49 protein-coding genes, 1 tRNA gene and 3 pseudogenes (2 of these 53 cut by a window edge) are annotated in these 56482 nt (G+C 63.2%); 39 read left to right on the top strand and 14 right to left on the bottom strand.

The window, feature by feature from the left end:
* Positions 1–260 carry the 3' portion of an IclR family transcriptional regulator gene (locus ACVMIH_RS16355; RefSeq protein ID WP_057015063.1) on the top strand. The gene continues 538 nt to the left of window position 1, outside the view, so 260 of the gene's 798 nt are visible here — the last part of the coding sequence; the start codon falls outside the window, past its left edge; the stop codon is at positions 258–260.
* Here ACVMIH_RS16355 and ACVMIH_RS16350 read toward each other — a convergent pair.
* Positions 236–1159 (bottom strand): ketopantoate reductase family protein, encoded by a 924-nt coding sequence (locus tag ACVMIH_RS16350; protein ID WP_057015111.1) that lies wholly within the window; start codon positions 1157–1159, stop codon positions 236–238. The two genes, ACVMIH_RS16355 and ACVMIH_RS16350, sit on opposite strands and share 25 nt — an antisense overlap.
* Here ACVMIH_RS16350 and ACVMIH_RS16345 point away from each other — a divergent pair.
* From ACVMIH_RS16345 to ACVMIH_RS16335, 3 genes are read left to right on the top strand one after another with little or no spacing between them, the layout of a single operon-like run.
* Positions 1158–1325: a hypothetical protein gene (locus ACVMIH_RS16345; protein WP_168857129.1), complete on the top strand. Its 168-nt coding sequence runs from the start codon at positions 1158–1160 to the stop codon at positions 1323–1325. The genes ACVMIH_RS16350 and ACVMIH_RS16345 overlap by 2 nt on opposite strands.
* Before the next feature lie 34 nt (positions 1326–1359).
* Positions 1360–2175: an ABC transporter ATP-binding protein gene (locus ACVMIH_RS16340; RefSeq protein ID WP_057015064.1), complete on the top strand. Its 816-nt coding sequence runs from the start codon at positions 1360–1362 to the stop codon at positions 2173–2175.
* Positions 2175–2960 (top strand): ABC transporter permease, encoded by a 786-nt coding sequence (locus tag ACVMIH_RS16335; protein ID WP_057015065.1) that lies wholly within the window; start codon positions 2175–2177, stop codon positions 2958–2960. The genes ACVMIH_RS16340 and ACVMIH_RS16335 overlap by 1 nt, the downstream gene beginning before the upstream one ends.
* Here ACVMIH_RS16335 and ACVMIH_RS16330 read toward each other — a convergent pair.
* Complete coding sequence (locus tag ACVMIH_RS16330) at positions 2957–3790, bottom strand: helix-turn-helix transcriptional regulator (protein ID WP_057015066.1); 834 nt, start codon at positions 3788–3790, stop codon at positions 2957–2959. The genes ACVMIH_RS16335 and ACVMIH_RS16330 overlap by 4 nt on opposite strands.
* Before the next feature lie 92 nt (positions 3791–3882).
* Here ACVMIH_RS16330 and ACVMIH_RS16325 point away from each other — a divergent pair, with 92 nt between their 5' ends.
* Entirely contained in the window at positions 3883–4767 is an 885-nt protein-coding gene (locus ACVMIH_RS16325) for an SDR family oxidoreductase (protein WP_057015067.1), read from the top strand.
* A 72-nt stretch (positions 4768–4839) separates the two neighbouring features.
* On the opposite strand, the gene ACVMIH_RS16320 is transcribed toward ACVMIH_RS16325, so the two are convergent.
* Both ACVMIH_RS16320 and ACVMIH_RS16315 read right to left on the bottom strand, forming a co-directional pair.
* Positions 4840–6165 carry a 4Fe-4S binding protein gene (locus ACVMIH_RS16320; protein ID WP_057015068.1) on the bottom strand — a complete coding sequence of 442 codons (1326 nt, stop codon included), beginning with the start codon at positions 6163–6165 and terminating at the stop codon, positions 4840–4842.
* A gap of 218 nt (positions 6166–6383) precedes the next feature.
* On the bottom strand, positions 6384–6833 hold the full coding sequence (locus tag ACVMIH_RS16315; RefSeq protein ID WP_057015069.1) for a cupin domain-containing protein: 450 nt from the start codon (positions 6831–6833) through the stop codon (positions 6384–6386).
* Between the two features lie 181 nt (positions 6834–7014).
* Between ACVMIH_RS16315 and ACVMIH_RS16310 the strand changes: the two genes are divergently transcribed.
* The 13 genes from ACVMIH_RS16310 (at position 7015) to ACVMIH_RS16250 (ending at position 20767) form a co-directional block, all read left to right on the top strand.
* A complete protein-coding gene (locus ACVMIH_RS16310) occupies positions 7015–8040 on the top strand; it encodes an ABC transporter substrate-binding protein (RefSeq protein ID WP_057015070.1) in 1026 nt (341 codons plus the stop codon).
* A gap of 12 nt (positions 8041–8052) precedes the next feature.
* Complete coding sequence (locus ACVMIH_RS16305; protein ID WP_076824298.1) at positions 8053–8754, top strand: hypothetical protein; 702 nt, start codon at positions 8053–8055, stop codon at positions 8752–8754.
* Between the two features lie 15 nt (positions 8755–8769).
* Positions 8770–9534: a substrate-binding domain-containing protein gene (locus tag ACVMIH_RS16300; RefSeq protein WP_076824300.1), complete on the top strand. Its 765-nt coding sequence runs from the start codon at positions 8770–8772 to the stop codon at positions 9532–9534.
* A 176-nt stretch (positions 9535–9710) separates the two neighbouring features.
* Positions 9711–11021 (top strand): ABC transporter substrate-binding protein, encoded by a 1311-nt coding sequence (locus ACVMIH_RS16295; RefSeq protein ID WP_076824302.1) that lies wholly within the window; start codon positions 9711–9713, stop codon positions 11019–11021.
* Between the two features lie 22 nt (positions 11022–11043).
* Positions 11044–11817 (top strand): ABC transporter ATP-binding protein, encoded by a 774-nt coding sequence (locus tag ACVMIH_RS16290; protein WP_050385458.1) that lies wholly within the window; start codon positions 11044–11046, stop codon positions 11815–11817.
* 4 nt (positions 11818–11821) lie between these two features.
* Positions 11822–12526 carry an ABC transporter ATP-binding protein gene (locus ACVMIH_RS16285; protein ID WP_057015112.1) on the top strand — a complete coding sequence of 235 codons (705 nt, stop codon included), beginning with the start codon at positions 11822–11824 and terminating at the stop codon, positions 12524–12526.
* 232 nt (positions 12527–12758) lie between these two features.
* A complete protein-coding gene (locus ACVMIH_RS16280; RefSeq protein ID WP_057015074.1) occupies positions 12759–13640 on the top strand; it encodes a branched-chain amino acid ABC transporter permease in 882 nt (293 codons plus the stop codon).
* Complete coding sequence (locus tag ACVMIH_RS16275; RefSeq protein ID WP_057015075.1) at positions 13637–14647, top strand: branched-chain amino acid ABC transporter permease; 1011 nt, start codon at positions 13637–13639, stop codon at positions 14645–14647. The genes ACVMIH_RS16280 and ACVMIH_RS16275 overlap by 4 nt, the downstream gene beginning before the upstream one ends.
* The gene (locus tag ACVMIH_RS16270) at positions 14613–15554 is read left to right on the top strand and encodes a polyphosphate kinase 2 family protein (RefSeq protein ID WP_057015076.1); all 942 of its coding nucleotides are present in this window, start codon (positions 14613–14615) and stop codon (positions 15552–15554) included. The genes ACVMIH_RS16275 and ACVMIH_RS16270 overlap by 35 nt, the downstream gene beginning before the upstream one ends.
* A gap of 92 nt (positions 15555–15646) precedes the next feature.
* Positions 15647–16660: a phosphatase PAP2 family protein gene (locus tag ACVMIH_RS16265; protein ID WP_158074158.1), complete on the top strand. Its 1014-nt coding sequence runs from the start codon at positions 15647–15649 to the stop codon at positions 16658–16660.
* 409 nt (positions 16661–17069) lie between these two features.
* On the top strand, positions 17070–18629 hold the full coding sequence (locus ACVMIH_RS16260; RefSeq protein WP_038383406.1) for a 2-isopropylmalate synthase: 1560 nt from the start codon (positions 17070–17072) through the stop codon (positions 18627–18629).
* A 318-nt stretch (positions 18630–18947) separates the two neighbouring features.
* The gene (locus ACVMIH_RS16255; protein WP_057015078.1) at positions 18948–19940 is read left to right on the top strand and encodes a LysR family transcriptional regulator; all 993 of its coding nucleotides are present in this window, start codon (positions 18948–18950) and stop codon (positions 19938–19940) included.
* 188 nt (positions 19941–20128) lie between these two features.
* Positions 20129–20767, top strand: coding sequence for an HD domain-containing protein (locus tag ACVMIH_RS16250; protein WP_057015113.1), 639 nt, complete (start codon positions 20129–20131; stop codon positions 20765–20767).
* A 115-nt stretch (positions 20768–20882) separates the two neighbouring features.
* Here the strand turns inward: ACVMIH_RS16250 and mobA are convergent, their stop codons facing one another.
* Both mobA and ACVMIH_RS16240 read right to left on the bottom strand, forming a co-directional pair.
* Complete coding sequence (gene mobA, locus ACVMIH_RS16245) at positions 20883–21515, bottom strand: molybdenum cofactor guanylyltransferase MobA (RefSeq protein WP_057015079.1); 633 nt, start codon at positions 21513–21515, stop codon at positions 20883–20885.
* On the bottom strand, positions 21508–22392 hold the full coding sequence (locus ACVMIH_RS16240) for a formate dehydrogenase accessory sulfurtransferase FdhD (protein WP_082653657.1): 885 nt from the start codon (positions 22390–22392) through the stop codon (positions 21508–21510). The genes mobA and ACVMIH_RS16240 overlap by 8 nt, the downstream gene beginning before the upstream one ends.
* A gap of 184 nt (positions 22393–22576) precedes the next feature.
* Here ACVMIH_RS16240 and ACVMIH_RS16235 point away from each other — a divergent pair.
* From ACVMIH_RS16235 to dapD, 4 genes and pseudogenes are all read left to right on the top strand, one after another.
* A pseudogene (locus ACVMIH_RS16235) lies at positions 22577–23831 on the top strand (molybdopterin molybdotransferase MoeA).
* Between the two features lie 207 nt (positions 23832–24038).
* Positions 24039–25751 (top strand): NADH-ubiquinone oxidoreductase-F iron-sulfur binding region domain-containing protein, encoded by a 1713-nt coding sequence (locus tag ACVMIH_RS16230; RefSeq protein WP_057015082.1) that lies wholly within the window; start codon positions 24039–24041, stop codon positions 25749–25751.
* A gap of 36 nt (positions 25752–25787) precedes the next feature.
* On the top strand, positions 25788–28574 hold the full coding sequence (fdhF, locus tag ACVMIH_RS16225; protein WP_371852079.1) for a formate dehydrogenase subunit alpha: 2787 nt from the start codon (positions 25788–25790) through the stop codon (positions 28572–28574).
* Between the two features lie 232 nt (positions 28575–28806).
* Positions 28807–29778 (top strand): 2,3,4,5-tetrahydropyridine-2,6-dicarboxylate N-succinyltransferase, encoded by a 972-nt coding sequence (dapD, locus tag ACVMIH_RS16220; protein ID WP_057015083.1) that lies wholly within the window; start codon positions 28807–28809, stop codon positions 29776–29778.
* A 689-nt stretch (positions 29779–30467) separates the two neighbouring features.
* On the opposite strand, the pseudogene ACVMIH_RS16215 reads toward dapD, so the two are convergent.
* Positions 30468–31416: pseudogene (locus ACVMIH_RS16215) on the bottom strand (MBL fold metallo-hydrolase).
* Between the two features lie 311 nt (positions 31417–31727).
* Here ACVMIH_RS16215 and ACVMIH_RS16210 point away from each other — a divergent pair.
* The 7 genes and pseudogenes from ACVMIH_RS16210 (at position 31728) to ACVMIH_RS16180 (ending at position 38362) form a co-directional block, all read left to right on the top strand.
* Positions 31728–32081, top strand: coding sequence for a DUF2200 domain-containing protein (locus ACVMIH_RS16210; RefSeq protein WP_057020632.1), 354 nt, complete (start codon positions 31728–31730; stop codon positions 32079–32081).
* 758 nt (positions 32082–32839) lie between these two features.
* Positions 32840–33826: pseudogene (locus ACVMIH_RS16205) on the top strand (IS30 family transposase); the annotation flags it as partial.
* Positions 33827–34188: 362 nt separating this feature from the next.
* Complete coding sequence (locus tag ACVMIH_RS16200; RefSeq protein ID WP_028342401.1) at positions 34189–35193, top strand: TRAP transporter substrate-binding protein; 1005 nt, start codon at positions 34189–34191, stop codon at positions 35191–35193.
* Positions 35194–35513: 320 nt separating this feature from the next.
* On the top strand, positions 35514–36086 hold the full coding sequence (locus ACVMIH_RS16195) for a TRAP transporter small permease (protein WP_057020631.1): 573 nt from the start codon (positions 35514–35516) through the stop codon (positions 36084–36086).
* On the top strand, positions 36086–37369 hold the full coding sequence (locus tag ACVMIH_RS16190; protein ID WP_076834271.1) for a TRAP transporter large permease: 1284 nt from the start codon (positions 36086–36088) through the stop codon (positions 37367–37369). Before ACVMIH_RS16195 ends, ACVMIH_RS16190 begins: the two co-directional genes overlap by 1 nt.
* 162 nt (positions 37370–37531) lie before the next feature.
* Positions 37532–38122 carry a Spy/CpxP family protein refolding chaperone gene (locus ACVMIH_RS16185; protein ID WP_028332421.1) on the top strand — a complete coding sequence of 197 codons (591 nt, stop codon included), beginning with the start codon at positions 37532–37534 and terminating at the stop codon, positions 38120–38122.
* A 164-nt stretch (positions 38123–38286) separates the two neighbouring features.
* Positions 38287–38362, top strand: a tRNA-Lys gene (locus ACVMIH_RS16180).
* A 19-nt stretch (positions 38363–38381) separates the two neighbouring features.
* Here the strand turns inward: ACVMIH_RS16180 and ACVMIH_RS16175 are convergent.
* Positions 38382–38654, bottom strand: coding sequence for a hypothetical protein (locus ACVMIH_RS16175; protein ID WP_456862506.1), 273 nt, complete (start codon positions 38652–38654; stop codon positions 38382–38384).
* Between the two features lie 35 nt (positions 38655–38689).
* On the bottom strand, positions 38690–39118 hold the full coding sequence (locus ACVMIH_RS16170) for a hypothetical protein (RefSeq protein ID WP_456862504.1): 429 nt from the start codon (positions 39116–39118) through the stop codon (positions 38690–38692).
* 443 nt (positions 39119–39561) lie between these two features.
* On the opposite strand from ACVMIH_RS16170, the gene ACVMIH_RS16165 reads away from it, so the two are divergent.
* The 6 genes from ACVMIH_RS16165 (at position 39562) to tenA (ending at position 46188) form a co-directional block, all read left to right on the top strand.
* Positions 39562–40602: a 2-keto-3-deoxygluconate permease gene (locus tag ACVMIH_RS16165; RefSeq protein WP_456862502.1), complete on the top strand. Its 1041-nt coding sequence runs from the start codon at positions 39562–39564 to the stop codon at positions 40600–40602.
* A 29-nt stretch (positions 40603–40631) separates the two neighbouring features.
* Positions 40632–41939 (top strand): four-carbon acid sugar kinase family protein, encoded by a 1308-nt coding sequence (locus ACVMIH_RS16160; protein WP_456862500.1) that lies wholly within the window; start codon positions 40632–40634, stop codon positions 41937–41939.
* Positions 41936–42934, top strand: a complete 999-nt coding sequence (pdxA, locus tag ACVMIH_RS16155) for a 4-hydroxythreonine-4-phosphate dehydrogenase PdxA (RefSeq protein ID WP_057020626.1) — start codon at positions 41936–41938, stop codon at positions 42932–42934. The genes ACVMIH_RS16160 and pdxA overlap by 4 nt, the downstream gene beginning before the upstream one ends.
* A gap of 151 nt (positions 42935–43085) precedes the next feature.
* On the top strand, positions 43086–43853 hold the full coding sequence (locus ACVMIH_RS16150) for a DeoR/GlpR family DNA-binding transcription regulator (RefSeq protein WP_057020625.1): 768 nt from the start codon (positions 43086–43088) through the stop codon (positions 43851–43853).
* A gap of 140 nt (positions 43854–43993) precedes the next feature.
* On the top strand, positions 43994–44776 hold the full coding sequence (locus ACVMIH_RS16145) for a C13 family peptidase (protein WP_245311791.1): 783 nt from the start codon (positions 43994–43996) through the stop codon (positions 44774–44776).
* Between the two features lie 737 nt (positions 44777–45513).
* Positions 45514–46188 carry a thiaminase II gene (gene tenA / locus ACVMIH_RS16140; protein ID WP_456866496.1) on the top strand — a complete coding sequence of 225 codons (675 nt, stop codon included), beginning with the start codon at positions 45514–45516 and terminating at the stop codon, positions 46186–46188.
* 20 nt (positions 46189–46208) lie between these two features.
* Here the strand turns inward: tenA and ACVMIH_RS16135 are convergent, their stop codons facing one another.
* The 4 genes from ACVMIH_RS16135 to ACVMIH_RS16120 all read right to left on the bottom strand — a co-directional run bounded on the left by ACVMIH_RS16135 (position 46209) and on the right by ACVMIH_RS16120 (position 49373).
* Positions 46209–46376 (bottom strand): hypothetical protein, encoded by a 168-nt coding sequence (locus ACVMIH_RS16135; RefSeq protein ID WP_156436544.1) that lies wholly within the window; start codon positions 46374–46376, stop codon positions 46209–46211.
* 72 nt (positions 46377–46448) lie between these two features.
* Complete coding sequence (locus ACVMIH_RS16130) at positions 46449–47447, bottom strand: SIS domain-containing protein (protein ID WP_057020624.1); 999 nt, start codon at positions 47445–47447, stop codon at positions 46449–46451.
* A gap of 11 nt (positions 47448–47458) precedes the next feature.
* On the bottom strand, positions 47459–48415 hold the full coding sequence (locus ACVMIH_RS16125; RefSeq protein WP_229159522.1) for an N-acetylmuramic acid 6-phosphate etherase: 957 nt from the start codon (positions 48413–48415) through the stop codon (positions 47459–47461).
* 19 nt (positions 48416–48434) lie between these two features.
* A complete protein-coding gene (locus ACVMIH_RS16120) occupies positions 48435–49373 on the bottom strand; it encodes a BadF/BadG/BcrA/BcrD ATPase family protein (protein WP_456862498.1) in 939 nt (312 codons plus the stop codon).
* Positions 49374–49492: 119 nt separating this feature from the next.
* Between ACVMIH_RS16120 and nagA the strand changes: the two genes are divergently transcribed.
* The 4 genes from nagA to ACVMIH_RS16100 all read left to right on the top strand — a co-directional run bounded on the left by nagA (position 49493) and on the right by ACVMIH_RS16100 (position 55145).
* Positions 49493–50668, top strand: coding sequence for an N-acetylglucosamine-6-phosphate deacetylase (gene nagA, locus ACVMIH_RS16115; RefSeq protein ID WP_076834254.1), 1176 nt, complete (start codon positions 49493–49495; stop codon positions 50666–50668).
* Complete coding sequence (locus ACVMIH_RS16110) at positions 50669–50830, top strand: hypothetical protein (protein WP_156436543.1); 162 nt, start codon at positions 50669–50671, stop codon at positions 50828–50830.
* Between the two features lie 301 nt (positions 50831–51131).
* On the top strand, positions 51132–51557 hold the full coding sequence (locus ACVMIH_RS16105; protein ID WP_057020648.1) for a YybH family protein: 426 nt from the start codon (positions 51132–51134) through the stop codon (positions 51555–51557).
* 228 nt (positions 51558–51785) lie between these two features.
* Positions 51786–55145, top strand: coding sequence for an AAA family ATPase (locus ACVMIH_RS16100; protein WP_456862496.1), 3360 nt, complete (start codon positions 51786–51788; stop codon positions 55143–55145).
* 68 nt (positions 55146–55213) lie between these two features.
* Here ACVMIH_RS16100 and ACVMIH_RS16095 read toward each other — a convergent pair whose 3' ends face one another.
* Positions 55214–56482 carry the 3' portion of a patatin-like phospholipase family protein gene (locus ACVMIH_RS16095; RefSeq protein WP_233475841.1) on the bottom strand. Its footprint extends 42 nt past the window's final position, so the window shows 1269 of its 1311 coding nt (coding positions 43–1311); its start codon lies off the right edge, out of view; the stop codon is at positions 55214–55216.

The raw sequence follows: 56482 nt of genomic DNA, 5'->3' as shown, positions 1-56482 counted from the left end.
GTGCGCGGCTCGAGGACGCGCTGACCTTTGCGCGGCGCAACGGCTATGCGACCAGCCATGGCGAGATCTTCGCCGGCGCGGTTGCCGTCTCCGCGCCTTGTTTCGATCACCGCGGCGAGGTGGTCGGTTCGGTCGGCCTCTACGGACCGAGCGCGCGCATCGACGAGCGGAAGCTATTGGAATATTCAAAGCTGGTGCGCGAGGCCGGCCGGCAGATTTCGGTTCTGCTGGGCTATCAGGACGGCGCGCCCATCGCATAGGGCTTCAACACCGCATAGAGCATGTCGTGCGTCGGCGTCGGGACGCCGAGCTTGCGGCCGAACTCGACCACCTTGCCGTTCAGCCACGGCAGTTCGAGCCGGTTGCCACGCTCGAGATCGAGCGCCATCGAGGCCTTCATCGCCGGCGGCGCGTGTCCGATGAAGTCGAGCACTTTCGTCAGCGCATCCGGCGGCAGCCTGATGCCGTTGGCGTGCGCGATGGCGATGATCTCCTCGCAAGCCGATACGAAGAGCGGGCGCAAATCGGGATCGTCGCGCAGCTTGCCGATCGGCAGCCTTGTGACCGCGGTCATGCCGGCATTGGTGGCGAGGCCGACGAACTTCATCCAGAGCTCGGTGTTGATCTGCTCGCTCAAGGTCGCGTCGAAGCCGGCCTTCAGGCAGAGATCGAGCAGCGCCTTGCCGCGCGGCGTGATGCGGCCGTCGAGCTCACCGAAGATCATGCGCATGAAGGTGCCGACCTGGTTGATGACGCCAGGCTTGATGATCGAGGCCGAGATCTGTGCCACGCCGCCCATCACCGCGTTGCGTCCCAGAATCGGGACCAGCCTGTCGGGCGCGTCGATGCCGTTCTGCAGCGGGATCACCGCGGTGTCGGGGCCGACCATCGGCCTGATGTGTTGGCCGGCGCTCTCGACGTCCCACAGCTTGACGCAGAACAGCACGATATCGACCGGGCCGACGCTTGCCGGATCGTCGGTCGCCTGGGTCGGGACCAGATGGGTTTCGCCGCGGCCACCCTGAACCTTCAGCCCCTCGCTGCGCATGGCGGCCAAATGAGCGCCGCGCGCGATAAAGGTGACGTCGGCGCCGGCATGCGCGAGCGCCGCACCAAAGCCGCCCCCGACGCCTCCGGCGCCCACCACTGCGATCCGCATGATTGTCTCCTTGTTCGTCGCTTTGGGCTGCAGCCTCGACGATGTCGGCGCAATGCGCAACCCGGTTGCGCAATTGCGCAACCCCGGCCTGTCTGAAAATCGCGTGACCACAGCCTTGTTTGCTACGCCATCTTCCTGCGTTGAACTTGCCTGCCCGAACCGCTAAGCCATCTCGGAAAGTTCGGGAGGGATGCGTGGCGATGACGGAGCCGACGGCGGTCGCGCTTGACAGTGCGACGGTGGCGTTTCGGTTGGCGGATGGACGCGTCTATACCGCGGTCGAACGGGCCAATCTTTCGGTTGATCATGGCGAGTTCGTCGCCATTGTCGGTCCGACCGGATGCGGGAAGTCGACGCTGCTGAACGTCACGGCTGGGCTGCTCAAGCCCGCGGCCGGAACAGCAAGGATCTTCGACAAGCCGCTGAGCGGCCTCAACCGTGATGCCGGCTACCTGTTCCAGGCCGATGCGCTGTTCCCCTGGAAGACCGCGATCGACAATGTCGCGATCGGGCTCGAGATATCAGGCACGCCGCGCGCCGAGGCGCTCGCGCGCGCGCAGAAATGGCTGACCTCGGTCGGGCTCGGCGCCTTCGCCAATCGCTATCCGCACATGCTGTCGGGCGGCCAGCGCAAGCGTGTTGCGCTGGCGCAGGTCCTGATCCGCGATCCGAAGATCCTCCTGATGGACGAGCCGTTCGGTCCGCTGGACGCCCAGACCCGGCAGATCATGGGCAATCTGCTCTTGGAATTGTGGAGCGCCGACCGCAAGGCGGTGCTGTTCGTCACCCACGATCTCGAGGAGGCGATCGCGCTGGCCGATCGCGTCGTGATCATGTCGGCCGGTCCTTCCGCGCGCATCATCGGCGACTGGCGCATCACGCTGCCGCGGCCGCGCGACATCGCCGAGATCCGGATGGAGAAGGATTTCCATGCCCTGCACCGCGAGATCTGGGGCGTGCTGAAGGACGAGGTTATGAAGGGTTATGTCCAGTCGACGCAGGCGGGAGCTGCCTGATGTCGCGCGTCACACTGTTGTCCCTGCAGGTTCTGGTCGCCGTCGTCACGCTGGCGCTGTGGCAGGTCTTCTCCACCGTGTCGGTGTTCGGCAAGGTGCTGTTGCCGCCGTTCTTCTTCTCCAATCCGCTCGACGTCTTCAGCCAAATCGTGAAATGGTTCTCGACCGGGGTGATCTGGAAGCATCTCGCGATTACGCTGTGGGAATCCATCCTCGCCTTCGTGATCGGCTCGGCCGGCGGCATTCTGGTCGGCTTCTGGTTCGCGCGGCAGCCGCGCGTCGCCGCGGTGTTCGATCCCTATGTGAAGATGGTCAACGCGCTGCCGCGCGTGGTGCTGGCGCCGATCTTCGCGCTGTGGTTCGGGCTCGGCGTCTGGTCCAAGGTCGCGCTCGGCGTGACCTTGGTGTTCTTCATCGTGTTCTTCAACGTCTACCAGGGCGTCAAGGAAGTGCCGACCACGGTGCTCGACAATGGCCGCATGCTCGGCATGAACGAGCGGCAGCTGATGCGCCACGTCTACTGGCCGTCGGCGCTGTCCTGGATGTTCTCCTCGCTGCACACCTCGGTCGGCTTTGCCGTGGTCGGCGCGGTGGTCGGCGAATATCTCGGCTCCGCCGCCGGCCTCGGCTACCTGATCCAGCAGGCCGAGGGCGTCTTCGACGTCGCCGGCGTGTTCGCGGGCATGTTCGTGCTGTCCGCCTTCGTCATCCTGATCGACATGGGCGTGACGATGGTCGAGAATCGGCTGCTGGTGTGGCGGCCGACGCCGGTGACGCATGATTAGGGTACTGCCTCGATCAACCCGCGGATATTCTCCGTCACCTCCGGGTCAATCGGATTGTAGACGATCATGCTGAGGTCGGGCCGGCCATCGACCGCGAACGCCGAATATTCGAACTTGACCTGACCCAGGATCGGGTGCCGCAGCTGCTTGACGCCCTCGCCATGGGCTCGCACGTCATTGTCGCGCCACAGCGCCGCGAATTCCGGGCTGAGCCGGCACAACTCGTCGACGAAGGGTTGCACCTCGGCAGCTGCGCCGGCGCGCGCAGCGTCCACCCTGAAGGCGCCGACCACGAAGCGCGCCACGCTGGCCCAGTCATGTTGTGCCGCGCGGACGCGCGGATCGAGGAACATGAAGCGCAGCACGTTGCGCTCGCGCGCCGGCAGCGATCCGTAGTCCGTCAGCATGACGGTCGCGGCCCGGTTCCAGGCGACGATATCCCAGGTTGCGGTGCGTATCACGGCGGGGCGCGGCTCCAGCGCGTCGAGCACGCGCTGCAGCCGGGGGGTGACGCCTTCGCTCTTCTGGTAGCGCACCTCGGGCGTGCGGCCGAGGGCGAGCAGGAACAGATGCTCGCGCTCGACATCGGTCAGCATCAGCGCACGCGCGATGCGGTCGAGCACATCGGCCGAGGGCGCGCCGCCGCGGCCCTGTTCGAGCCAGGTGTACCAGGTCGCGCTGATGTTGGCGCGCTGCGCCACCTCTTCGCGGCGCAGGCCCGGCGTGCGCCGCCGCTCCGGCGGAAAGCCGAACACGGCCGGATCGAGCTTGCTGCGGCGGTCCTTCAGGTAGGCGCCGAGCAGGTTCTCTTGCGCGAGCGGTTCGCTCATCCTGTTAGCTATTATACCATGATAAGGTCACTACTTTAACAGGATAGCGCGCAGGGCCAGATTTGTCTCCAACGAAACCTGGAGACTTCCTCATGCGTGTGTTCGTCACTGGTGCCACCGGATTCATCGGCACGCCCGTCGTCAAGGACCTGATCGCCGCCGGACATCAGGTTCTTGGTGTGGCCCGTTCGGACGAGGGGGCGAACGCGATCTCTGCCATTGGCGCGGAGGTTCTTCGCGGCTCGCTCGAGGACCTTGATAGCTTACGCAAGGGGGCGAGCGCTTCGGATGCTGTCATTCACCTGGGCTTCGTTCACGACTGGTCTAATTTCGCGAAGAGTTGCGAGATCGACCGCCGCGCCATCGAAGCGCTGGGTTCTGTTCTGGCCGGATCGGACAGGCCGCTGATCGTGACCGGGGGCTTGGCGGGATTGGCCGCGCCCGGCCAGATCGCGACTGAGGACCAAACGATATCGCCGGATTTCCCATTTCCCCGTGTGTCGGAACAGACGGCCCTGTCGCTAAAGGGCGTCCGCGCGTCGGCCATGCGTCTTCCCCAGGTCCACGATCCCGTCAGGCAGGGTCTCATCACCCCCTTGATCGCGGTGTACCGCGAAAAGGGCGCGTGCGCCTATCTCGGCGATGGGCAAAATCGCTGGCCGGCGGCGCATGTTCTCGACGTGGCGCGTCTCTACCGGCTGGCCATCGAAAAGGCTGAGCCGAACGCAAGGTATCACGCCGTCGCGGAAGAGGGGGTCTCGATGCGCGATATTGCCGAAACGATCGGACGGCGGCTGAAGCTGCCGGTCAAATCCATCGCCCCGCAAGAGGCGCAGGCCTTCTTTGGCTGGCTCGGCACGTTCGCGGCATACGACATGGCGGCTTCCAGCGAGCAGACGCGCAGGAAACTTGGATGGCAGCCGACCGGGCCGGGGTTGATTGCCGATCTCGAACAGCTGATCGATTCCGCGCAGTAAGAAGCAGCGCAGTAGGATGCGTAGGGTGGGATAGCTGAAGGCGTAAGCCACCCTACGCATCTACGCTGCGGCTCAGAGCGGGAAGCACCGCATGTAGGCGGCGAACAATGCTTCGTCGCTGTAGCTCACCAGCTTCGCGGCAATCGCGTCGGCCAGTTCGAGGTCGCGGTTCTGCACGCGCAGCCAGGCCTGGGTATCGGCGGTGATGGTCAGAGCCGCCTCTCCGACATGCCGTCCCGGCACGACCTGGAGATCCTTGCCCTTGATCGCAACGGTCATGTCCAGCGCGCTCGTGCCGGTGAAGCGCAGATGCGTCACGAAATCCAGACCTCGGGCCCTGCCGCGCTGGAATCCGAGCGAGAGCGAAAAGATATAGGCCTGCAGGCTGCCGGTATGGCGGCCAGACGTGACATGCTGAAGTTTTTTGTGCGGAAAGCGCCGCGTCACCGTGTCCTCGGCGTCGGTATCCGGGATCACGTAGACGAACTCGTCCTTGTCGATCAGCGGCTGCACCACATCGGAGAAGTGGGCGTCGCGATCGTGGAGGAAGGGGCCGATCACGTCTTCGCCGGCCGGGCAAGCCGAAATGCAATAGGCCGCCTTGTAGCCAGGCTTGAACGACAGCGATTGCCAGATGTTTAGCGTCTCGGTGCGGGGAACGCGGGCGCGATAATCCCTTGCGTCCTTTGCATCCGCGACCTTCTCCACCCACTGCGAGAAGTTGCCGAGAAAGTCGTGATAGTTGTGGGTGTGGCAGGACAGGAAATCGAAGCCGCCGTCCGGCTTGATGGCGCCGACCGGGCAGGCCGCGACGCACAGTTTGCACTCCAGGCAGGGATTGTAGTCGATCGGGTGGTCATGCGCGTCGACCTCGCATCCGAGCAGGATGGTGCCGAGCAGGACGAAGCTTCCGAATTTCGGGTGGATGACGCTGCGATGGATTCCCATGCGGCCGAGACCGGCTTCCACCGCTATCGGCTTGTGCTGGACCATCATGATCCTGGGCAGGTCCATCTCCATCGGGAACGCGGCAACCGAGTTGCAGGCCGGGATGCCGTGCTCGTCGAGCGCGCGAACGATGGCACGCGCGGTTTCGTTGACGTGATCGTAGGTGCTGTGGAATTCCTCGTTGGCGACCGAGCGCGAGGGCGAGCGCACCGGCTCGCGGTTCATGTGGCAGACGATCGCGAGCAGGGAGCGCGTCCGGCCATAGACCTTGCGAATGAAGTCCCGCTGCGGCGCGATGGCGGCCCGTTCGAACTCGATGATGCCGACATCATCGGCTCCGCATCTGCGCGCGATGTCCTTGATCAGTTCCGATGAAACCGGGACGTCGCGGACCGGTTCGCTGCTGCGAGCGCGCACAGCCCTGACCGTGGGGTGATCGTCCAGGCTCATGGGTCTAGCTTTCTATTAAATGACGATCGTCATACTATGGAGCGAACGAACTTGGGGCAAGTGAATTATCTGTCAAGTGTCATGTCATGGAACCGGCGCCGGCGCGCGCGACTTTCGTCATTGCGAGGAACGAAGCGACGAAGCAATCCATGGGTCCGCCTATCCGGAGAGATGGATTGCCTTCGCTTCGCTCGCAATGACGTTGAGGATGGCCGTAATCAATCCAGCAGCTTGGTATCATCCGGCGCCTGCGGCGGCGTCTTGATCGCGATGGCCTTGATGGCGCGGCCGTTCGGCTTGGTGCCGCCATGCGGCGTGCCCTTCGGGATCACGATCAGGTCGCCCGGCTTCACCGTCACTTCCTTGTCGCCGAGCCAGACTGTGCCGGTGCCTTCGAGGACGAACTGCATCTCGTTGGTGTTGGGATGCATGTGCTTCGGCCCATTGCCGTCCTGGATAGAGACGGTGGCGCCGTCGGCGGAGACGAACATCTTGGAACGGAAGCCGACCTTGTTGGCGTCGCCGAGCTTGTCGCCCTCCATCTCGCCGGTGTGGATGACCCGCGCCGTGATGTTTTCGGCGGCGAGCGCCGGCCGCAGCAAATGGGTGATGCCACAGCCCGCGGCAAAGGCGGTAGCGATCGACAGCGCGGTTGCAATACGATTCATGAAGACCTCCCTTGATGTTTCCCTTGAAGTATTCTTGGTGCTTATGGTTTTGGCGCTTCTTCTGCGTTTTCTTGTATCCGCGATGCTATGCCGCCCCCCAGGCTTGACCAGCTGTCGGAAAGTCGCCTTCTCAAGGCCTGCCGGCTCCTCTATCTTGCCGGCCAGTCGAACGGAGGACGTCATGAACAAACTGCTTGGCAAGCTTGCCGGAATGCTGCTGGCGCTGACCCTGTCCACGGGCCTTGCCGCGGCGCAAAGCAAGATCACCATCGCGGTCGGGGGCGGCGCTTGCCTGTGCTATCTGCCCACCGTGCTGGCCAAGCAACTCGGCGAATACGACAAGGCCGGGCTCGCGGTCGAACTGGTCGACCTCAAGGGCGGCTCGGATGCGCTCAAGGCCGTGCTCGGCGGCAGCGCCGACGTCGTCTCCGGCTATTTCGACCACTGCGTCAATCTTGCGGCCAAGAAGCAGGAGCTGCAGGCCTTCGTGGTCTATGACCGCTATCCCGGCCTCGTGCTGGTGGTGTCGCCGAAGCACACCGGCGAGATCAACTCGATCAAGGATCTCGCCGGCAAGAAGGTCGGCGTCAGCGCGCCGGGTTCCTCGACCGATTTCTTCCTGAAATATCTCTTGAAGAAGAACGGCCTCGATCCTACGGGCACCGCCGTAATCGGCGTCGGCCTCGGCGCCACTGCGGTGGCCGCGATGGAGCAGGGCCAGATCGACGCCGCCGTGATGCTCGATCCTGCCGTCACCGTGCTGCAGGGCAGCTACAAGGACCTCAAGATCCTCAGCGACACCCGCACCCAGCACGACACGCTTGCGGTGTTCGGCGGCGAATATCCCGGCGGCGCGCTGTATTCGACCGCGGCCTGGGTCAACGGCCACGAGAAGGAGGTGCAGGCGCTGACCAATGCGATCATGGCGACGCTGGCCTGGATCCATTCGCACAGCGCCGAAGACATCATGGCCAAGATGCCCGACGAGCTCGTCGGCAAGGACAGGGCGCAGTATCTCGCGGCCCTGAAGAACACGATCCCGATGTATTCCGAGACCGGCAAGATGGACCCCAAGGGCGCGGAAGCCGTGCTCGCGGTGTTCAGCGAAGGGTCACCCGATGTCGCGAAGGCCGGCATCGACGTCACCAAGACCTACACCAACAAGTTCGTCGACCAGGTCAAGAAGACGACCGGAAACGCGAAGTAAACACGTTCGGATATGCAGTCTCCGCTCATTTGTCGTGTCACCGCGCTCGACCTTGCCTTGCAGCGGCGTCCCTGGCCGTTTGCGGACGAGCGGCGCGTCGAGATCGACGCGCATTTCGCCGAGCAGCAGCGGCTGAACCCGAACCTGTGGAACGGCCGTGTGCTGCTCGGGCGCGATCCGGTCTTCGCCGGCGAGCGGCTCAGCGCGAGCTATTTCGAGACCGATTTCGCGAGCTTCCTCGCTTGGCGCGACTGGGGCTTTCCGGACCACGAGGTGTTCAACGGTTTCGGCATGGGGGCGCTGCTCGCCAGCGACGGCGCCTTCGTGTGCGGGGTGATGGGCGAGCAGACCGCGAATGCCGGCCGCATCTATTTCCCGTCAGGGACGCCCGATCTCGACGATATCAGGGGCGACACGGTCGATATCGCCGGAAGCGTGATGCGCGAACTCGAGGAGGAGACGGGATTGTTGCCATCGGATTGCCGCGGCGACGCCGATTGGCACTGCATCTACACCGGGCCTGCGCTTGCGATGATGCGGATCCTGCGCGTCGATATGCCCGGTGACGCGCTGCGGGCGCGGATCGAGGCCAATCTCGCGCGCCAGGCAAATCCCGAGCTTGCGGGCATCCATCTGGTGCGCAGCCGCGCCGATCTCACTCCCGCAATGCCGCGCTTCGTCACCGCATTCATCGAGACGCAGCTGCCGGCCTAGGCAAAGGAATGCGCAATGACCGAGCAAGGCACCGCTGCCGCTGCGTCGACACCGGCAATCGCCGATGGCCCCAACACGATCAAGGTCATCATTTCGGGTGGTTTCGCCACGGTCTACCGCGACGTGCTGCCTGAATTCGAGCGAAGCACGGGCATCGGGGTGGAGACCGGATCGGGCGCGTCGGAGGGCACCGGTCCGAAGACGATCAGGCACCAGCTTGCGAACGGCACCAAAGCGGATGTGGTGATCCTTTCGCGCGAGGGGCTTCGAAGTCTGACCGAAGACGGCCGAATTCGTGCGGGATCGGAAGCCGGACTGGCGACGGCACCTTTGGCCGCGGCGGTTCGAGCAGGCTCTCGCAAGCCGGACATCGGCAATGATGTCGCGCTCAGGAAAGCCTTGATCGATGCCGGCGAGGTGGTGGCGCCGAGCAGCACGAGCGGACAGTACGTCCGCGACAAGGTTTTCCCCAGGCTGAACTTGCCGGACACGGTCAGGCTCACCCTCGAGGCGCGCGGAACCGAAGCGGCCGAAGCGCTGAGAGCAGGCAAGGCAAATCTCTCGATCGGCCCGACCAGCGAACTGGTTCAGGAGGGTGGCATCGAAGTTGTCGGTTTGTTGCCGCCAGATTTCCAGCTGGTCCAGACCTTCACGGCCGCGATCGTCAGCGACGCGCAAGCGCCGGAAGCCGCCAAGCGCCTGATCGATTTTCTTGTCTCGGACAGCGATATCTTGCTCGCGGCCATCAAACGGGCCGGCATGGAACGGCCCCGCGGATAAATTGCCGCTGCCACGCGCGCGCCCGAGCACCGTGCGTCGGCACCGTTCCGCCGAAACTTTGCGCAAGCCTGCGCGGTGCGGACGCAGCCATCGCGCTTGACATCATCGGCCGCTCCCCCTGTGATAGGGCGGCACGACAACAAAAAATGCAGTGCACAATCTCTGGGGAGGGATTCATGCCGGTCAGGAGGGCTGCCCGCTGGCTTGCGGGTCTATCTGTCGCGCTTGCGGCGCTTGGTGTGGCCAATGCAGCGCATGCGCAGGACAAGAAGATCAAGATCGGCGTGATCTTCGATTTGACCGGCCCGCTGGCCGGCGGCGGCTCCGAGCTGCAATACACCGGCGTCAAGATCATGCTCGACCATTACGCCAAGACCGGCGTCGAGGGTTACAAGGTCGAGGCCGTCTATGCCGACGCGCAGAGCAAGCCCGACATCGCGATCAACGAGGCCGTCCGGCTGCTCGAGCAGGAAAAGGTCGACATGGTGATGGGCTTCTTCTCCTCGGCGCAATGCGTGCCGGTGTCGGCGCGGGTCGAGCAGATGAAGAAGTTCATGTGGATCACGACCTGCATTTCCTCCGGCGTGTTCGACGGCAAGAATTACAAATACGTGTTCCGTCCGCAGGCCGCCGGCAACCAGTACGGCATGATGACGACCGACTTCATCGCGCAATACTCCATGTCCAAGTTCGGCAAGGAGCCGAAGGACCTCCGCGTCGCCATCATCCATGAGGACGGCGCCTATGGCGTCGACGTCTCCAAGGGCAATGAGGCCGGCGCCAAGAAGGCCGGCTTCAACATCGTGCTCAAGGAGGGTTATTCGGCGACCGCGCCCGATCTGTCGGCGCTGGTGACCAAGCTGAAGCGCGCCAAGCCCGACGTGATCTTCCACACCGGCTACAATCCGGACATTACCCTGCTGTTCCGCCAGGCCCGCGAGCAGGGATTGAAGTTCGGCGCCATCGTCGGCCATGGCGCGGGCTACGGCGTCTACGAAAAGCTGAAGGAAGGGCTCGGCACCGACGCCAACTATCTCTTCAACACCGACCCGATCTCGATCTGGCTTGCCAACCAGAAGAACATGGATCCCAAGCTGCCGCCGGTCATCAAGATGGTCGGCGAGGAGTTTGACCGGCTGAAGCCCGGCGTGCCGATCCGATCCGCCCATGTCGGCATCGGCGCGGCCAACGCCTATGTCTTCCTCGACGACGTATTGCCGCGCGCGATCAAGAAGTATGGCGGCGTCGATCCGGATGCGCTGCGCAAGGCCGCGCTCGACACCGACATACCCGAGGGCGGCACCATGCTCGGCTACGGCGTGAAGTTCTACGGCGAGGGAGAGCAGTATGCCGGGCAGAACGCGCGCTCGTTCCCGGTGGTGCTGCAATATATCGACGACAAATCCTATGTGGTGTGGCCGAAGAGCCAGATGCAGCGCGAGACCGAGCTGCCGCTGCCGGCCGGCACCACCTACAGCTACAAATAGCTCGCTCGCGAAGGGAACTGCCGTGCTCGCCGTCGAAGGCCTGGTCAAGCGGTTTGGCGGCTTTCGTGCCGTCAACAACGTGTCGTTCCGCGTCGAGCAGGGCGAGATCCTCGGCCTGATCGGCCCGAACGGCTCCGGCAAGAGCACGATCTTCAACATGCTGTCGGGCACCTTGCCGCCGACCTCCGGCTCGATCCTGTTCGACGGCCACGAGATCGCGGGGCTCGCCCCGCACCGGATCATCAACCGTGGCATCGGCCGAACCTTCCAGATCCCGCGGCCGTTCCATCGCCTCAGCATCTTCGAGAACGTCGTGCTCGCCGGCTTCTACGGCCAGGGCCGCCACAGCCGCGGCAAGGCCGAGGAGGCGGCCGAGCGGGCGCTCGCGATGGTCGGGCTGCCGACCGATCGTCACGCCAGCGTCGAGGGCCTGGGCGCCGCCGGGTTGAAGAAGCTCGAGCTCGCCAAGGCGCTCGCCACCGGCCCGAAGCTGTTGCTCGCGGATGAGAGCCTTGGCGGCCTTGACGAGGCCGAGATGGACCAGGCCGCCGACATGCTGCGCCGGATCCGCGACGAGCTCGGCATCACCATCATCTGGGTCGAGCACATCATGGGCGTATTGATGCGCGTGGTCGATCGCGTGATGGTGCTCGATCACGGCGAGAAGATCGCCGAGGGCCTGCCGGCCGATGTCGCCGGCGACGCAAGAGTGATCGAGGTCTATCTCGGCACCGATGCGGATGCGAGCCTCGCAGCGGCGGCCGCAGCCCAGGCGCGGCGCCGGATCGGGGCGTGAGCGCATGCTGGAATTGAGATCGATCGACGCGGGCTATGGCAGCTTCCAGGCGCTGTTCGACGTCAGCCTCGACGTCAAGGCGGGCGAGGCGGTCGGCGTGATCGGCCCGAACGGCGCCGGCAAGACCACCCTGATGCGGGTGATCTCAGGGTTGATCCGCCCGATCAGGGGCACGATCGCGATGGAAGGCGTGAACGTCATCGCGACACCTCCGCATCGCATCGTCAGCCTCGGGATCGCGCATGTGCCGGAAAATCGCCGGTTGTTTCCCCGGCTCACCGTCGCCGACAACCTGAAGATGGGCGCCTACATGCCCGGTGCCCGCGCGCATTACGCCGAGCGGCTGGAGTTCGTGTTCGAGCTGTTTCCGCGCATGAAGGAGCGCCAGCACCAGATGGCCGGCACGATGTCGGGCGGCGAGCAGCAGATGTGCGCGATCGGCCGTGCGCTGATGTCGAACCCGAAACTGCTGCTGCTCGACGAGCCGTCGGCCGGCCTCGCGCCGGTCGTGGTGCAGCAGGTGTTCGAGCTCGTCAAGCGCATCCGCTCAAGCGGGCTGACGGTCCTGATCGTCGAGCAGAACGTGCAGCAGGTGCTGCGCGTGGTCGACCGCGCCTATCTGCTGGAAGCCGGCAGCATCCGCGCCGCCGGGTCAGCGGCGGAGCTCGCGGCGAGCGACACCATCAAGCAGGCATATCTCGGGGTGTGAGGGGGTAATGATCGTGAATCGAGCAAGCGCACTCACATATTTCCCCGCCATCCCCGGACGAACGCGTTTGCGTTCGCTCGGGAGGTGCGCGCTCTTGCGCGCCTCGAAGGATGAATCGGCCACAGACGGGCCGTGCATCCTTCGAGGCTCGCTCCGCTCGCACCTCAGGATGACGGTTGCGCTAGTTCGAGTTCGGCCAGATGACGACGCCTCGGTCTAAGGCAGAGCCACCATGCAATCCTTCCTCGACATCTTCGACATCTACCTGCTGGAGGCCGTCATCAACGGCATCCTGCTCGGCGGCGTGCTGGCGCTGCTTGCGCTCGGGCTCAACCTGATCTTCGGCGTCATCGACGTCACCTGGATCTGCTACGCCGAACTCGTCATGATCGGCATGTACGGCATGTACTATCTCGTGCAGTACTACGGCCTGCCATACTGGGCCGCCGCGCCGCTGGTGATCCTGCTGGTGGCGCTACTCGGCGCCGCGCTGCATTTCTTCGTGATCGCCCCGCTCCTGACCGCGCCGCCGATCAACCAGCTGCTCGCCACCGGCGGCGTGCTGTTCATCCTGCAGAGCTTTGCCACCGTCGCCTTCGGCATCGACTTCCGCAATCTCGGCATCCGCCTGCCGGTGCTCGCGCTCGGCGAGATGAATTTCAGCTACGCGCGATTGCTGTCGTTCGCTGCCGCGCTGCTCGGCATGATCGGCGTCTATCTGTTCCTGACCCGCACCTTCACCGGCACCGCGATCCGTGCCATCGCGCAGGACCGCCAGATCATGCCGCTGATGGGCGTCGACCCCAAGCGCATCTATCTCGTCACTTCGGCGATCGGCGGCGGGCTTGCCGGCCTCGCCGCCTGCCTCCTGGTGCTGCAATATGACGTGCATCCGTTCGTCGGCCTGTCGTTCGGGCCGATCACCTTCCTGATCTGCGTGCTCGGCGGGCTCGGCAATTTCATCGGCGGCTTCATCGCGGCCTTCGTGTTCGCCGAGATCATCTCGCTCGGCGGCCTGTTCTCCGATCTCGAATGGGGTTACGTGCTGGCCTTTGCCTTCTTCATCGTCATGATGTTCATCCGGCCCGCGGGCCTCCTGGCGAGGCGCTCGTGAACAGGCAAGCCGCCGGCTGGATCATCGCGCTGATCGCGCTCGTCGCGGTGCCCTTTGTGCATCGCGATCCCTATCATCTGCACGTGCTGGTGCTGATCCTGATCTGGTCGTTCGCCTACACCTCGTGGTCGATCATGGGGCGCTTCGGCCTGGTCTCGCTCGGCCATGGCGGCTTCATGGGCATCGGCGCCTATGTCACCGCGCTGCTGTGGAACCATCTCGGCGTGTCCCCCTGGATCGGCATTCCCGTCAGCATGGCGACCGCCGGCGTGCTCGCGCTCGTCGTCGCCTATCCCTGCTTCCGCTTCCGCATCACCGGGCATTATTTCGTACTGGTGACGCTGGCGCTGTCGGGCATCGTGCTGCAGGTCATCACCGCGACCCGCGACTATACCGGCGGCTCGCTCGGCTACACCCCGCAGCGCGCCCCGAGCGGCAAGGGGCTGCTCGCGCTGCAATTCGACGACAAGACCACCTGGTATCTGATCGCGCTCGCGGTCTGGATCACAGGCCTCGTGATCTGGCGCGCGATCGATCGCAGCATGATCCGCCATGCCATGGAGGCGATCTCGGAAGACGAGGATGCCGCCGCCGCCGCGGGCGTCAACGTCACCGCCGAGAAGCTCAAGATCACCCTGATCAGCGCGCTGATGACCGCGCTGTCGGGCGCGCTCTACTGCCAGTACCAGATGTTCATCTCGCCCGACACGGTGAGCGGCATCGCGGTCTCCCTGCAGATGGTGTTCGCGGCGATCGTGGGCGGCGTCTATGTCGCGCTGGGACCGACGGTCGGCGCCGTCATCACCATCGTGCTGGCCGAGGTGTTGCGCATCTCTTTCGGCACCAAGGCGGTCGGCTGGGACAATCTGGTCTATGGCGTACTGCTGGTGTTGTTCATCATCTTCCTGCCCAAGGGCATTCTTGGTAGCGTGATCGACCGGATCAAATCGCCGCGCAAGCCGTCGAGAAGCCATGAGCAACAAACCGTCCCCATCGCTCGCCGATGAACTGAAGCCCTTCGTCGCGCCGTTCCGCTTCGACGGGTCGGGCGAATTTCACCTCAAATCGTATCCGACCGCCGAGAAGGGCGGCATCGACAAGGACGCCGGCGGCAAGATCATCGAGGCCAACCGCAAGCGGCTCAACGACTTCCAGGAGAAGCTCTACGCCCAGGACCGCTGGTCGCTGCTGCTGATCTTCCAGGGCATGGATGCCGCCGGCAAGGATTCCGCGATCAAGAGCGTGTTCGAGGGCGTCAATCCGCAGGGCTGCGAGGTTTCCTCCTTCAAGCAGCCTTCGACCAGGGAGCTCGACCACGACTTCATGTGGCGCGCCATGATCGCGCTGCCGGAGCGCGGCCGCATCGGCATCTTCAACCGCTCCTATTACGAGGAGTGCCTGGTGGTGCGGGTGCATCCGGAAGTGCTCGACAAGCAGAAGATCCCGAAGAAGCTGGTGACCAAGAACATCTGGCGCGAACGCTTCGAGGACATTGCGTCGATCGAGCGCTATCTGTCGCGCAACGGCACCGTGATCCTGAAATTCTTCCTCAACGTCTCCAAGGAGGAGCAGCGCCAGCGTTTCCTCGACCGGCTCGAGGAGCCGGCCAAGAACTGGAAGTTCTCGATGGCCGACGTCGCCGAGCGCAAGCTGTGGGCCAAATATCAGGCCGCTTATCAGGACATGATCCATCACACCGCAACCAAAGAGGCGCCCTGGCACATCGTGCCGGCCGACCACAAATGGTTCGCCCGCGTCGTGATCGGCTCGACCATCGTCAACGCCCTCGACGGGCTCGACCTGAAATTCCCCGAAGTCGACAAGGCCGACTTGAGCGAATTCAAGCGCGTCCGCGCGGCGCTGGAGGCGGAAGGCAAGGGCGGGGCGGGCGAGAAGACGTCTGCAAAGAAGTAGGCGCCGCGTCCCATGTTTGTCGCATGCGGATATTCCCAGCGCGTACCGGCCGCTCGCAAGGCAATCTTAATGAATTGACGCAACATGGGGGTATGGCAACCACAGATTTAGCGACAGGCAGTCACAACCCGAACGATGACGCACTGACGGGCGTGCTATGGGCGCCTGTCCTGCTGTTCCTGGCTGGTTGCTTTGCTGCCTTCCATTGGTCCGGATTCCGGCACGTCGATGTCAATTGGGCCGGCTATGGCGGGATGGCAGCGATCTTGCTCAGCGCCTACCTCGTGACAAAGGGACTGCGAATCCAATTCGTCCAATTGTTCATAAACTGCTGGTCGCAGAATCTGGTGGTTGCGATCGCCGCGACGATGTTGACCTATGCCGCCGCGACAGTCGGCCGTCCCCTGATCGACGACCAATTGCTGCGTGCTGATCAGCTGATCGGATATGATTGGAGAGCTTATGCGGGGTTCTTCGCGGGCTCGGACACGATGGTCCGCTTCGTGAGCGAATTCTATAACTCGATTTTTTATCTGCCCAATGTTGTGATCCTGGCGCTGGCCATCAAGAAGGATGTCAAGACGCTTGAGAAATTCATCCTGGCGGCGATCATATCACTGCTGCTGACGATTGGGATTTTTGCCCTGGTTCCGGCCACCACCGCGTGGACCCATCTGCATCTCAGCGATACCGAGATATCCTCGTTCCGGAATTTGCCGCTGTCGTCCGACGGCTGGATCGATGAGCTGATCCGGATTCGCGAAGGAAGCCTCAGAAGCCTGCGCAATTTCCAGGGCAAGGGACTGATCGCGTTTCCTAGCTTCCATTGCGCGGCAGCCCTGATCCTGATCTGGGCAAGCTGGAACATCCGCTGGCTGCGCATCCCGATGACGCTCGTCAATCTGGGCATGATCCTGGCAACGCCGATCGTCGGCGGTCACTACGTCGCGGACCTGATCGGCGGTCTGGTGATCACGATCGTGTCCGTGATCCTCGCTGGTTGGCTTCACACCTGGATGCTGCGGCACGTGGCTGTGGTCCGGCGAGGAGCATGGGCGATGATACCCGCGGTGCAACGAGCTGAGCCCCGGGCGGAAGTCAGGTGAGGGCGATCGCGCCCCAGCCATGCGATGACGATAGGTCAATCCACCTGACCATCTTTACCCATTGCGGCAGCTTGCCATAATCGTCTAGAACGACGGCGCACAGCGCGTCCCGGCAACCAACCGTCAATGGTTTTGCCCGAGGATTTTGGCGCTCAACAGGGTCTGGCAATGCTGATTCGCGGCCAAATTGATGGGATTTCAGGGGAGGTGGCCCAGGCTACCGCCGCGATCCCTGCCGCAGCGCCCACCCTGCTTATTGGCGGCCTTCTTCTTACCTGCCCCTGAGGGCCGGCTGGGCGTTTGCGCCTGGGCACTCAGGGGTTTGTACGAGATCACCGAACCCTGATATCGCCCAAGTAATTGCTCAAGGAGCAACATGACGGGCGCAAAGCTTAAAGGAATTTCTGACATGGCCACCGCGAACAAGTCCGAGAAGGACCGCGTCATCATTTTCGACACCACCTTGCGCGACGGCGAGCAGTGCCCCGGCGCCACCATGACCTTCGAGGAGAAGCTCGAGGTCGCCGAACTCCTGGACGACATGGGCGTCGATGTCATCGAGGCCGGCTTCCCGATCACCTCGGAAGGCGATTTCCAGGCGGTCAGCGAGATCGCCCGCCGCTCCAAGAACTCGGTCATCGCGGGCCTGTCCCGTGCCCATCCGGCCGACATCGACCGCTGCGCCGAAGCCGTGAAGTTCGCCCGCCGCGGCCGCGTCCACACCGTGATCGCGACCTCGCCGCTGCATATGCGGGTGAAGTTGAACAAGACCCCCGAGGAGGTCATCGAGACCTCGGTCGCGATGGTCGCCCGCGCCCGCAACCAGATCGACGACGTCGAATGGTCGGCCGAGGACGGCACCCGCAGCGAGATGGACTATCTGTGCCGGATCGTCGAAGCGGTGATCAAGGCCGGCGCCACCACGGTGAACATCCCCGACACCGTCGGCTACACGGTGCCGGAGGAATACACCCACTTCATGCGCACGCTGATCGAGCGCGTGCCGAATTCCGACAAGGCGATCTTCTCGGTGCATTGCCACAACGACCTCGGCATGGCGGTCGCGAACTCGCTGGCCGGCGTCGTCGGTGGCGCGCGGCAGGTCGAGTGCACCGTCAACGGCATCGGCGAGCGCGCCGGCAATGCCGCGCTGGAAGAGATCGTGATGGCGATCAATGTGCGGAACGACAAGTTTCCGTTCTGGAACAAGATCGACACCACGCAGCTCACCCGCGCCTCGAAGGTGGTGTCCGCGGCCACTTCGTTCCCGGTGCAGTACAACAAGGCGATCGTCGGCCGTAATGCGTTCGCGCATGAGAGCGGCATCCATCAGGACGGCGTGCTGAAGGACGCCTCGACCTACGAGATCATGCGGCCCGAGATGGTCGGCCTGAAGCAGTCCTCGCTGGTGCTCGGCAAGCATTCCGGCCGTCACGCCTTCATCCACAAGCTGGAGGAGATGGGCTACAAGCTCGGCGCCAACCAGCTGGAGGATGCCTTTACGCGGATGAAGGCGCTGGCCGACCGCAAGAAGGACATCTACGACGAGGACATCGAGGCGCTGGTCGACCAGGAGATGGCGGCCGCGCACGACCGCATCAAGCTGACCTCGCTGACCGTGATCGCCGGCACCCATGGCCCGCAGCGCGCGACCATGAAGCTCGACGTCGACGGCCAGATCAAGATCGAGGAGGCCGAGGGCAACGGCCCGGTCGACGCCGTCTTCAACTGCATCAAGCGCCTAGTGCCGCACGAGGCCAAGCTGGAGCTCTATCAGGTGCACGCGGTGACCGAAGGCACCGACGCGCAGGCCGAAGTCTCGGTGCGTCTGGCCCATGAAGGTCGCTCGATGACGGCCCGCGCCGCCGATCCGGACACGCTGGTCGCCTCCGCAAAGGCCTATCTCGGCGCGCTGAACAAGATCGTGATGAAGCGCCAGCGCGACGTCCCGGCCAAGGCTGCGGGCTGACGAGCGCGGTCGACCGACAGGTTGAAACGCGGCGCCCTGGCGCCGCGTTTTTCGTTTGGGCGTGCAGATCTAGAGCGAGAGTCCTCCGTCATTGCGAGCGTAGCGAAGCAATCCATCTCTCCGATTCCTGATACATGGATTGCTTCGTCGCTTCGCGCCTCGCAATGACGGCGGTAGTTGGCCAGATTGGAATAAAATTAGACCATTTCGGTTACCGTTGGAATCATTTACCAATATTCCGCTCCATCCCGCATTGCTTTGGAATCTTCCGCGCCATCTCCAGCGCTACGCTGCGTTCTTTCCCGGGGAACGCCGTCCATGCCGATCTCCTCCATCGTGACAGACCTTCCGCGCGCCGCCACGCCGGCGGAGACCGCGCTGACGCGCCGGGTCGACCTGACAACGCTTCGCCTGTTCGTCGCGGTCTGCGACGAACAGAACCTCACCCGCGCCGCGCAGCGCGAGGGGATCGCGGCGTCGGCGGTGTCGAAGCGGATGAACGATTTCGAGCTGGCGTTCGGCGTTACGCTGTTCAAGCGGCTCGCCAAGGGCATGGCGCTGACGCCGGCGGGCGAGGCGCTGCTGCACCACGCCCGGGTGACGCTGCTCAATGTCGAGAAGATCGCGGTCGAGCTGTCGGAATATTCGCAAGGCGTGCGCGGCCATGTCCGCATGCTCGCCAATCTCTCGGCGATCGTGCAATACCTGCCCGAGGATCTCTCCGCCTTCTTCGCCGCGCATGAATTGCTCCGCGTCGATCTGCAGGAGCGGCCGAGCGGGCAGGTGGTGCGCGGCATCGAGGAGGGCGCGGCCGAGATCGGCATCTGCTCGGCCGAGGCCGACAGCCGCGCGCTCGAGGCCTTCCATTATCGCTACGACAATCTGGTGGTGGTGATGCGCGCCGACCATCGGCTGGCCGGCCGCGAGACATTGCTGTTCACCGAGACGCTCGATTTCGACCATATCGGCTTGCACACCGCGAGCTCGATCTATCTGCGCTCGCAATATGCGGCGACGCAAGCCGGCAAGGCGATGCGGCTGCGCATCAATGTGCCCGGCTTCGATGCGGTCTGCCGCATGGTGCAGGCCAATATGGGGCTCGGGCTGATCCCCGGCCGCGCCTTCGAGGTGGTCGGCGCCGGCATGGGCCTTCGCGCGATCCCGCTGCGCGACGATTGGGGACGGCGCGAGCTGAAGATCGTGGTCCGCGACACCGCGCATCTGTCGGCAACCAGCCGTCTGATGCTGGACTATCTGCGGGCGGCGGAGGCGGGGAGCGTGGCGCGGATAGGCGTGGCGCAGGTGCGCTGAGCCGGATATTGCACCAGCCTCACGATCTCCCTGCAGAATCTTCATGCAGCCGGGGCCTTCCGGTTGCCGCTTCGCGGGTTAGGTAGTGGTACGATTCACTGCAGCGGAGTGCCGGCGCGCATGAATCGTGACGCCATTGGCCGTCCAGTGCATGCATCCGGGACGCTACACAGGGCAGGAGTGCGATGATGGCGGACACGATTTCCGGCATTCGAATCCCGGACAGCAAGATCGCGCGGGAGGCCGCCGAGTTGGTGCGGCAATATGAGACCGAGATGTTGTTCAATCACTCGGTCCGAGTGTTTGTGTTCGGCGCGCTCAAGGGTGCCAGGCAAGGTCTGAAGTTCGACGCTGAACTGCTTTATGTTGCCGCGCTGTTTCATGATCTCGGCCTTGTCGAACATTTTCATACCGAGACCAAACGGTTTGAGGTCGACGGCGCCGATGCGGCGCGCAAATTTCTCAGGAGCCACGGCATCGCCGAGCCCAAAGCGGACCTGGTGTGGGAGGCGATCGCCTTGCACACCACGCCCGGCATTCCGCAATACATGCGGCCTGAAATCGCGCTCACCAATGCAGGCGTATTGGTCGATGCCGTCGGCGTCGGATACGATGACTATACCGCCGAGCAGCGCGACGGCGTCCTTGCCGCGTTTCCCCGCGGCGATTTCAAGAACGAGTTCATCGAGGTTCAGACCTGCTCGGCCCTGAAGAAGCCGCAGACCACGTTCGGCACCGTCAATTTCGACTTCGTCGCGGAGCGCGATCCCACATTTCACAGGCCGAACGCCTGCACCCGGATCCGCAACACGCCGTGGCCGAGCTGAGTGGGGCGGCGGACGTTAGAGCGTTTTCGAGCGAAGTGGACGCCGGTTCGCGTGAAGAAAACGCGTCAAAACAAGAATCTAGAGCTTCGGTTCTGATTCAATCAGAACCGATGCTCTATCCGCCGTCGAGCGCGGCGAGGCGGTCGGCTTCCGCGATGTCCTCGACGGTGTTGGCATTGAAGAACGGATCCAGCGGCTCGGTCGGCCACTCGACCGTTGCGAGCGGATAGCGCGCGGTCCAGCGGTCGATCTTGCGCACGTCCTCGACGACAAGCGCCTTGCGCAACTCGTTCCGCAAGCGGACGCTCCAGAGACCGATGACGGGATGCGTCTGCCCGCCGGATGAAGCGACCGCGAGCTCGGCATTCACGGCCGCGCGCGCTTGCTCCAGGCGCGTGACGAGGTCGCACGGCAGAAACGGACAGTCGCCCGCGGCGCTCAGCACCCATTGCGCATCCGGCCGGTTGGCGGCGGTCCAGTCGAGCGCGGCCAGGATGCCGGCGAGCGGACCGGGATAGTCGGCGACATCGTCGGCGACGACCGGAAGGCCGAACGCGGCGAAGCGCGCCGGGTCGCCATTGGCGTTGATGATCAGCCCACTGCATTGCGGAGCGAGACGGTCGATCACCCGTTGCAGAATGGTGCGGCCCGCGATCTTGCGCATCGGCTTGTCGCCGCCGCCCATCCGGCGCGCGAGGCCGCCGGCGAGCAGCACGCCCGGGATGCTAGTCCCCGGAATGTCAGTCATTGTCGGTCTCGCCCTTGCGCTTGTGACGCATCGATTCCTCTTCGACATAGTCGAGGTTCTGGTCGTAGACGATCCGCTCCTCACCGGACAGCGCGATGAAGCGCTTGCCGCGGGCGCGACCGACCAGCGTCAATCCGACCTGCCGCGCCAGATCGACGCCCCACGCCGTGAATCCGGAGCGCGAGACCAGGATCGGGATCCCCATCCGCACCGTCTTGATCACCATCTCCGAGGTCAGCCGGCCGGTGGTGTAGAGAATCTTGTCGGCCGGATCGACATTGTGCCGGTAGATCCAGCCCGCGATCTTGTCGACGGCATTATGCCGGCCGACATCCTCGGTGTAGCACACCGGCGTCGCCTCCTTGCACAGCACGCAGCCGTGAATGGCGCCGGCTTCCAGATAGAGCGAGGGCATCGTGTTGATGGTGTGCGTCATCCGGTAGAGCCAGGAGGTTCGCAGTTCGGCCTTCGGCAGCGCGACCTTCTCGACGGCTTCGAGCAGGTCGCCGAACGCCGTGCCCTGGGCGCAGCCCGAGGTCTGGGTGCGCTTCTTCAGCTTGGCCTCGAAATTGGTGTGGTGCGCGGTACGCACCACGACGACCTCGAGATCGTCGTCATATTCGACCTCGGTGACGACGTCGTCGTATTTGAGCATGTTCTGGTTCAGCAGGTAGCCGAGCGCGAGGTATTCGGGGTAGTCGTTGATCGTCATCATCGTGACGATCTCCTGCGCGTTGAGGTACAGCGTCAGCGGCCGCTCGACCGGCACCTTGATCTCGGTCCGCGCGCCGGTCTGATCGACGCCGACCACGCGCTCCGTCAGGCGCGGATCGTCCGGATCAGGAACAATGATGGGAGCGGTGGTTTTCTCGGGCACTGCTTGACGTCCAGATGGGTTCACATGGCAACGCAGCTAGGGATATAAGCACGTTCGGAGACTGACTGGCGACTCTCCGCCGCGTCGGCGGAACTGCCATCGATCGGTCCGGCTTTAAGGATAACGCCGCAGTTCGCGATCCGGGTCGAACAAATCTTGTCGATGGCGAGGACTGAGGGAGATCATGGCGCAGCTTTCGGACGACTGCTTCGCATTCGGCGGACCGATGATGTCGGTCGATGAGGCCGTCGCGATCATCGCCGCGCGGGTCAAGCCTGTCGGCGAGACCGAAGCCGTTGCCCTGGTGGATGCGGACGGACGCATCCTGGCCGGCGACATTGTCGCGCCGCTTGCGCTGCCGCCGTTCAAGAATTCCGCCGTCGACGGCTACGCGGTATCCGGCGCGGACCTGCCGGCGAGCGGCGAGCGCGCGTTTCCCGTTGCCGGACGGGTGCAGGCGGGCGCGTCGGCGCAGCCGGCGCAGGCGGGCCAAGCGGTGCGGATCTTCACCGGCGCGCCGATGCCCGATGGCACCGACACCGTGTTCATGCAGGAAGACGTGCGGATCGACGAGTCCGGGCGTGTGATCCTGCCGTCCGGCCTCAAGGTCGGCGCCAATGTGCGCCCCAGCGGCGAAGACATTCCGCGCGGCCACGTCGCGCTGGCGGCGGGCCGGCGGCTGCGGCCGCAGGATATCGCGGTCGCCGCCGCCTTCGGACTCACCACGCTCGATGTGGTGCGGCGGCTTCGCGTCGGGGTGTTCTCGACCGGCGATGAACTGGCTGCGCCCGGCAGCGCGCGCACCGAAGCGCAACTGTTCGATTCCAACCGCTTCATGCTGATGGCGATGTTGCGGCGGCTCGGTTGCGAGGTCGGCGATCTCGGCATCCTGCGCGACGAGCGGGCCGAGCTCGCCGCGGCGCTCAAGCAGGTCGCGCGGCGCTACGACCTGATCCTGACCACCGGCGGGGTCTCGACCGGCGAAGAGGACCACGTCAGGGCCGGCATCGAGCAGGCGGGCTCGCTGGTGCTGTGGCGGATGGCGATCAAGCCCGGCCGCCCGGTGGCGATGGGAATCATCGACGGCACCCCGCTGATCGGCCTGCCCGGCAATCCGGTGGCGAGCTTCGTCACCTTCGTTCATGTCGTGCGGCCGACCGTGCTGGCGCTATCGGGCGCTGTGCCGTCCCCCTTGCTGTCGATGCCGGTGCGGGCGGCCTTCAGCTACAAGAAGAAGAGTGGGCGGCGCGAAATATGTCCGCGTCTCGCTGCGACGGGCGACGGACGGTACGCTGGAAGCGAACAAGTTTCCTCGCGAGGGAGCCGGTCTGCTGTCGTCGCTGATCGAGACCGATGGACTGGTCGAACTCGGCGAGTCGGTGGTGCGGGTTGAACCTGGCGATGCCGTCGGCTTTCTCGGCTACGCCGACCTGCTGTGAGAGCTGAAACGCGGTCGGGACCGCGCAGCGCGACGGGTGCGCGATAGCAAAATCAGATCGCCCGATAGGCAAACATAAACAATGGCCTACGCGGCAACCCGACGCTGCTAGAGACGTTCTAAAACTGCTTGCCTCTGGCATACCAGAGAATAGAGTTCGTCGAAGCAGTGCAATTCGCGCAAAGCGTGGTTCCCAAGGCGAGGCTTCATGAGTCGAGACGACGTTCACAAGGTTCGTGCGTTCGAGCATCCCGGACAGGGCAGGAAGCGAGCGAAGGCTACGCCCAAGGGACGCCAGGTCGACCCCGTGGCCGCCCATGAGATCGAGACGCTGCTCGGCGATCGTCCGAGGCGGCGCGACCTCCTGATCGAGTATCTGCATCTGATCCAGGACAAATACCATCAGATCTCGGCGGCGCATCTTGCCGCGCTCGCCGACGAGATGAAGCTGTCGTTCGCCGAAGTGTTCGAGACCGCCACCTTCTACGCGCATTTCGACATCGTGAAGGAAGGCGAGGCTGACATCGCGCCGCTCACCGTACGTGTCTGCGATTCGCTGACCTGCGCGATGCTCGGCGGCGAACAGCTGTTGAAGGATCTGCAGAACCGCGCCGGCCCCGGCATCCGCGTCGTGCGCGCACCGTGCGTCGGCCGCTGCGACACCGCGCCCGCTGCCGAGGTCGGCCACAACTTCGTCGATCATGCGACCGTCACCAATGTGCTGGCGGCGGCGAAGAGCGGCGACACCCATGTGCACCTTCCGCCATATGTCGACTACGACGCCTATGTGGCGGGCGGCGGATACCGGCTGCTGGCGCGCCTGCGCTCAGGCGAGCTGCCGCGCGAAGACCTGCTGAAGGCGCTCGACGATGCGTCGCTGCGCGGCCTCGGCGGCGCCGGTTTTCCGACCGGCCGCAAGTGGCGCGCGGTGCTCGGCGAGCCCGGTCCGCGATTGATGGCGGTGAACGGCGACGAAGGCGAGCCCGGTACGTTCAAGGACCGCTATTATCTCGAGACCGATCCGCATCGTTTCCTCGAGGGCATGCTGATCGGCGCCCACGTGGTGGAGGCGCCGGAAGTCTACATCTATATCCGCGACGAGTACCCGGCCTGCCGCGACATCCTCGCGCGCGAGATCGCGAAGCTCCCACCGGGTGGTCCGACGCTGCATCTGCGGCGCGGCGCCGGCGCCTATATCTGCGGCGAGGAATCCTCGCTGTTGGAATCGATCGAGGGCAAGCGCGGCCTGCCGCGGCACAAGCCACCATATCCGTTCCAGGTCGGGCTGTTCGGCCTGCCGACGCTGATCAACAACATCGAGACGTTGTGGTGGGTGCGCGACATCGTCGAGAAGGGCGCCGATTGGTGGAAGAGCCACGGCCGCAACGAACGCCACGGCCTGCGCAGCTTCTCGGTGTCGGGACGCGTCAAGAATCCCGGCGTCAAGCTCGCTCCCGCCGGCATCACGCTGCGCGAGTTGATCGACGAGTTCTGCGGTGGCATGGCCGATGGCCATACCTTGCAGGCCTATCTGCCGGGCGGTGCATCCGGCGGCATCCTGCCGGCGTCGATGGACGACATCCCGCTCGATTTCGGCACGCTGGAGAAATATGGCTGCTTCATCGGCTCCGCCGCCGTGGTCGTGCTCTCGCAGGCCGATGACGTCAGGGATGCCGCGCTGAACCTGATGAAGTTCTTCGAGGACGAGAGCTGCGGGCAATGCACGCCGTGCCGCGCCGGAACCGAGAAGGCGGCGCTGTTGATGCAGCAGCCGGTCTGGAACAAGGAACTGCTCGACCAATTGAGCCAGGCGATGCGCGATGCGTCCATCTGTGGCCTCGGTCAGGCGGCCTCCAATCCGCTGACCTCCGTGATCAAATATTTTCCGGACGGCTTTCGTCCGCAGCAAGCCGCCGAGTAGGCGTGGCCGAGCAGACGAATTTCGACGAGGATTTGAATGAGCAACAATCAGAACTCAGGCCTGACGATTCAGTTCGAGCTCGACGGCCAGCAGGTCGAGGCGCGGGCCGGCGAGACGATCTGGCAGGTCGCCAAGCGCCAGGGCACCGAGATCCCGCATCTGTGCTATTCGCCCGCGCCGGACTACAGGCCGGACGGCAACTGCCGCGCCTGCATGGTCGAAATCGAAGGCGAGCGCGTGCTGGCGGCGTCCTGCAAGCGGACGCCGACGGTCGGCATGAAGGTGAAGTCGGCCAGCCAGCGTGCCGTCGCGGCGCAGAAGATGGTGATGGAGCTGCTGGTGGCGGACCAGCCGGCGCGCGAGACTTCGCACGATCCGGACTCGAAATTCTGGCACTGGGCCGAGAAGACCGGCGTGACCGAAAGCCGCTTTCCCGCGACTGAACGCTGGCACGCCGACACCAGCCATCCGGCGATGAGGGTCAATCTCGACGCCTGCATCCAGTGCGGCCTCTGCGTGCGGGCGTGCCGCGAGGTGCAGGTCAACGACGTGATCGGCATGGCCTACCGCAACCACGACGCCAAGATCGTGTTCGACTTCGACGATCCGATGGGCGAATCGACCTGCGTCGCCTGCGGCGAGTGCGTGCAGGCCTGTCCGACCGGCGCGCTGATGCCGGCGGTCATGCTCGACGACAAGCAGACCCGCGTCACCTATCCGGACAAGAAAGTGGATTCGCTGTGCCCGTATTGCGGCGTCGGATGCCAGGTCACCTATCAGGTCAAGGACGAGAAGGTGATCTACGCGGAAGGCCGTGATGGTCCCGCCAATCATAACCGGCTCTGCGTCAAGGGCCGCTTCGGCTTCGACTACATCCATCACCCCAATCGCCTGACCAAGCCGCTGGTGCGACTGCCCGGCGTCAAGAAGGATGCCAACGACCAGGTCGATCCGGCCAATCCTTACACCCATTTCCGCGAGGCATCCTGGGAAGAGGCGCTCGATCTGGCCGCCGCGGGCCTGCGCAAGATCCGCGACGAGAAGGGCGCCAAGGCGCTGGCCGGCTTCGGCTCGGCCAAGGGCTCGAACGAGGAAGCCTATCTGTTCCAGAAGCTGGTGCGCACCGGCTTCGGCTCCAACAATGTCGATCACTGCACGCGGCTGTGTCACGCCTCGTCGGTGGCGGCGCTGTTCGAGGGATTGAGCTCAGGCGCGGTGTCGGCGCCGTTCGCGGCCGCGGCCGACGCCGAGGTGATCTGGGTGATCGGCGCCAATCCGACCGTGAACCATCCGGTCGCCGCCACCTACATCAAGAACGCCGCCAAGCTCGGCGCCAAGCTCTACGTGATGGACCCGCGCCGGCAGACGCTGTCGCGCCACGCCACGCAGCACCTGCAGTTCAAGCCGGGCAGCGACGTCGCGATGCTGAACGCGATGATCCACACGATCATCACGGAAGGCCTGACCGACGAGCAGTACATCGCCGGCTATACCGAGGGCTATGACGAGCTGAAGGCGAAGATCCAGGAGTTCACGCCGGAGCGCATGTCCCAGATCTGCGGCATTCCGGCGGAGACGCTGCGCGAGGTCGCGCGCGCCTATGCCCGCGCCAAATCGTCGATCATCTTCTGGGGCATGGGCATCAGCCAGCACGTCCACGGCACCGACAATGCGCGCTGCCTGATCGCGCTCGCGCTGATCACCGGCCAGGTCGGCCGCCCCGGCACCGGGCTGCATCCGCTGCGCGGGCAGAACAACGTGCAGGGCGCCTCCGACGCCGGCCTGATCCCGATGTTCCTTCCGGACTACCAGCCGGTCGGCCGCGACGACATGCGCGGCGCCTTCGAGAAACTCTGGGGGCAGGAGCTCGATCCGGTGCGCGGCCTGACCGTGGTCGAGATCATGAATGCGATCCACGCCGGCGAAATCCACGGCATGTATGTCGAGGGCGAGAATCCCGCGATGTCCGATCCCGACCTGCAGCACGCGCGCGAGGCGCTGGCCAAGCTCGATCATCTCGTCGTGCAGGATCTGTTCGTCACAGAGACCGCGTTCCACGCCGACGTCATCCTGCCGGCCTCGGCGTTCGCCGAAAAGTCCGGCTCCTTCACCAATACCGACCGCCGCGTGCAGCTGGCGCGCGAGGTGATCAAGCCGCCGGGCGATGCAAGGCAGGATCTCTGGATCATCCAGGAGATCGGCAAGCGGATGGGACTGCCCTGGAACTATGCGGGGCCGGGCGAGGTCTTCACCGAGATGGCCGAGTTGATGCCGTCACTGAAGAACATCAGCTGGGACCGCCTGGTGCGCGAGGGCGCGGTGACCTATCCGGTCGACGATCCCGACAAGCCCGGCAACGAGATCATCTTCACCACCGGCTTCCCGACCGAAAGCGGCCGCGGCAGGATCGTGCCGGCCAAGGTGATCCCGCCGGACGAACTGCCCGACGACGAGTACCCGATGGTGCTGTCGACCGGCCGCGTGCTCGAACATTGGCACACCGGCTCGATGACGCGCCGTGCCCAGGTGCTGGACCAGATCGAGCCCGAAGCGGTCGCGTTCATGACCCCGAAGGACATGCGCAAGAAGGGACTCGCGCCCGGCGACTTCATCCGTCTCGAGACGCGCCGCGGCGCGGTCGAGGTCAAGGTGCGTGCCGACCGCGACGTGCCCGAGAACATGGTCTTCATGCCGTTCTGCTACGCGGAAGCGGCGGCCAACCTGTTGACCAACCCGGCGCTCGACCCGTTCGGCAAGATTCCGGAGTTCAAGTTCTGCGCGGTCCGCGCCGAGAAGATCGATATCCGGACCGCGGCGGAATAGCGGTCCGGGGACGAAGCGCGGAAAGCCGCCCGCCGGCTACTCGCTCGCCCGACACAGCACCGCAAGCACCGTCGATCGACGTCCGCTCAGAGCGTAAGAGCGGGGCGTCGCTGCGGCGTGGACCCATGTCGCCCTTTGCCCCAAAGCGGACCCGTTTGAGAGCCCGGAAGTTGCCATTTCCACGAGAACTCGCGTATGCATGACGTGCAGGATCGCAGTGTGAGAAATTCAGATGACGATGGAGCTGAGGGGCGCGAGAGGCGAGGGATTTGCGACGATTGCCGCTGATGGGCGCGTGCTGGATTCCTGGTTTCTTCAGCTGCGCCTGGTCGCGGAGGCCGACAAGACGGCAACGGTCCCTCTCACGAAGGACGAGGTCAGCAGATCGTTGGGCGAGTCGGCGGACGGATATGCGCGACACGACGACATTCGCAATGTCGACATCGTTCCAATCCGTGCAGAAATTGGCTCCCTTGCATCTGCGCCGACGGACGTGCACGACGCGTATCTTCGACTCCATCTGCTGAGCCACCGGCTCGTCCAGCCGAATTGTCTGAACCTCGAGGGAGTTTTCGGTCTCTTACCTAACGTTGCCTGGACGACCCTCGGTCCCTGTGAGTGCTCCCGTGTACCGGACGCGCGAATGGAGGCACGAAAGCGTGCCCTCGCATTCGAGGTGACAGGCGTGGATAAGTTTCCGCGCATGACCGATTATGTGACGCCAGCGGACGTGAGAATTGCAGATGCGGATCGCGTAAGGCTCGGCGCCCACTTGGCCCCGGGCACAACCGTCATGCATGAAGGCTTTTGCAATTTTAACGCGGGCACGCTCGGTCCCTGCATGGTCGAAGGCCGGATCAGCGCCGGCGTGGTTGTGGGAAGCGGCAGCGACGTTGGTGGCGGAGCGTCGATCATGGGCACTCTGTCCGGAGGAGGGAAAGAGAGGATTACAGTCGGTGAGCGCTGCCTGATCGGAGCCAACGCCGGTATCGGCATTTCATTGGGTGACGATTGTATCGTCGAAGCGGGCTGTTATGTCACGGCAGGCGCGCGCATCCTTTTGGAAGATGGCCGAGTCCTGAAAGCCAAAGAACTCTCGGGCCAGAAGGGCCTGCTTTTTCGTCGGAATTCCCAGAGCGGCGCTCTTGAGGCAACCAAGCGTACGCCAAATTGGGACGGCCTCAACGCGCAACTTCACAGCTAGTGTCCCGAATCCGAAGTTCGCATCATTTGCCGCACCTTCGGAGCGAACTTCGGATTCGATAAGGACACTAGCAAACTTATGATTCTAGTGTGCTTTATGAATGCGAAGTTCGTGAAAGTGGCTGCCGCGAAATCGCACGAACTTCGCATTCAGCACACTAGTCCCCGTCCGTCAGGGGACGATCACCACTCGGATTGCGATCTGTTTGGCGCGATCGCTGTTCACCACCAGTATGGCCACCGCCACGCCTCATAGAGGCGCCACGACGACACCAGGGGCGGGGCGTATGGATCGACCCGGTCGTCTTCAGGGCGATATTGATATCGTGGAACAATATAATAGTCCCACGGAGTTGGCCTTATCACGGGCGTCGGGATAATGACCCTCCTTGGTTCATGAACGACTTGTGCCTTCCGCGCCCGGGCTTCAGCACCAGACGTCCCGAGGTTGCACAGCACGAGGGCCGCTCCGAGAGCGCACGCGACGGTCATTATCTTCATGCATCGGCCTCCTTTGCCTGAGAGTGCAAAAGGACTCAAAGCAAGGCAAGCTAATTCGCTCTCGGCCGGCTTGAATGACTGCTTGTGGACCGTAGCCGACCTTTGCTCAGAAGGGCCGCGCGGAAGCCGGAGCCCGCCCCCATGATCGATATGAGTACGCGCCCCGGTTCGGCTCTAACTCGACAGGTCTCAGTAGTCCCAGAACACCGGCACCCAACGGAAGGCGTCACCCTCGACCGCGACATGTCCAACGGACGGGAACGGCATATGCGTGGCAACCAGCAACTCGCGGTTCGCCGCCAGTTCCCGCAACAGACTGATCCGGGCGCGGGCCGCCTCTTCGGGATCGTGTTCGAAGCCATTGTGCCATTCGGGGTGCTCGAACCCGACCGCGAACACGAGGTCACCGGCGAATGTCAGCCGGTCGCCGCCGGACGCCAGACGAACGACGCTGTGGCCGGGAGTGTGGCCGCCGCTGCGACGGACGACCACTCCGGGCGCCACCTCGTGCTCCTCGTCGAACAGCCGCAGCTGGCTCTGGTATTCCTTCCTGAACCGCTTGGCCGTCGCACGAAGCGCGTCGGGGAAACCCGGCGGCATCGAGACGCGGGAGAAATCGGGCGCCTCCCAGAACTTGACCTCGGCAGCCGCCACATGGATTCGCAGGTCCGGACGCAGCCGCTCCTTCACGCCCTCGACGAGCAGCCCGCCAACGTGGTCCATGTGCATGTGGGTCAGCACCACGTCGGTCACGGACCCAAGATCGATGCCGGCCGCCTCCAGTCGCTTGACCGTCTGCCCGGCCTTCGGCAGGTGCAGGTCCGGGTCCGACCCCAGCCCGGCGTCGACGAGGATGGTTTTCCCGCCGCTTCGCACCACGACCACGTTCAGCGCCCAGTCGAACGCGTCCGGCGGCAGGAACATGTCGTCCAGCCAGGCCGCGCGGACGGCCGGCTCGGCATTGTGCGCCAGCATCTTGGTCGGCAGCGGCACACCCCGTCGCTGACGACCAGCACGTCGATCTCGCCGATCTTCAGCGCGTAGCGCGATGGCACCAACTCGTTTGGCCCCGGCTGACCGGCGTGCGAGACATTGTCGAGGTTCATGCTTGCTGAGTATTGCGGATCATCTGGTTCATCGTTGAAAACTCCTGCGTTCGATCCTGATGTTCGATCCCGGCGGGCCGCATTGTTTCCGCCCGTGGATTGGACATGGTGGTGATCTAACGGATCGGGTGGGGCGCCGCCCCAGAGCGGTTGCCGTCGCTGTAGAGCGATTGCTGCCAACGCATGCGGGCCGCCGCACGCGAGCGCTGGGGACGAAACGGGAGGCAGCAGGCCATCGCCATGCCCCTAGCCACGTGCGACACTTCGGATTGGCGAAGCCGGTTCAACCCAGGACTAATATCTCCTCGTCGAGACCCCGGAATACGAACGTTCGGAGCAATTCATGGCCAAGCATCGGATCTATACAACGAGCTTCGCAAGCGTTTACCCGCTCTATGTCGCGAAAGCGGAGAAGAAGGGACGCACCAAAGCGGAGGTTGATCAGGTGATCTCCTGGTTGACCGGCTACGGTTCGAAGGAGCTGGAAGCTCAGTTGGAAAAACAAACCGACTTCGAAACGTTCTTCGCAAAGGCGCCTGAAATGAATCCTTCGCGGGCCTTGATCAAGGGCATGGTGTGCGGTGTCAGGGTTGAGGAAATCAAAGAGCCGACCATGCGGGAAATTCGTTACCTGGATAAACTGATCGATGAGCTGGCGCGTGGAAAGGCCATGGATAAAATCCTGCGGAGGGAATGACGCCTGATCGACCGGATTCCGTTCGCCGGCGAGGCGACACCGGACGCTGGTGCGTCGCCCGCAATGACGAAAGGACCGGGGAGGGCCGCTACCACTGAGTTGCCCGACGGCGCAAGCCTTCGCAGCAAAAATATTTCGCTTTATCCGAAGCGTGGCTCGGTGTATGGTCTGCCCGTCTCACCCGACACGAGGGGCGCTTCGCCGTCGTCACGAACGTGGGTCGAGATGCGGTGGACGCCGATTGCGCAGTTGACGAACGTGCATGAGGCGGACGGTGAAGTCGTGTGGTCCTGACGCCCTAGCGGCAGGTGTCTTTTCCGATTGCGCAGTGCGCGTTGCGAAGACGGTGACAACCAAGCCCAGTCTCGCCGGGGAGAGCACGAAGTAAGCCGTAGCCCATCGCGCAGGGAAAGCCGGGTTGTTTCCGGTTACACCTGTGGTCCTACCCCCGAGCTTTCTACCCATTGCTCGGGGCCCATGGGTGCGATCGGCACCCGGCTTTCCCTGCGCCCTCTGCTTGAGGTGAGGGCGGAACAAGATGCAAAGCTCGGACGCAATGCGCCGCGAGAGTGCGGAAGCATGAGCCACACGTGGTCCAACACATTCAGTGTCGTCTTGGCGAAAGCCAGGACCCATTACCCCAAATGAGACTTGTTGCGCGATGCTGGGGCCACGACCTCGTTCACAATCAAATGCGGTGGTGATGGGTCCCCTGAGTTCACAAACGAAGTGCAACACTTCCTTGAGGAGGTGTTGCCATGGGGCGGACTTACAAGCAGCTCTCTCTGGACGACCGATGCGAGATTGCCTGCCTATCGGCCAATGGCAGCTCGGTCCGGCAAATCGCGGCAGCTCTGGATCGCTCGCCATCAACGATCTCTCGGGAACTGAGGCGCAATCGGGGGAGCCAGGTCGGCTACAAGCCGAGCTATGCCCAGCACCAGATGCGAGCGCGGCGCTGGACGGGCGGACGCCTCGAACGGGAGCCCGGCCTGCGCCGCGCGGTGTTGCAACGCCTTCGCCGCGGCTGGACGCCCGAGCAGGTCGCTGGCCGGCTGGCCCGCGAGTACGGGCGCAAGGTGATCTCCCACGAGACCATCTACCGCTTCATCTATCGCCCACTCAGGCGCACCACGGACTTCAACTGGCGGCGCTATCTGCCGCGCGCCAAGAGCAAGCGCGGCTGCCGCGGCAAGCGGGGCGGCAGCCCCGCAAGCTTCATCGAAGGCCGTGTATCCTTGGCAAATCGGCCGCTCGAAGCGGCCGACGGCAGCGTGCCCGGACACTGGGAGGCCGACCTGATGATGTTCTCGAAATACGGTCAGGCCGTGCTGACCGTGCATGAGCGCACCTCGCGGCTGCTGCTCGGCATCCGCCTTGCCAGCAAGGTCGCGCGCGGTGTCGCCCGCCATCTCGTGGGCTTCTTCGCGCCCCTTCCACAAGAGCTGCGCCAGAGCGTTACCTTCGACAACGGCACCGAGTTCGCCGCTCACCTGGCGCTGCACCGCCTCTCGATCGCGACCTTCTTCTGCGATCCCCATGCCCCCTGGCAGAAGGGTGGCATCGAGAACGCCATCGGCAGGATGCGCCGCTTTATTCCCCGCAAGACGGATCTCGTAACCCTCTCGACCGCCAGATTCCGCCAGTTCATCGCCGCCTACAACAACACCCCGCGCAAATGCCTTGACTACCGCACGCCTGCCGAGTCCTTTGCTCAAGTGTTGCACTTCGAATGTGAATCCACCTCCCGGCTTTCGCCAGGACGACAACGAAGAGTCACATCTGCAAGATTTGCCGCGGCGTATGGATCTCTGTTTTCGCAGGGCGACAGCCGGCAAGAAACACGCGCAGCATTCGCGCCCGGCGAACCCGCCATTGCCAAACCTCGCATTGACCTCATTGCCGTAGCCGGGCACAGCGTGCGGGCGGTGTCATTGAACGGTCGCAAGAGCCGAAGGGGATACCGCCGCATCGAATTTTGCAGTGCAGCAATGGTGCAATTGGCCCCTGCTAAAGGGGCAATGGCAATCGTCTTTGCTTGTCTGTAATGGTGCGACCGGATGTCTCGGGGCCGGTATTCGCGCTCCGCAATTACGCGGGAGGAAACATGCGTAAACTCATATTGGCTGCGGCGTCGATCGCGGCTTTGACCTTTGTCGGGCCTGCGGCGGCGCAGTCGCCGATCGTTCTCAAATTCAGCCACGTGGTGGCCTCGGATACGCCGAAGGGCAAGGCAGCCGACAAGTTCAAGGAACTCGCCGAGAAGTACACCGGCGGCAAGGTGAAGGTCGAGGTCTACCCGAACTCGACGCTTTACAAGGACAAGGAAGAGCTCGAGGCGCTGCAGCTCGGCGCGGTGCAGATGCTGGCGCCGTCAAACTCGAAGTTCGGCCCGATCGGCATCAAGGAATTCGAAGTCTTCGATCTGCCCTACATCCTGCCCGACCTGAAGTCGCTGCGGAAGGTCACCGACGGGCCGCTCGGCGCCCAGCTGCTCAAGAAGCTGGATTCCAAGGGCATGACCGGTCTCGCCTATTGGGACAACGGCTTCAAGCAGATGAGCGCGAACAAGAAGCTGGTCGCGCCCGCCGACTACAAGGGGCTCAAGTTCCGCATCCAGTCGTCGAAGGTGCTGGAAGCCCAGTTCCGCGCGCTCGGCGCGATCCCGCAGGTGATGGCATTCTCCGACGTCTACCAGGCGCTGCAGACCGGCGTGGTCGACGGCCAGGAGAACACCTGGTCGAACATCTACACCCAGAAAATGCATGAGGTGCAGAAGTACGCCACCGTCACCAATCACGGCTACATCGGCTACGTCGTGGTCGTGAACAAGAAGTTCTGGGACGGCCTGCCGGCCGATATCCGCGAGCAGCTCTCCAAGGCAATGAAGGAAGCCACCGAGTTCGGCAACAGCCAGTCGGCCAAGGAAAACGACGACGCGCTCGCCGAGATCAAGAAGGCCGGCAAGACCGAGATCGTCGCGTTGACGCCGGAGCAGGACGAGGCGATGCGCAAGGCAATGATGCCGGTCTACAAGGACGTGGCATCGCGCGTCGGCCAGCCGTTGATCGACGAATTCCTCAAGGAAACCGGCCGCAGCCCGATGAACTAGCTGCGGTGCTTCGCCGCTGAGGCGATGCCAGACGAGCTCCCTCTCCCCGTTCTTGCGGGGAGAGGGTTGGGGTGAGGGGCCTTCTCCGCGAACGCGGCTCCAGATGTGCTCGCGGAAGCTCCCCCTCACCGGAAATTCAAGCTGCGCTTGAATTTCGACCTCTCCCCGCACGCGGGGCGAGGTAGATCGGAGGCAGCTCCGATCGACGGCAACAGTCACGCGGGACTTGAACCGCAAACATTGTGAACGCCGCGGCCGCGTGAGGTCGCGGCCAGGGTGCCGTGGCCGGTTGCCGCATCAGGCCATGACAGGGGAGATCAATGCTGCTTAAAATTCTGGACCGGCTCGAGGAAATCATCATCGCGAGCCTGATGGGGGCCGCGACGCTGCTGACCTTCGTCACGGTCGTGCACCGTTTTCTGGTCGACGTTCCCGTGCTCTATCCGTACCTGTTCGGCATCAATCTCGCCTGGTCGCAGGAACTCTGCATCTACATGTTCATCTGGATGGCGAAGTTCGGCGCCGCCTATGGCGTACGCGCCGGCGTCCATGTCGGCGTCGACGTCCTGATCAACCGCCTCAACGATTTCTGGCGCAAGCGCACCATCACCTTCGGCCTGCTCGGCGGCGCGCTATTCACAGGGATCGTCGGCACCATGGGTGCCAAATTCGTGTTCGAATTGATGCATACCGACCAGGTCTCGCCGGATCTCGAGATCCCGAGCTGGATCGTCTACGCCTGCATCCCGCTCGGCTCCTATCTGATGTGCTTCCGCTTCCTGCAGGTGTGCTGGAATTACTGGTGGACCGACGACCTGCCGCACCATGACGCCTCCCATGTCGATGGCGTCGAGACCAGCAAGACCGCGCCCGTCGCGCTTGGAGAAGCGTGATGAGCGCCGCACTTATTTTCGGACTGCTGTTTGCCCTGATGCTGACGGGCATGCCGATCTCGATTTCGCTCGGCCTTACCGTGCTCACCTTCCTGTTCACCATGACCGAGGTGCCGATCGAGAGCGTCGGCCTGAAGCTGTTTTCGGGCCTCGACAATTTCGGCATCATGGCGATCCCGTTCTTCATCCTGGCGGGCACCTTCCTGACCCGCGGCGGCGTCGCGCGGCGCATGATCGCGTTCACCACCTCGCTGGTCGGACATCTGCCCGGCGGCCTTGGGCTGGCCGGCGTCGCGGCCTGCGCGATGTTCGCGGCGATCTCGGGCTCGAGCGTCGCCACCGTGGTTGCGATCGGCTCGATCATGATGCCGGCGATGGTCGATCACGGCTATCCGAAGCGGTTCGGCGTCGGCGTGATCTCGACCTCGGGCGCGCTCGGCATCCTGGTGCCGCCCTCGATCATCCTGGTGCTCTACGGCGTCTCCACCAACACCTCGATCGGCGCGCTGTTCATGGCCGGCATCGTGCCGGGCGTCGTGCTCGCGCTGATGCTGGCGGCGGTGACTTTCTTCGTCGCACAGCGCAACGGCTATCCGAAGATGCCACGCGCGACCATCGGCCAGCAGTTCACGGCGTTCCGCGAAAGCATCTGGGGCCTGCTGCTGATCGCGATCGTGCTCGGCGGCATCTATGGCGGCATCTTCACGCCGACCGAAGCGGCCGCGGTCGCCGCGACCTACGCCTTCTTCATCACCGTATTCGTCTACAAGGAGCTGAAGCTCTCCGAGGTGCCGAAGGTGCTGCTGCAGGCGGCGAGCATGAGCTCGATGCTGCTCTACATCATCACCAACGCGGTGCTGTTCTCGTTCCTGATGACGCACGAGCAGATCCCGCAGGAGATGGCGGCTTGGATCATCGACAAGAACTTCTCGGTCTGGATGTTCCTGCTCGTCGTCAACATCATCCTGCTGCTCGCCGGCAACGTGATGGATCCGTCGTCGATCCTCCTGATCATGGCGCCGATCCTGTTTCCGCTGGCGACCAAGCTCGGCGTGCACCCGGTGCATCTCGGCATCCTGATGATCGTCAACACCGAGGTCGGGCTGTGCCACCCGCCGGTCGGGCTCAACCTCTACATTGCGAGCAGTATCGCCAAGATGGGCATCAGCGAGATCACCATCTCGGTGTTGCCATGGCTGTGCGCGATGCTGGTGTTCCTCGGCCTGATCACCTACGTGCCGGAGATCTCGCTGTGGCTGCCGCGCTTGCTCGGCATGATCTAGCGCAAACAACAGACATCCAAAGCGCGACCTCGCGCCTTGGATGTTTCTGCGGTGCAATGAAAGCGGATTACATCTTGGTAACAGAGCTCTCTCTGTCCAATCCGTAAGTTGAAGGCGCGGGCGGGCGGCATCATCTTCGAGCAACCTTCAAAGGAGGTTCGTATGAAGAAAGTTCTGCTCGCCGGCATCGCGGCGCTCACGATTGCCGGTTCGACCGCGGTCTATGCCCAGCATCGTCCCTGGTTCCACGGCCATATGCGGATGAGCCCCGAGGATCGGGCCGCCTTCCTCGACGCGCGGATCGCCGCCGTCCACGCCGGGCTGAAGCTCAACGCCGATCAGGAGAAGCTGTGGCCGCCGGTTGAGGCCGCGGTGCGCGACTTCGCCAAGATGCGGCTCGATCGTGCCAATGCGCGGATGGCCGCCGAGAAGACCGATGCGGACAAGTCGCAGAAGCCGGATGATCCGGTCGCCCGCCTGCGCGAGCGCGCCGGCAACATGGCGGCGACCGCGACGTCGCTGACGAAGATCGCCGATGCCGCCGACCCGCTCTACAAGACGCTCGACGACAACCAGAAGCGGCGGCTGAGCATGCTGACCCATATGGAAGGGCGCGGCTTCGGCGCCGAAGGCTGGCGCCGCCACCGCCTAGAGCGCGGCATGGACCGCTGGGAGCGCGGCGGCCGCGGCTTCGATCACGACCGTTTCGACCGCGACGATGGCCCTGATCAGGAGCGCTCCGGCCGGCTCTGAGCGCCGTCCGCCGGCACCCTCGCCAAGCCTATGAAAGGCCGCCGGATTCCGGCGGCCTTTCGGTTGTCAGAAAGTCGGGAAAACTTGCTTGAGCTTGCTGGACATCGGGGAATCGCTTTGCTAAACGACCGCTCTCTTGCGAGGGTCATTTCCGGACAAGTTCCGGGCGCATAGCTCAGTTGGTAGAGCAGCTGACTCTTAATCAGCGGGTCCCAGGTTCGAGCCCTGGTGCGCCCACCAAGCTTTTCAATAGCTTAGGTTAGCCCTCGTAGTTGTCATTCCGACAAACGGCCGCGTCTATTCCGACAAACCGGCTGCTTTTGTTCGCTCCTCGCTTCCGGGTCCCCGAGATCAGCTGTTTACGGGTCCGCTTTGCATAGATCGGCAATTGCCGTGCAGACCTGTGGCGGCCGGCTGCGCGCAGTTCCGCGTCGGTCAGGTCGCTGTCGGCACCCTCGGTGAAGCCGCCGTGGCGGAACGAGGTGAATGAAAGCTCGGATCGAATGCCGGCTGCGGCGACAATGTCCTTCACGACGCTGCGCAGGTAGCGGAGGTCCTTGCGCTCAGTTATCCACGGTGGCGGAGTACGCGACTTGCGGTGCGGCGATCGCGCCTGAAGACCAGACCCGAAACCGTGACCTGCTTGATGGCATTGAGCTCGGCCACCAGTTCGGGGAAAAGTGATTCGCCCCGATCATCGAAAAGCGGCCACCAGGCTTCCTCGCCGTTCTTCGGATGCACGATCTTCACGCTATTGGGCCGCTCCTTGGGGCGGTAGTGCGAAATCTCAAAAGCTCCGACGACATGCTCCTCGCGCTGCAACCACTCCGTCAGCCCGTGAGACCGCCAGCTGTCGAAGGCCGGCAGAAGAACGTACTCGGCGCGCTCAACGGCCGCATTGTAGTTCTCACCGAGTGCCTTCGCCTTGACGTGACACCCTTGCGCACGTGCCCACGTTGGAGGCTCGAAGAGGTAGGCCCATCGGCCGTTGCGCAACGGCTTTCGCCTGCAATACCGAGGCAATCTCAGAGCGGTCTTGGGAGGTTTCGTACTAGCGCCCGAAGAAAGCTTGCGCGAGCGCGACGACTTACAGGCCGACGTTCCGCTGGCTGAGGCAGTATCCCGCCTGCGGCGAGGGCCCGGCCGGGCACCCTTGCGGCCGAAGCATGCGACGGTCGGGGCTTCGGTGGGTGTTGCCCCAAGTAAGCGTTTCGAGCATCTGCGCGATGAGCACCATGCCCAACCTCTCATGACCCAATTCCCTGGCATTCTCCCGCGAGCAAAATCAATCGCATCTGACGGAGCGAATGTTTTGCGCGAAATGCGCAATATGTCTTGAATACTGCGCGATATGAGCATATACGGCCAGCGTTTGCTCGTTTTTATAGCAAAATGCGCAAAATGATCGGAAGTGCGAGGTGTACGGGAGGACAACAGAAATGCAGATTCCAATTAAGCGGGCGATCGAGAGCGTGCCGGGCGGGATGATGGTGGTTCCTCTGTTGGTCGGGGCGCTTATTGCGACCTTCTTTCCCGATACCCCGAAGTTTTTTGGCTCCTTCACCGGCGCACTGTTCTCTGGCGCGCTGACAATTCTCGCCGTGTTCTACGTTTGCATGGGCGCGAGCATCGACTTCCGCGCGACCCCCTATATTGTGAAGAAGGGCGGCACCCTGCTGATCGTGAAGGTTGGCGTGGCCGTTGTCCTCGGCCTGATCTTCGGCCGCATTTTGGGAGAGACTCCGGTCGCAGCTGGCATGTTCGCGGGTGTCTCGACGCTCGCGATCGTCGCCGCCATGAACGACACCAATGGCGGTCTCTATATGGCGTTGATGGGCCAATATGGACGTCCGCGTGACGTCGGCGCCTATACCGTCATGTCGCTGGAGAGCGGTCCTTTCCTCACCATGATCACTTTGGGCGTCGCCGGCCTCTCGGCATTTCCATGGCAGACCCTCGTGGGCGCTATCCTGCCTCTGGTGGTGGGTATGATCATCGGCAATCTCGACAGAGAGATGCGCGACTTCCTGAGCCGCGCGGTGCCTGTGATGATCCCGTTCTTCGCCTTCGCGCTCGGCGCCGGCCTCGATCTGTCGAAGGTTTGGCAGGCCGGCCTGCTCGGCCTCGGCATGGGAGTGGCCGTGGTGGTTGTGACCGGCATTCCGCTGTTCCTCGCCGATCGCATCACTGGCGGGAATGGTGTCGCGGGTGTTGCGGCGGCCTCAACGGCCGGTAATGCGGCGGCCGTCCCGGCGATTGTCGCCGCGGCGAATCCAGCCTATGCGGACGCGGCGCGGCCGGCGACTATCCTCGTCGCGGCGTGCGTCGTGGTTACCGCAATCCTCGTGCCGATCGTCACCGCCTGGACAGCCCGCGTTGTTGGTCGCGACGTCGAGGAGCCTGCAGAAGAGAACAACGTGGCTTCTGCCGGCAAGATGCCCCCCGCGGCGCGCTCGGTTGTCACTGAGGCAAGTCACTGAGGCAAAGTCACTGAAGCAGGTCGCTGAAGATGGCCCCTAAAGCGTTTTCGAGCGAAGTGGATACCGGTTCGCGTCAAGAAAACGCGTCAAGCCAAAGCTGGCTGATCGTCGCTGACGATCTCACCGGTGCCGCGGACTGTGCGATCGCCTTCGGCAGAAGGGGGCGTGCGGCTGCGGTGACGTGGGGTGAGGTGACCGACGCGTCGGGCTACCAGCTGCCTGTCCTGGCCTACGATGCCGCGAGTCGAGGCCTTTCGGCCGGGGCCGCTGCAGCCCGCCATGCCGATGTGCTGGCGCGCCTTTGCGAAGGCGGACGTATTCTTTTCAAGAAGATTGACTCGACGCTGCGGGGGCAACCTGCAGCGGAGACTGCCGCCGCGCTTGCGCATCTCAAGTCACGGTCGGGTCCGGCCTTTGGCGTGTTCGCGCCGGCCTTTCCGGCCACCGGCCGGACCACCATCGACGGGCGTATCCTGGTCAGAGGCCGCCCCCTCGAGGAGGCCGAGGTCTGGCACCGCGACCACACCTACCCGAATGCCGATCTTGTCGACGTTCTCGCGACCGCGGGCGTTCGCGGTGAGAAGGTCAAGCTCGCTGCCGTGCGCGGTGGCGATCTCAAAGCCACGTTCGCGAGGCTCGCCTGGGAGGGCGACGTGGTCGCGGCCTGTGACGCCGAGACTGAACACGATCTGCGTTTGATCGCGGAGGCGAGCCTGCATGCATCGCCCGCAACCTTCTTCATCGGCAGCGCCGGCCTCGCGCATGCGCTGGCCGGCCTCGAAGTCAGCCATGCCGTCGAGCCGCTGCGCATTCCCACGAGCGCATCCGGCACCCTGATCGTGGTGGGCTCGCTCGCCGGCGCATCTCGCGCCGCCGCGCGCGAGCTGGAGGCGACCGGCACCGTGGCGCATTTCCCGGTCGCGCCGGAAACGCTGCTCAACGATGGTGCCGGCCGGGCGGCGGTCGCCGCGGACGTGATGAAACGACTTGCCGGCGGCGGCGATACACTGGTTGAGATCATGATGGATGATCACCCCGACATGTCGCTCGGCCCGCAGCTCGCCAAGGGGCTCGCCGACGCTCTTGAGGCCGTCGCACCCGCGATCGGCGCCTTCGCTGCGACCGGCGGCGAAACCGCCGCGGCGATGCTGTCGCGCTTCGGTGTCAACGGTATCCGTCTTGCCGACGAAATCGAGCCGGGCGTGTCGCTCGGCCTTACTCTTGGCCGATTGTCTGTTCCGATCGCCACCAAAGCGGGCGCGTTCGGTGACGAGAACAGCCTCATCCGCATCAGCGAGCGGCTTCGCGCCGTCCGAACCAGAGGAAGTTTCATATGACTCGTCCGACCATTGCGATCACCATGGGAGATCCGGCCGGTATCGGGCCCGAGGTGATCATGAAGGCGCTGGCGCAGCCGCAGGTGCGGGCGATCTGCAATGCGCTGGTGATCGGCGACTCCAACCGTCTGCGCAAGGCCGGTCAGATCGTCGGCGTGCCGCTTGAAGTCGATGCGTTGAGCGACGCGAAGCAGGCGAATTTTGCGTCGAAGGCCGTGCAGTGCGTTGACCTGAAGCTGGTGCCGGACGATCTGCCGTTCGGCAAGGTGTCGGCGACGGCAGGTGAGGCGGCATATCGCTACATCGAGAAAGCCGTGCAGGTGGTGCAGGCAGGGCTCGCGCAGGGCATCTGCACCGCGCCGCTTTCCAAGGAAGCGCTGCATGCGGCCGGCCACAAATATCCCGGCCATACCGAGCTCCTGGCGCATCTGACCGGCACGCCGGAAGTATCGATGATGCTGGTGTCGCCGAAACTCCGCGTCATTCACGTGACCACGCATATCGGCCTGCTCGATGCGATCGAGAAGATCGAGCCCGGCCTCGTCGAGCGTGTCATCGCACGCGGGCATGACGTGCTGGTGCGCGCCGGCGTCGCCAATCCGAAGATCGGCGTCTGCGCCATCAATCCGCATGCCGGCGAGAACGGGTTGTTCGGTCGCGGCGAGGAAGCCGCGAAGATCGCGCCGGCCGTGGAAGCCTGTCAGCGCAAGGGCTGGGACGTGCACGGCCCCCTGCCTGCCGACACGCTGTTCTTCCTGGCCGGCCGCGGCGACTACGACATGGTGGTCGCGATGTATCACGATCAGGGCCATGGACCCATCAAGGTGCTGGGGCTGGAAGCCGGTGTGAACATCACTGTTGGTCTGCCGGTGATCCGCACCTCGGTCGATCACGGGACCGCCTTCGACATCGCGGGCAAGGGCATCGCCGACGAGCGCAGCCTGATCGAAGCGCTGCGGCAGGCGGTCGATCTCGCGCCGAAGAAGGCGGCTTGAGAGGGCTGCGCGGGCTCCTCAGGATGAGGAGCGAGATGCGCGTTAAGCGCAGACATTGCGCGGCCGATGCATCGTGGTATCCATCGGCCGTGCCGCGAAGCCGATACGGTCGAGCTCGGCTGACGGCAATGAATCCGGGGGCTGAGGTTCGATGTCGATGCGCAGCAAGGAGCGTCACGCTCGTCTGTTGGAAGCACTGAACGCGGGAGAGATCGATGTCGACGATCTCGCGCGGCGCTTCGACGTTTCCGCTTCCACCGTGCGGCGCGACTTGCAGCATCTTTCCAAGAACAATGCCGTGCGCCGCACCTATGGCGGCGCCATTCTCACCGCCCACGCGAACGAGACAACGCTCGAGCAGCGCCTCGCGGTTCAGGGCAAACAGAAGCAGGCGATCGCGCGCGCGGCGATCGATCTGATCGAGGATGGCGACACGCTGATTCTCGATGCCGGCTCGACGGTCGCAGCCTTCGGCCGACTGCTGCAGCATCGGCGGCTGCGCATCATCACCAACAATCTTGCGCTGCTGCCCTTCTTCGCCAAGGCTCCGAGCATAGAGCTTGTGGTGTTGGGCGGCGCGCTGCGCACCACCAGCATGAGCACCATGGGGCCGCTCGCCAATGAGGCGTTGCGGCGCATGACCGCGGACCGCGCCGTCGTGAGCGCCGACGGCGTGGTGAATGGCCGTGGCCTGTGCGAAGCGGATCTCGAACAGGTCGCACTGAAGTCGCTGATGATGCAGCAGTCGAAGGAAGTCATCGTTCTCGCCGACGCCAGCAAGCTCGGCCGCGCCGAACAGATGGCCTGGGCGCCGCTGCCGCCGCGCTGGACTCTGGTGACTGATGTCGGCGCATCTGAGGAGCAGTGCAAGCGTCTCGCCGACGCGGGAGCGCGCGTGATCGTTGCCGGCGTTCGCTGAGCCGGCATCGCAATTTTTCGCGTGATCGGAGAAAAATATCGACCGAGGCGGGGTTGCGGTAAGGAATCGCTGAATCGGGGCGCAATGCCGTCAACTTGAATCGCCATATGCTAGGTGGCGATCACCAAACGAGGTTCGCCATGGCGTGCAAGTCTTGGAGTGGTTCTTGGAACGGCACTTGGATCGGCTCTTGGATCAGCCGGCTTGGCGCGCCGCTCGTCGCTTTTGTTTTGACCGTCGCGCCGTTGGCTTCGCCGGTGCACGCCGTTGAGGACGCTCGCAAGGTGAGCGTGGTGTCGTTCGGCCTTTTCGGCGATCAGGGCGTGTTTAGAAGCGAGGCGACCGGCGCAGCACAGGTCGTAGCGGGTCGTTTCGGGAGCGGCCCAGTCAACGTGCAATTCAATTCGAAGAAAGGCGGAGGTGCAACGATTGAAGGCCTGGCTAAGTCCTTGCAGGCGGCGGCCAATGGGATGGACGCCGAGAATGATGTTCTGTTCTTGATTCTCACCTCGCACGGCTCCCCCGACGGGCTTGCAATCAAAGCCGGGCGGCTTACGCAAACGCTCACGCCGTCCCATCTCGCCGCCATGTTGGCGCGGACCGGCATGCGATACAAGGTGGTGGTCATCTCTGCCTGTTATTCCGGGGTCTTTATCCCTCGTCTCGCGAACCCCGATACGTTGGTCATCACCGCGGCCGATGCCGACCATTCATCGTTCGGCTGTCGGGACAAAGCCAAGTGGACCTACTTCGGCAACGCCTTTTTCAATGTCGCACTCCGGCAAGCCAGAAGCCTGAAGAACGCCTTTGTCGTTGCACGCTCGCTCGTCCAGCAGCGAGAACTGCGCGCTCGCTTCGAGCCGTCGAATCCCCTGATGGCAGGCGGCGCAAACGTGCAGCCGTTGCTCATTGCGCGTCCTTGAGAACCGGCCGCGTTTGCGGCCGGCGCCGGTGGGTGCCGTCAACCTCGTCCATGTTGATCTGGTCACCGCATCGCGCCGCATGTCTGCTACTGGCCCAACACAGCCTGGGCCCCTTAGCGGACTTGATTGGCGTTATGGCTGACTTCCGCTTTGCCGGAGATAGCCGACTTCACCGCCAAAGGGAGAGACTGCTTCTGTCGGTGCCTCTCCGTCGGCCGAAGGCGAGGATCGTGGATGGCACTGTCGCGTCCACTCATTTAGCAGGTGAGCTTGCCTGACGCCGTTGCGAACTTTGGTGTGAACGAAAACAGCACGTATCTGGTGCGGTTTCTGGTGCGGTCGTCGCGCTGCGGGCAACGGGAACGAAGTAAGCTATTGATCTCATTGGCGGGCCCGGCAGGACTCGAACCTGCAACCAGACCGTTATGAGCGGTGGGACAATCGTCGCCGCTGTTAAGTTTCCTGCCTTTTCGTCGAATTCGACCACGTTCGCCGCCCTTCGTGCGAGTTGTTATTGGCGCGAAACTGGTGCGGATTGTCTGTAGTCGAATCTTGGACCAGGACGTTGCGTTCTGTAGGTGATAACGTGAGAACGCACTCAAGCCCAGCGATCGACGGCAAGCGACCTCCATACGGCAGCGTGCCGGCAGATCGCCGCGGCCGGCCAAGGTCAGCCTCATAATGCAGGCTATGGGAAGTAATCAAAGCGGTTCATGACAAGCCAGGCGAAACATAACGTGAGTTTCTGGGAGCGTCTAAAGACAGAGGCATCTGCTGAGTGGCGCGCCTACACCGAGCATCCCTTCACGAACGGATTGGCAGACGGCTCGCTCGCCGAACCGGCATTTCGTTATTATCTTGCTCAGGATTACTTGTTCCTCATCGAGTTCGCGCGCGCCTACGCGCTCTCGGTCTACAAATCGCCCAAGCTTGCCGACATGCGTGAAGCAGCGGCCGGTCTTTCGGCCATCCTTGATGTCGAGATGAACCTTCATGTGACACTCTGTGGCGGTTGGGGTCTGTCCCCAAGCGACCTTGAACAGACCCCTCCGGCGGCCGAGATGCTAGCCTATACTCGCTACGTGCTGGATGCTGGAATGCGCGGCGATCTGCTGGCACTCAAGGTGGCGCTGGCCCCATGCGTGATCGGGTACGCGGAGATCGCGAAGCGGCTGGCTGCACAACCCGATGCGAACGCTGCGACGAACCCCTATCGCGTGTGGATTGCCGAGTACGCTGGTGCGCCATACCAAGAGGTCGCGGCGAAAGCGGGAGCACACTTGGAACGTCTCGCTGATCTCTACGCCACCCCGGCCCGCGAGGCAGAGCTGATTGCGATCTTCAAGGAAGCTACTCGTCTCGAGGCAGACTTCTGGGAGATGGGCTGGCGCGCGGGCCAGCGTGTCGAATAGCGCTTCGGAAACTGTCATGCTTATAACCTGAAGGTCATCGGTTCGAATTTGTTGGCAAAGCTATCCGCAGATTTGGTCTCAATTGGGCTCTCTTTGATGATTTTGGTGGGTCCGGCAGGACTCGAACCTGCAACCAGACCGTTATGAGCGGCAGAATAGCGGTCAGCTTCGTCGCCTTTGCCGCGCATTCGGTCGCTTCTGCTCGCGTTTGTTACGTTTTGATGATGTCGCTCCCGCTTTGGTCGCCAGCCAGCGATCAGTCAAAACGTCTCGGTAACCTTGCTCAGGCGAGGGGGACGATCCGGGTCAAATCCGCGCGCGCATGCCGCCTGCTCGATCATCCGGTAGGCCGGAACGAGCATGGTGATCGGGTCGGTGGCGGGGTCATCCTCGACCAACCAAGGCAGCGAGCCATGCGGTCCGCCGCAGAGATGCAGCGCGATCTTTTGCTCGCGCAATTCCTCTGCCAGTGCGTCCACCGTGGCCGCCGTTTCATCCATGAGGCGCATCATGACAACTGGCGTGCGCGACGATAACGCGGCACGTGGCCCATGCTGCAGCTCGGCGGCGCTCAGTCCGATGGAGGGCAGGCGCATGATTTCCGAAAGCTTGAGCGCGATCTCCCTCGCCGAGCCCAGGCCCAGGCCCCGAGCCGCCACAAACACGGCTGATGCCTTGACGAGATCATCGGCAATCTCCGACCAGTCGAGCGCCAGCGCGCGGTGCAGGCGCTCGGGCAGCCGGTCGAGGGCTGACCGCAGCGCACGATCTTGCGCCAGCTCGGCAACCAGTCCGGCACTGGCGGCCATCGAGCCGATCACGGTCTTCGTGGCCGCTACGGAGTGTTCTTGGCCGGCTTCGATCGGAACGACAAATTCCGCTTCGTCAGCCACCGGCGACGACGGCGCATTGACGATGGCAATCGTGCGTGCGCCCGAGGCTCGTGCCGACCTGGTCGCTGCGACGAGATCCGGGCTGCGCCCCGATTGCGAGATTACGATGAACAGCGCATCGCGGAGCATCAAAGGTGTGCGAAATGCCGTGATCACCGAGGGAGCACTTGCTGAAACGGGAAGGCGAAGCCGCGTCTCGACAAGATATCTCAAGAAAACCCCGGCATGCCCGGAGCTTCCCCGACCACACACGACGCACAAAGGGGCGGAGTCAATCCCAATCCGCTGTGCGATGTCGCGTAAGGCGGGTCGGCCGCGAACAATGTTAGCGACAACATCCGCGCTTTCCCCGATTTCGCTCGCCATCGCGGATGTCGTCACGGCTCAACCACTCCGCCTCGGCCGCGTCCCGCCGCTCCCTTTGGGAGTCGGTCACGATGCGAGTCACGATTCTTGGCAAGCTCGACAAACACTTGCCGAAGGTTGCCGTCACAGTTCTCCAGAACGGTCTCCGCATCAACCCTGTCGACACCGAGCGCCAGAAGGACTGCAATCTTGATGTCTCCCTCGGCCTGCTCGAGCGAGCGTGCCGCGTGCGACGGATTACAGCGCGCGATTTGCGCCACCATGGCCTCGGCGCGCCGCTTCAGCTTGGCATTGGTCGGCGGCATGTTCACCATCATGCCGCGATATACCCGGCCAAGGCGCAGCATGATCCCCGAGGAGATCAGGTTGAGCACGACCTTCTGCGCGGTGCCCGCCTTCATCCGCGTGGAGCCGGCGATCAGCTCTCGGCCGGTCTCGACCAGGATCGGAAACTTTGCCAATGCCAGCAGTGCGGTGCCGGGATTGTTGGCGACACCAATCGTTACTGCATCGAAAGACCCTGCCTGCTGCAGCGCCGCGACCGTGAACGGCGTTGTGCCGCTGGCGGCTACCGCAATCACCACGTCGTGCGGCGTGAGCCGTGCGGCGCTGATCTGCGTGACTGCATCATCGACATCGTCCTCCGCGCCCTCGATGCTGGTGACGAACGCGCTGTCACCGCCGGCAACGACGAAGCGGACGCGCTCGCGGGGCCAAGCGAAGGTCGGCGTCAGCTCGGCGCCGTCCTGGACCGCCACGCGGCCTGACGTGCCCGCGCCGACATATACAATGCGTCCGCGGTCGCCCAGCACCGTCTTGGCCGCTTCGGCTGCCGCAGTGATCGCGGGAAGGGCATGGCCGATCGCGGCGACCGCCGCAAGCTGGCCCTCCCACATCGCTTCCATCGCTGACGTCAGCGACCATGCATCAAGGTCGGTAAATCTGGGATCGACTTCTTCGGTGGCCATATCGGTGATCCAAGCACCATCAAACGCGGAACTTCGAAGTCTGTTCATGGTCAGTTTCTCTCTTGGGCGGGTCCAGCTTGCGCAGGTCGAGCCGCCCTCGGGCCACAAGCAGCGCGCCGGCCGCTGCGTCGGCGTCAGGACGCCTCAGGCGAGCGCGCAGGTCAGGCGTTAGCCAGGGCGTAATCGCATCCGCGAGCCCGCCCACCAGCGCGAGCCGGTCAATTCCTTTAGCCAGGAACAGATCAAGCAGATCGCCAATGGCATCGGCCGCGCGTTCGACAATGCGGCGGCCGACCGGATCGCCCTGATTGGCATGCCGCATCACGGTCGGCGCGAACGCGGCGTAGTCGGTGGCCCGGGCTTCTTCAGACCACGCCACGGCCTGATAAGGATCTTGATCGAATGCGCCCAGCACCTCTGCAAGCAATGGTGTCAGCTCGCCGCGGCGATCCGCGGCCCGCAGCGCCAGTCGAACGACCTGCAGGCCAATGTCGGCGCCGCTGCCTTCGTCCGAGACTGGGAAGCCGTAACCGGCGATGCGGATCTCGCTGCCGCCAATCAGGCCGACACCCACCGAGCCCGTGCCGGCCACCACGATGGCCCCGTCCGCGCCGCTATGGGCGCCGACACAGGCAGCTAGGCCATCGCTGACGAAGATAACGGACGCAAAGGGATGCGGGATCTCTTTGAGCGCCGCTTCCGCGCCCCGGCGACCAATGCCGGCGAGGCCAATTCCGGCGTGCATCCGCGCGAAATCCTCGCGCGTCAGTTCGGACTGTGCGGCCGCCGCTTCGGTGGCCTCCATGATGGACCGCCAGGCCCTGTCGAAGCCAATCCGGGTCGTGGCAGGCCCCGAGCTCGCTTCACCGAGTACCCTGCCGTTTTCGTCCTCGATCCGGGCGCGGCAGCGGGTTCCGCCCCCATCGATGCCGAGATAGGTGGTACCTTTTGTTTCCATGAGAAGTTAACGCAAGGATTTAGCTCCGGGTCCCTGAAGCCCGTTGTGTACATATTGGGACCTGTACAACACGGGACTCGCCTCACGAGTCCGTGATTGCCATTCTCGGATCAGCACTTATGGGCCAAGCTGGGTCTTCCGTGGTTTTCTCGATTGCTGCGCAGCACATCTTTGACGGTGCCGACATGCGCGGGCCGGGGTTGGTCAGAATATCGCAGGGGCGGATCGAAGGCATTACCGAGGAAGCGCGCGCCTCGATCCACCTTCCCCGAGATGCGATACTTGCACCCGGATTCGTCGATGTTCAGGTGAACGGAGGCGGCGGCGTTCTTCTCAACGACCAGCCAACGGAGGCCGGCGTTCGCCGCATCGTCGAGGCGCACCGCAAGGCCGGCACCACGGGCTGTTTGCCAACCCTCATCACCGATCGAAGCGAGGTCATCGAACGATTGGCTGTAGCAGCTCAGGCGTGCCTCGAAATTCCTGGCGTGCTCGGCTTTCATCTGGAAGGTCCGGCCCTCAACAGGTCTCGCAAGGGCATTCATCCGGAAGCCGAGATACGCGTGCCCGATCGGCGCGATCTCGCCGCCATCAAAAGCTTCGGGGACCGCGGTCGCTCCATGGTGACCTTGGCCCCGGAATGCGTGCCCGCGTCCATGATCGATGAATTGATCGGCGCCGGATTGCGTATCGCGGCCGGCCACAGCGACGCCACCGCAGCCGAAATCGGGCAGGCGGTCGATCGCGGTGTCTCGGGGGTGACCCATCTGTTCAATGCCATGTCGCAGTTGAACGCCCGAGAGCCGGGCTTGGTGGGCGCCGCGCTGGGAGATGACCGGTTGTTTGCAGGGATCATCTGCGACGGCATCCACGTTGACCGCGTCGGCTTGCGTGTTGCCTTGCGCTGCAAGGGACGCGATCGATTGATGCTGGTTACCGATGCCATGCCATTGGCGGGCACGAGCGACCGGCAATTCCTGCTACAGGGAAGGGAGATCACGTTGCACGACAATCGCCTGACTGACCGGGATGGCACGCTCGCGGGCGCTCACCTCACCATGATCGAGGCGGTGCGCAACGCTGTTGCGCTTATCGGAATCTCCCTTGTCGATGCTCTTATCATGGCTTCCCGGACGCCCGCGGCATTTCTAGGCCTTGGGTCCGAGCTTGGACGGATCGCGCCCGGATACCGCGCGGATCTTGTCGCCTTTAATCCGAACTTTGAGGTCATTGGTACATGGATAGGCGGTGTTGGTTCGATGGGCGAGGCGAACAAGGCTTCCGAGCGAGGTTAGATGCGCAACCAGCCCATCGTCGTGCAGAAATACGGTGGTGCCTGCCTTGAAACACCGGCGAAGATTCGCGCGGTTGCGCGCAGTCTCGCCGACCTGCACGGCAGTGGGAAAGGCACCTCTGACCGGGAAAAATGCGCCTTGTCCCTTCATCCTTCCAAGTAAGCTGTTGCAATCGCAGCAAATGCGAACGCCCTCCGAGCGCACCATAATTCCAGAGCGGGGATGCGACGTCGCTATTGGCTTCACACGGGCCGAGCATCCGGCTTGAGAATTGGTGAGAAATTGCGCGAAGTCACTTGCTACCATAAGGCGCGCGTTGCGCTGGTTAGTCAATGTTGCTGACGGTAATTCCCCGGAATTGCTGGCGCGCCAAACCCGGTCTGGGATACCTCATTCAACGCACCCGGTTCTTGTCAAGTCAACGTCCGCCCTGCATTCGCATCGAACATATTTGGAGATGATCATGCGTAGCATAGCCTTGATGATTGCATTCGTGATCTCGTTTACCGCCCCGGCGTTAGCTCAAAAAGCCGAGATCGAGGCCATCAATGCGAAATGGATTGAATTGTTCAACAAGGGCGACTTCTCGGGAGTTGCGTCACTCTACAGCACGGATGCGACCGCATTCCCGCCAGGTACCGCGATGGTTCACGGCCGATCAGCCATCGAGGCAATGTGGAAAAGCATGGCGGAACAAGTTAGCGATCCGAAGCTCGCAACCCTTGACGTTAAGCCCCTTGGTCCAACCGCGGCGCGCGAGATTGGGACGTTCGCCCTCAAGACCAAGGGACCGACACCGAAGGATGTGACTGGAAAGTATGTCGTGGTTTGGGAGAAGGTCGGCGATGATTGGAAGCTGACCACCGACATCTGGAACGACGGCAACTAGGCATCTCTGTTCATAGCTGTGCTTCGCGCTTACGTTGAGTTGGCTATTGCACGGTCGAAGGCGCGCGCGATCGGGGCCCCATGGCATCGCTTGGCAGCGCCCAGCTTTCGCCGGAGCCAATGTGTTAAACTGGCTGAGATGTCTCGCGATCGGTGCTTCCATTTGCAGATGTGCCTTCGCAGGTCTCTGCAATGTGCTACCCTTATCCCTATTGGCCATAGGTATACCATGACAGGTATTGCAGAGTGGCTGGCATCGATCGGTTTGGGAGAGTACGCCGATCGTTTCGCAGAGAACGCTATCGACCTCTCGGTCGTCGGCGATCTCACGGAGCAGGACCTCAAGGACCTCGGCGTCCTGCTTGGGCACCGGCGCAAGCTGCTGCGCGCGATTGCGGCACTTGAGGATGATGTCGCTGCATCGGACCAAGCGGCTGCCAAACCAGCGCCGCGAGACGGCGCCGAGCGGCGCCAAATCACGGTCATGTTTTGCGATCTGGTGGGCTCGTCCGCACTTTCGGCCCGGCTGGACCCGGAGGACTTGCGCTCGATAATCGGCGACTATCACGCCTGTATCGCTGAGGTTATCGCCCGGAGTGAGGGCGTTATCGCGCGCTACATGGGGGATGGCGTGCTTGCCTATTTCGGCTACCCCCTGGCGCACGAGGACGATGCCGAGCAGGCGACACGTGCGGGGCTGTCACTGGTCGATGCCGTGGCCAACCTTCAGACAGATATCGGCACCAAGCTGCAGGTTCGCGTTGGCATCGCTACCGGTATGGTCGTCGTGGGCGATCTGATCGGCGAAGGCGCCGCCAAGGAGCAGGCGGTGATCGGTGAGACACCGAATCTGGCTGCTCGTCTGCAGCAGTTCGCCGAGCCCGGTACGGTGCTGATCTCCGAGAGTACGCGCCAGCTCACCGAAGGATATTTCGAATACTGCGATCTTGGCTCGATCGCGCTGAAAGGATGGGCGGAGCCAATACCTGCCTGGCAGGTGCTCGGGACGACTGGAGTCGAAAGCCGCTTTGAGGCTCAGCACAGGACTCGATTGACCCCCTTGATCGGGCGAGACGAGGAGATCGAGCTGCTGTTGCGGCGCTGGCAGCACGCCTCTTCGGGCGAAGGTTGCGTAGTGGTTCTAACTGGAGAGCCAGGTATCGGTAAGTCGCACATCGCGCTGGCGCTTCAAGAACGGCTCCAAGCCGAACCACACATTACGGTCCGCCATTTCTGCTCAGCGCACCATACCAACAGTGCGTTGCATCCGTTCATCGACAATCTCGAACGTGCTGCCCGTTTCGAAAGAGGTGAAGCGCCGACGGAGAAGTTTGCCAAGCTTGAAGCTCTGCTGTTGCGGTCTGGCGCCGACGCAGATCGTGTGGTGCCGGCTCTAGCAAACCTTCTGTCGCTACCGGTCAGTGACCGCTACCAGCTGCCCGAGCTCAGTCCGCAGAAACGCAAGGAGATGACGTTGGCGGCATTCTCGGCTCAGCTCGAAGCGTTGGCGGCGCGGCAGCCAGTGTTCATCATCTTTGAGGATGCCCATTGGTCGGACCCGACTTCGATGGAGCTGCTCACGATTACACTGGAAAAAGTACCACGACTCCGAGTGCTGCTGCTCATCACCGCGAGACCAGAGTTCACGCCGCCCTGGCCTGGTCATGCACATGTGACGACCGTCTCGCTTACACGGCTGAACCGGCGCAACGGGGCGGCCTTGATCGAGCGCGTCACGGCAGGCAAGACGCTCCCGGAGGAGGTCTTGGACCAAATCCTCGCTCGCACCGACGGCGTGCCCCTGTTCGTCGAGGAACTGACCAAGGCGGTGCTCGAAACCGGCTTGCTGCAGGAGCGAGACGACCATTACGTGGTCAGCGGTCCGCTACCCTCGTTGGCGATTCCAACGACATTGAACGCATCGCTGATGGCTAGGCTCGACCGATTGGCCCCCGTGAAGGAAGTTGCTCAGATCGGCGCCGTTGTGGGGCGCGAGTTCTCGTACGAACTGCTGAGCGTGGTCGCCAAGCTGCCAAGGCAACGGCTTGAGGAGGCGCTTGCCCAGTTGGTTCAGGCGGAGTTGATATTCTGCCGAGGCGAGATACCCCGGGCGGTCTACACCTTCAAGCATGCGCTCGTGCGGGACGCTGCCGAAGCGGGACTTCTGAAGAGCCGACGCGCAGCGCTGCATGCCGCCGTCGCCAACGCTTTCGAGCAACGATTCCCGGAAATTGTGGAGTCTCAACCCGAGACTCTCGCACTCCACCTTACCGAGGCGGGATTGTTCGAAAAGGCGGGAGAATATTGGCTCCAGGCAGGCAAGAAAGCGGCCATGCGCTCCGCCAACCTCGAAGCGATCGCACACTTGCGCAAAGGCATTGAGGTCTCGGCCCATTTGGCCGACGGTGCGCTTAAAGACCGGCTGGAGCTTGATTTCCAGTACGCGCTCGGGCCCTGCCTCATTGCCACCCAGGGGCCGGCCTCGCCTCAGGCGGTGGCGACCTTTGCGCGAGCGCGCGAGCTGTGCCAGCGGCTCGGAGATCCCCCCGAGCGACTACAAATCATGTTTTGGTTGACCACCGCGAGCGTCATTCGCGGCGAGTTGCCGGTCGCCGAGGAAATGATCTCGGTGTTGCTCGATCTTGCGGAGGGTCGGGGTGATCGACCAACGTTGCTCAACGCGATGCGTGGGCAAGGGATGATACGCCTTTTCATGGGAAATCTCGTAGGTGCCCAGGAGGTGATCGAACGGGCCTTCGAAGCGTTCGAAGCGAGCAGCGAGCATGATAGATTGGCGGCGCGTGCTGCCGGCCAGGATGCGGGTGTGGCCGACCTGGCTCTGATGTCATGGGCGCTCTGGCTGCAGGGCCGTGCTGATACGGCACTCGCGCGTGTAAATGCCGCCCTTCAGCGTGCCGACGTCATCAGTCATCCGCATTCGCAGGCCTATGGATGCTATTACGCATCCATTCTCCACGCTCTTCGGGGTGACTTCCGAAAGGCACACCGTTATGCCGATCGTTGTCTCGCCTTGTCGGAAGAACTCGGATTCCGGCAGTGGCGAGGATTGGCTCGCGCCATCCGGGGGATAAGCGCCACCTTCCTTGATCCTTCGTCCGCTGCGCTCGAGGAAATCCGCGCGGCGATGAACGAATATCGCGGCGCGGGCTATCAGCTTGGCATCACAGCCCTGTATGTGCTCCTGAGTGCCGCTTTGTTGTCGAGCCATCAAAGCGAAGCCGCGCTCGAACTGATTGAGCAGGGTCTCGCTACAACCGGCCGCAATAGCGAACGGATATTTGAGGCCGAGCTGTATCGATTGAAGGCGCGCGTATTGCTCGTCCGCGATGCACCGGAGGCCAGCACCGATGCACGATCACTGCTCGATCACGCATTGACAACTGCGAAAAGTCAGCGCGCCAAGGCCCTTGAACTTCGAGTAGCAGTAGACCTCGCCAACTTGTGGATCGATCAGGGCAGAACCAGCGAAGCGCTCGACCAACTCGTGCCCATCTACGGCTGGTTCGTCGAGGGTCTTGAAACGCAGGATCTGAAGCAGGCAAAGGCATTACTCGACCGACTGCAGTAATTGCGCCTCGACTGCGGATATTGGAGCTTGGCTCAGCAGGTCGGCCTCAAGGCTGCTTTACCTTGCCGTTACGCAGCCCGCCTTCGACATTCGTGATATGCCTCCTTAACCTCTCGCCATCCCGCCTCATCGCTTTCCGCAGGATTCTCATTTATGAAATGTGGCCCGTCATGCGGCGGACGTTTTCCGTGTTCGTAGTATGCCTTGATTGCTTGTTCAGCAGCGATCCTTCCCAACTTTCTCCCGCTGTCCAGGTTGCTGTGGTTCCATTTGAAACTGATGTGCCCCGGCACATGAATCTCGACGATTGTGCCCTTCCACGGATGCTCTCCGGATTTTGGCTTGTCGTACCGCACGTGGTATTTGAAGAGCTTGACGTCATCTTCGCCAACGGTCGCTGCGAACAATTGGCAGAGATTGGCCAGGGCATCGTGAAGGTTTTCCGGTTTGCGGACTTGCTTTGAATCGACGATCCTGCTCACCCATATCTCGTCCAGCTCATCGCCCGGCTTATGATGCTCCTGGAGCAAGCTCTCGAAGTTGACCGTATCGACCAGTGCTCCTTCGCAGTAGGTAACTCCGTCGATCTCTACGGTTTCTTCCACGAAGGGAAGGGCTGAACACGCACATAAGCTGGATGCGCTGATAGGCACTTTGTACTCTTTCCCGTCGACCTTCTTGTTCTCATCGACCTTCTTGGGCATCGGGCGGTTGGAAAACAACGCGAGTTTATGCTCATCGAGATTCCAGGCGTTGTGGAATATGAATGGCTTTTCGGGTCTTCCCAGCGCGTCGAAATTTATGCTCTTCATAAACTGGCTGTGTGGATAGTTGATCCTAGAGAGGCCGGTGACTTGGGACAGATACATCATTGACGTGAAATAACGAACGAAAGGATTTGGGGCCAGCACCTGATTAAGAACCCATCTGTTTACGTCTCCCTCATCCGGGCTCGTGAACTTCTTCCCGCCGTCCGTGTCGGGCTGTTGAGCGAACCAGAGCGACATGGATTCCCTGAAGGCATTCGCGACCCTGTTTGGGTCCCACAAATCCTTATAGGTATTGGGATCTGCGACGAAGTTGGTCAGAGCCTTGCCGATGCTTTCCCAATCCGGGCCGAACACCGTGTTTATGGGAAAGCGCCTATAGCTTTCGTCGTCTCGAAACACGCCATTCTTGAAGAATTGATGGGTCTGTTTCGCCCTGTCTTTATTGTCAACGTTGTCAAACTGATTGTAGACGATCCCAACCCAGGCGCCGATGCAGGACAATGCCCACACGTCAAAGGTTATACCTGCGTTGGCAAGAGCTTCCAGAACTCCAATGTGCAGCCCTGC

The organism is Bradyrhizobium sp. USDA 4503 (assembly GCF_054055815.1).
The sequence above is the reverse complement of the archived record's forward strand: the minus strand, read 5'-3'. Positions and strand labels throughout refer to the sequence as shown.

What these genes read in the sequence shown, in the direction of transcription:
- ACVMIH_RS16230 (WP_057015082.1), top strand. Translation starts at nt 24,039, where the DNA reads ATGAGTCGAGACGACGTTCACAAGGTTCGTGCGTTCGAGCATCCCGGA.
- ACVMIH_RS16335 (WP_057015065.1), top strand. Translation starts at nt 2,175, where the DNA reads ATGTCGCGCGTCACACTGTTGTCCCTGCAGGTTCTGGTCGCCGTCGTC.
- ACVMIH_RS16280 (WP_057015074.1), top strand. Translation starts at nt 12,759, where the DNA reads ATGCAATCCTTCCTCGACATCTTCGACATCTACCTGCTGGAGGCCGTC.
- ACVMIH_RS16265 (WP_158074158.1), top strand. Translation starts at nt 15,647, where the DNA reads ATGGCAACCACAGATTTAGCGACAGGCAGTCACAACCCGAACGATGAC.
- ACVMIH_RS16110 (WP_156436543.1), top strand. Translation starts at nt 50,669, where the DNA reads ATGCGCAACCAGCCCATCGTCGTGCAGAAATACGGTGGTGCCTGCCTT.
- ACVMIH_RS16255 (WP_057015078.1), top strand. Translation starts at nt 18,948, where the DNA reads ATGCCGATCTCCTCCATCGTGACAGACCTTCCGCGCGCCGCCACGCCG.
- ACVMIH_RS16200 (WP_028342401.1), top strand. Translation starts at nt 34,189, where the DNA reads ATGCGTAAACTCATATTGGCTGCGGCGTCGATCGCGGCTTTGACCTTT.
- ACVMIH_RS16295 (WP_076824302.1), top strand. Translation starts at nt 9,711, where the DNA reads ATGCCGGTCAGGAGGGCTGCCCGCTGGCTTGCGGGTCTATCTGTCGCG.
- ACVMIH_RS16320 (WP_057015068.1), bottom strand. Translation starts at nt 6,165, where the DNA reads ATGAGCCTGGACGATCACCCCACGGTCAGGGCTGTGCGCGCTCGCAGC.
- ACVMIH_RS16190 (WP_076834271.1), top strand. Translation starts at nt 36,086, where the DNA reads ATGAGCGCCGCACTTATTTTCGGACTGCTGTTTGCCCTGATGCTGACG.
- ACVMIH_RS16330 (WP_057015066.1), bottom strand. Translation starts at nt 3,790, where the DNA reads ATGAGCGAACCGCTCGCGCAAGAGAACCTGCTCGGCGCCTACCTGAAG.
- ACVMIH_RS16185 (WP_028332421.1), top strand. Translation starts at nt 37,532, where the DNA reads ATGAAGAAAGTTCTGCTCGCCGGCATCGCGGCGCTCACGATTGCCGGT.
- ACVMIH_RS16285 (WP_057015112.1), top strand. Translation starts at nt 11,822, where the DNA reads ATGCTGGAATTGAGATCGATCGACGCGGGCTATGGCAGCTTCCAGGCG.
- ACVMIH_RS16135 (WP_156436544.1), bottom strand. Translation starts at nt 46,376, where the DNA reads ATGCGCGGCAAAGGCGACGAAGCTGACCGCTATTCTGCCGCTCATAAC.
- ACVMIH_RS16305 (WP_076824298.1), top strand. Translation starts at nt 8,053, where the DNA reads ATGCAGTCTCCGCTCATTTGTCGTGTCACCGCGCTCGACCTTGCCTTG.
- ACVMIH_RS16250 (WP_057015113.1), top strand. Translation starts at nt 20,129, where the DNA reads ATGGCGGACACGATTTCCGGCATTCGAATCCCGGACAGCAAGATCGCG.
- dapD (WP_057015083.1), top strand. Translation starts at nt 28,807, where the DNA reads ATGACGATGGAGCTGAGGGGCGCGAGAGGCGAGGGATTTGCGACGATT.
- ACVMIH_RS16315 (WP_057015069.1), bottom strand. Translation starts at nt 6,833, where the DNA reads ATGAATCGTATTGCAACCGCGCTGTCGATCGCTACCGCCTTTGCCGCG.
- ACVMIH_RS16160 (WP_456862500.1), top strand. Translation starts at nt 40,632, where the DNA reads ATGGCCCCTAAAGCGTTTTCGAGCGAAGTGGATACCGGTTCGCGTCAA.
- ACVMIH_RS16195 (WP_057020631.1), top strand. Translation starts at nt 35,514, where the DNA reads ATGCTGCTTAAAATTCTGGACCGGCTCGAGGAAATCATCATCGCGAGC.
- nagA (WP_076834254.1), top strand. Translation starts at nt 49,493, where the DNA reads ATGGGCCAAGCTGGGTCTTCCGTGGTTTTCTCGATTGCTGCGCAGCAC.
- ACVMIH_RS16165 (WP_456862502.1), top strand. Translation starts at nt 39,562, where the DNA reads ATGCAGATTCCAATTAAGCGGGCGATCGAGAGCGTGCCGGGCGGGATG.
- ACVMIH_RS16150 (WP_057020625.1), top strand. Translation starts at nt 43,086, where the DNA reads ATGTCGATGCGCAGCAAGGAGCGTCACGCTCGTCTGTTGGAAGCACTG.
- ACVMIH_RS16340 (WP_057015064.1), top strand. Translation starts at nt 1,360, where the DNA reads ATGACGGAGCCGACGGCGGTCGCGCTTGACAGTGCGACGGTGGCGTTT.
- pdxA (WP_057020626.1), top strand. Translation starts at nt 41,936, where the DNA reads ATGACTCGTCCGACCATTGCGATCACCATGGGAGATCCGGCCGGTATC.
- ACVMIH_RS16105 (WP_057020648.1), top strand. Translation starts at nt 51,132, where the DNA reads ATGCGTAGCATAGCCTTGATGATTGCATTCGTGATCTCGTTTACCGCC.
- ACVMIH_RS16145 (WP_245311791.1), top strand. Translation starts at nt 43,994, where the DNA reads ATGGCGTGCAAGTCTTGGAGTGGTTCTTGGAACGGCACTTGGATCGGC.
- mobA (WP_057015079.1), bottom strand. Translation starts at nt 21,515, where the DNA reads ATGACTGACATTCCGGGGACTAGCATCCCGGGCGTGCTGCTCGCCGGC.
- ACVMIH_RS16345 (WP_168857129.1), top strand. Translation starts at nt 1,158, where the DNA reads ATGATTGTCTCCTTGTTCGTCGCTTTGGGCTGCAGCCTCGACGATGTC.
- ACVMIH_RS16130 (WP_057020624.1), bottom strand. Translation starts at nt 47,447, where the DNA reads ATGGCGAGCGAAATCGGGGAAAGCGCGGATGTTGTCGCTAACATTGTT.
- ACVMIH_RS16120 (WP_456862498.1), bottom strand. Translation starts at nt 49,373, where the DNA reads ATGGAAACAAAAGGTACCACCTATCTCGGCATCGATGGGGGCGGAACC.
- ACVMIH_RS16325 (WP_057015067.1), top strand. Translation starts at nt 3,883, where the DNA reads ATGCGTGTGTTCGTCACTGGTGCCACCGGATTCATCGGCACGCCCGTC.
- ACVMIH_RS16350 (WP_057015111.1), bottom strand. Translation starts at nt 1,159, where the DNA reads ATGCGGATCGCAGTGGTGGGCGCCGGAGGCGTCGGGGGCGGCTTTGGT.
- ACVMIH_RS16210 (WP_057020632.1), top strand. Translation starts at nt 31,728, where the DNA reads ATGGCCAAGCATCGGATCTATACAACGAGCTTCGCAAGCGTTTACCCG.
- ACVMIH_RS16260 (WP_038383406.1), top strand. Translation starts at nt 17,070, where the DNA reads ATGGCCACCGCGAACAAGTCCGAGAAGGACCGCGTCATCATTTTCGAC.
- ACVMIH_RS16310 (WP_057015070.1), top strand. Translation starts at nt 7,015, where the DNA reads ATGAACAAACTGCTTGGCAAGCTTGCCGGAATGCTGCTGGCGCTGACC.
- ACVMIH_RS16100 (WP_456862496.1), top strand. Translation starts at nt 51,786, where the DNA reads ATGACAGGTATTGCAGAGTGGCTGGCATCGATCGGTTTGGGAGAGTAC.
- ACVMIH_RS16300 (WP_076824300.1), top strand. Translation starts at nt 8,770, where the DNA reads ATGACCGAGCAAGGCACCGCTGCCGCTGCGTCGACACCGGCAATCGCC.
- fdhF (WP_371852079.1), top strand. Translation starts at nt 25,788, where the DNA reads ATGAGCAACAATCAGAACTCAGGCCTGACGATTCAGTTCGAGCTCGAC.
- ACVMIH_RS16270 (WP_057015076.1), top strand. Translation starts at nt 14,613, where the DNA reads ATGAGCAACAAACCGTCCCCATCGCTCGCCGATGAACTGAAGCCCTTC.
- ACVMIH_RS16125 (WP_229159522.1), bottom strand. Translation starts at nt 48,415, where the DNA reads ATGGCCACCGAAGAAGTCGATCCCAGATTTACCGACCTTGATGCATGG.